Source organism: Thalassospira sp. TSL5-1, assembly GCF_001907695.1.
Taxonomy (GTDB): Bacteria; Pseudomonadota; Alphaproteobacteria; order Rhodospirillales; family Thalassospiraceae; genus Thalassospira.
Window position 1 is genome coordinate 1844301 of sequence record NZ_KV880637.1, and the last position, 57671, is coordinate 1901971.

Annotated in this window: 49 protein-coding genes and 3 tRNA genes (2 of these 52 cut by a window edge); 10 read left to right on the forward strand and 42 right to left on the reverse strand. The window is 52.1% G+C overall.

The annotated features are described in order from the left end of the window. From LF95_RS08730 to LF95_RS08835, 22 genes are all read right to left on the reverse strand, one after another. A protein-coding gene (locus tag LF95_RS08730; RefSeq protein WP_073954571.1) for a lipoprotein-releasing ABC transporter permease subunit crosses the window boundary here: on the reverse strand, positions 1-691 show its 5' portion. Its footprint begins 560 nt before the window's first position; only the first 691 of its 1251 coding nucleotides appear in the window; its start codon is at positions 689-691; the stop codon falls past the left edge of the window. A 93-nt stretch (positions 692-784) separates the two neighbouring features. Continuing rightward, the gene (gene proS, locus LF95_RS08735; RefSeq protein ID WP_073954572.1) at positions 785-2104 is read right to left on the reverse strand and encodes a proline--tRNA ligase; all 1320 of its coding nucleotides are present in this window, start codon (positions 2102-2104) and stop codon (positions 785-787) included. Between the two features lie 181 nt (positions 2105-2285). Continuing rightward, positions 2286-2774 carry a hypothetical protein gene (locus LF95_RS08740; protein ID WP_073954573.1) on the reverse strand — a complete coding sequence of 163 codons (489 nt, stop codon included), beginning with the start codon at positions 2772-2774 and terminating at the stop codon, positions 2286-2288. 383 nt (positions 2775-3157) lie between these two features. Further along, on the reverse strand, positions 3158-3409 hold the full coding sequence (locus LF95_RS08745) for a DUF1467 family protein (protein WP_073954574.1): 252 nt from the start codon (positions 3407-3409) through the stop codon (positions 3158-3160). Between the two features lie 85 nt (positions 3410-3494). Next, positions 3495-3899, reverse strand: coding sequence for a methylmalonyl-CoA epimerase (mce, locus tag LF95_RS08750; RefSeq protein ID WP_073954575.1), 405 nt, complete (start codon positions 3897-3899; stop codon positions 3495-3497). Positions 3900-3968: 69 nt separating this feature from the next. Then, entirely contained in the window at positions 3969-5642 is a 1674-nt protein-coding gene (locus tag LF95_RS08755) for a ribonuclease J (RefSeq protein WP_174560996.1), read from the reverse strand. Positions 5643-5824: 182 nt separating this feature from the next. After that, positions 5825-6583 (reverse strand): biotin--[acetyl-CoA-carboxylase] ligase, encoded by a 759-nt coding sequence (locus tag LF95_RS08760; protein WP_073954576.1) that lies wholly within the window; start codon positions 6581-6583, stop codon positions 5825-5827. A gap of 1 nt (position 6584) precedes the next feature. Continuing rightward, positions 6585-8024 carry an NADH-quinone oxidoreductase subunit NuoN gene (gene nuoN / locus LF95_RS08765; protein WP_371440811.1) on the reverse strand — a complete coding sequence of 480 codons (1440 nt, stop codon included), beginning with the start codon at positions 8022-8024 and terminating at the stop codon, positions 6585-6587. A gap of 11 nt (positions 8025-8035) precedes the next feature. Then, positions 8036-9553: an NADH-quinone oxidoreductase subunit M gene (locus tag LF95_RS08770; protein ID WP_073954578.1), complete on the reverse strand. Its 1518-nt coding sequence runs from the start codon at positions 9551-9553 to the stop codon at positions 8036-8038. 6 nt (positions 9554-9559) lie between these two features. Next, a complete protein-coding gene (gene nuoL, locus LF95_RS08775) occupies positions 9560-11560 on the reverse strand; it encodes an NADH-quinone oxidoreductase subunit L (protein WP_073954579.1) in 2001 nt (666 codons plus the stop codon). Positions 11561-11570: 10 nt separating this feature from the next. Beyond that, positions 11571-11879, reverse strand: coding sequence for an NADH-quinone oxidoreductase subunit NuoK (nuoK, locus tag LF95_RS08780; RefSeq protein ID WP_022732390.1), 309 nt, complete (start codon positions 11877-11879; stop codon positions 11571-11573). Beyond that, positions 11879-12487: an NADH-quinone oxidoreductase subunit J gene (locus LF95_RS08785; RefSeq protein WP_073954580.1), complete on the reverse strand. Its 609-nt coding sequence runs from the start codon at positions 12485-12487 to the stop codon at positions 11879-11881. Before LF95_RS08785 ends, nuoK begins: the two co-directional genes overlap by 1 nt. 79 nt (positions 12488-12566) lie before the next feature. Next, positions 12567-13055, reverse strand: coding sequence for an NADH-quinone oxidoreductase subunit NuoI (gene nuoI / locus LF95_RS08790; protein ID WP_073954581.1), 489 nt, complete (start codon positions 13053-13055; stop codon positions 12567-12569). Positions 13056-13086: 31 nt separating this feature from the next. After that, positions 13087-14100 (reverse strand): NADH-quinone oxidoreductase subunit NuoH, encoded by a 1014-nt coding sequence (nuoH, locus tag LF95_RS08795; RefSeq protein WP_073954582.1) that lies wholly within the window; start codon positions 14098-14100, stop codon positions 13087-13089. A 91-nt stretch (positions 14101-14191) separates the two neighbouring features. Next, entirely contained in the window at positions 14192-16252 is a 2061-nt protein-coding gene (nuoG, locus tag LF95_RS08800; RefSeq protein WP_073954583.1) for an NADH-quinone oxidoreductase subunit NuoG, read from the reverse strand. Between the two features lie 27 nt (positions 16253-16279). Next, positions 16280-17560, reverse strand: a complete 1281-nt coding sequence (gene nuoF, locus LF95_RS08805) for an NADH-quinone oxidoreductase subunit NuoF (protein ID WP_073954584.1) — start codon at positions 17558-17560, stop codon at positions 16280-16282. Position 17561: 1 nt separating this feature from the next. Then, positions 17562-18224: an NADH-quinone oxidoreductase subunit NuoE gene (gene nuoE, locus LF95_RS08810; RefSeq protein WP_073954585.1), complete on the reverse strand. Its 663-nt coding sequence runs from the start codon at positions 18222-18224 to the stop codon at positions 17562-17564. Beyond that, the gene (locus LF95_RS08815) at positions 18221-19399 is read right to left on the reverse strand and encodes an NADH-quinone oxidoreductase subunit D (RefSeq protein WP_073954586.1); all 1179 of its coding nucleotides are present in this window, start codon (positions 19397-19399) and stop codon (positions 18221-18223) included. Before LF95_RS08815 ends, nuoE begins: the two co-directional genes overlap by 4 nt. Next, entirely contained in the window at positions 19399-20028 is a 630-nt protein-coding gene (locus LF95_RS08820) for an NADH-quinone oxidoreductase subunit C (protein ID WP_073954587.1), read from the reverse strand. The genes LF95_RS08815 and LF95_RS08820 overlap by 1 nt, the downstream gene beginning before the upstream one ends. A gap of 20 nt (positions 20029-20048) precedes the next feature. Next, a complete protein-coding gene (locus LF95_RS08825) occupies positions 20049-20591 on the reverse strand; it encodes a NuoB/complex I 20 kDa subunit family protein (protein WP_073954588.1) in 543 nt (180 codons plus the stop codon). After that, the gene (locus tag LF95_RS08830) at positions 20582-20947 is read right to left on the reverse strand and encodes an NADH-quinone oxidoreductase subunit A (RefSeq protein WP_073954589.1); all 366 of its coding nucleotides are present in this window, start codon (positions 20945-20947) and stop codon (positions 20582-20584) included. Before LF95_RS08830 ends, LF95_RS08825 begins: the two co-directional genes overlap by 10 nt. A gap of 274 nt (positions 20948-21221) precedes the next feature. Continuing rightward, positions 21222-21298, reverse strand: a tRNA-Asp gene (locus LF95_RS08835). 299 nt (positions 21299-21597) lie between these two features. Between LF95_RS08835 and fliG the strand changes: the two genes are divergently transcribed. Next, on the forward strand, positions 21598-22617 hold the full coding sequence (gene fliG, locus LF95_RS08840; protein ID WP_073954590.1) for a flagellar motor switch protein FliG: 1020 nt from the start codon (positions 21598-21600) through the stop codon (positions 22615-22617). Positions 22618-22776: 159 nt separating this feature from the next. Here fliG and LF95_RS08845 read toward each other — a convergent pair whose 3' ends face one another. The 10 genes from LF95_RS08845 to LF95_RS08890 form a co-directional block, all read right to left on the reverse strand. After that, on the reverse strand, positions 22777-23526 hold the full coding sequence (locus tag LF95_RS08845) for a hypothetical protein (protein WP_143181971.1): 750 nt from the start codon (positions 23524-23526) through the stop codon (positions 22777-22779). 115 nt (positions 23527-23641) lie between these two features. After that, a tRNA-Val gene (locus LF95_RS08850) sits at positions 23642-23718 on the reverse strand. A gap of 110 nt (positions 23719-23828) precedes the next feature. Further along, positions 23829-24101: an HU family DNA-binding protein gene (locus LF95_RS08855; RefSeq protein WP_008891813.1), complete on the reverse strand. Its 273-nt coding sequence runs from the start codon at positions 24099-24101 to the stop codon at positions 23829-23831. Between the two features lie 263 nt (positions 24102-24364). Then, entirely contained in the window at positions 24365-26776 is a 2412-nt protein-coding gene (gene lon, locus LF95_RS08860) for an endopeptidase La (protein WP_073954592.1), read from the reverse strand. A 129-nt stretch (positions 26777-26905) separates the two neighbouring features. Then, positions 26906-28171: an ATP-dependent Clp protease ATP-binding subunit ClpX gene (clpX, locus tag LF95_RS08865; protein WP_073954593.1), complete on the reverse strand. Its 1266-nt coding sequence runs from the start codon at positions 28169-28171 to the stop codon at positions 26906-26908. A 301-nt stretch (positions 28172-28472) separates the two neighbouring features. Next, positions 28473-29099 (reverse strand): ATP-dependent Clp endopeptidase proteolytic subunit ClpP, encoded by a 627-nt coding sequence (gene clpP / locus LF95_RS08870; RefSeq protein ID WP_073954594.1) that lies wholly within the window; start codon positions 29097-29099, stop codon positions 28473-28475. 44 nt (positions 29100-29143) lie between these two features. After that, complete coding sequence (gene tig, locus LF95_RS08875; RefSeq protein WP_073954595.1) at positions 29144-30568, reverse strand: trigger factor; 1425 nt, start codon at positions 30566-30568, stop codon at positions 29144-29146. Between the two features lie 107 nt (positions 30569-30675). Beyond that, positions 30676-30760 (reverse strand) — tRNA-Leu (locus LF95_RS08880). Between the two features lie 152 nt (positions 30761-30912). After that, positions 30913-32400 carry a malonyl-CoA decarboxylase gene (locus tag LF95_RS08885; protein ID WP_073954596.1) on the reverse strand — a complete coding sequence of 496 codons (1488 nt, stop codon included), beginning with the start codon at positions 32398-32400 and terminating at the stop codon, positions 30913-30915. A gap of 189 nt (positions 32401-32589) precedes the next feature. Then, entirely contained in the window at positions 32590-34059 is a 1470-nt protein-coding gene (locus tag LF95_RS08890; protein WP_073954597.1) for a bifunctional ADP-dependent NAD(P)H-hydrate dehydratase/NAD(P)H-hydrate epimerase, read from the reverse strand. A gap of 181 nt (positions 34060-34240) precedes the next feature. On the opposite strand from LF95_RS08890, the gene LF95_RS08895 reads away from it, so the two are divergent. After that, positions 34241-35494: a D-amino acid dehydrogenase gene (locus tag LF95_RS08895; protein ID WP_073954598.1), complete on the forward strand. Its 1254-nt coding sequence runs from the start codon at positions 34241-34243 to the stop codon at positions 35492-35494. 33 nt (positions 35495-35527) lie between these two features. Continuing rightward, complete coding sequence (locus LF95_RS08900) at positions 35528-36679, forward strand: PAS domain-containing sensor histidine kinase (RefSeq protein ID WP_252509700.1); 1152 nt, start codon at positions 35528-35530, stop codon at positions 36677-36679. Here the strand turns inward: LF95_RS08900 and LF95_RS08905 are convergent. The 6 genes from LF95_RS08905 to LF95_RS08930 form a co-directional block, all read right to left on the reverse strand. After that, positions 36676-37158: a c-type cytochrome gene (locus LF95_RS08905; protein ID WP_252509701.1), complete on the reverse strand. Its 483-nt coding sequence runs from the start codon at positions 37156-37158 to the stop codon at positions 36676-36678. The genes LF95_RS08900 and LF95_RS08905 overlap by 4 nt on opposite strands. A 67-nt stretch (positions 37159-37225) precedes the next feature. After that, positions 37226-37618, reverse strand: coding sequence for a Cu(I)-responsive transcriptional regulator (cueR, locus tag LF95_RS08910; protein WP_073954600.1), 393 nt, complete (start codon positions 37616-37618; stop codon positions 37226-37228). Further along, complete coding sequence (locus LF95_RS08915; RefSeq protein ID WP_073954601.1) at positions 37615-40071, reverse strand: heavy metal translocating P-type ATPase; 2457 nt, start codon at positions 40069-40071, stop codon at positions 37615-37617. Before LF95_RS08915 ends, cueR begins: the two co-directional genes overlap by 4 nt. Before the next feature lie 252 nt (positions 40072-40323). Then, complete coding sequence (bfr, locus tag LF95_RS08920; protein WP_073954602.1) at positions 40324-40815, reverse strand: bacterioferritin; 492 nt, start codon at positions 40813-40815, stop codon at positions 40324-40326. A gap of 21 nt (positions 40816-40836) precedes the next feature. Next, on the reverse strand, positions 40837-41313 hold the full coding sequence (gene bfr / locus LF95_RS08925) for a bacterioferritin (protein ID WP_073954603.1): 477 nt from the start codon (positions 41311-41313) through the stop codon (positions 40837-40839). A 497-nt stretch (positions 41314-41810) separates the two neighbouring features. Then, complete coding sequence (locus LF95_RS08930; protein WP_073954604.1) at positions 41811-41975, reverse strand: DUF1127 domain-containing protein; 165 nt, start codon at positions 41973-41975, stop codon at positions 41811-41813. Positions 41976-42552: 577 nt separating this feature from the next. Here LF95_RS08930 and LF95_RS08935 point away from each other — a divergent pair. From LF95_RS08935 to LF95_RS08955, 5 genes are all read left to right on the forward strand, one after another. Then, positions 42553-43839, forward strand: coding sequence for an ABC transporter substrate-binding protein (locus LF95_RS08935; RefSeq protein WP_073954605.1), 1287 nt, complete (start codon positions 42553-42555; stop codon positions 43837-43839). Positions 43840-44176: 337 nt separating this feature from the next. Next, positions 44177-45445: an ABC transporter substrate-binding protein gene (locus LF95_RS08940; protein ID WP_073954606.1), complete on the forward strand. Its 1269-nt coding sequence runs from the start codon at positions 44177-44179 to the stop codon at positions 45443-45445. Positions 45446-45551: 106 nt separating this feature from the next. Beyond that, the gene (locus LF95_RS08945; protein ID WP_073954607.1) at positions 45552-46460 is read left to right on the forward strand and encodes a carbohydrate ABC transporter permease; all 909 of its coding nucleotides are present in this window, start codon (positions 45552-45554) and stop codon (positions 46458-46460) included. Further along, the gene (locus tag LF95_RS08950; protein WP_073954608.1) at positions 46453-47340 is read left to right on the forward strand and encodes a carbohydrate ABC transporter permease; all 888 of its coding nucleotides are present in this window, start codon (positions 46453-46455) and stop codon (positions 47338-47340) included. Before LF95_RS08945 ends, LF95_RS08950 begins: the two co-directional genes overlap by 8 nt. A gap of 4 nt (positions 47341-47344) precedes the next feature. Further along, positions 47345-48460 carry an ABC transporter ATP-binding protein gene (locus LF95_RS08955; protein WP_073954609.1) on the forward strand — a complete coding sequence of 372 codons (1116 nt, stop codon included), beginning with the start codon at positions 47345-47347 and terminating at the stop codon, positions 48458-48460. Positions 48461-48627: 167 nt separating this feature from the next. On the opposite strand, the gene LF95_RS08960 is transcribed toward LF95_RS08955, so the two are convergent. The 4 genes from LF95_RS08960 to LF95_RS08975 form a co-directional block, all read right to left on the reverse strand. Then, positions 48628-50316, reverse strand: a complete 1689-nt coding sequence (locus LF95_RS08960) for a methyl-accepting chemotaxis protein (RefSeq protein WP_073954610.1) — start codon at positions 50314-50316, stop codon at positions 48628-48630. 267 nt (positions 50317-50583) lie between these two features. Further along, on the reverse strand, positions 50584-52068 hold the full coding sequence (locus LF95_RS08965; protein WP_252509702.1) for a sensor histidine kinase: 1485 nt from the start codon (positions 52066-52068) through the stop codon (positions 50584-50586). Between the two features lie 20 nt (positions 52069-52088). After that, positions 52089-52817: a response regulator gene (locus tag LF95_RS08970; protein WP_073954612.1), complete on the reverse strand. Its 729-nt coding sequence runs from the start codon at positions 52815-52817 to the stop codon at positions 52089-52091. Between the two features lie 221 nt (positions 52818-53038). Continuing rightward, positions 53039-54640, reverse strand: a complete 1602-nt coding sequence (locus tag LF95_RS08975; protein ID WP_073954946.1) for a choice-of-anchor I family protein — start codon at positions 54638-54640, stop codon at positions 53039-53041. A gap of 169 nt (positions 54641-54809) precedes the next feature. On the opposite strand from LF95_RS08975, the gene LF95_RS08980 reads away from it, so the two are divergent. Both LF95_RS08980 and LF95_RS08990 read left to right on the forward strand, forming a co-directional pair. Further along, positions 54810-55844, forward strand: a complete 1035-nt coding sequence (locus LF95_RS08980) for an NAD(P)/FAD-dependent oxidoreductase (protein ID WP_073954613.1) — start codon at positions 54810-54812, stop codon at positions 55842-55844. A 390-nt stretch (positions 55845-56234) separates the two neighbouring features. Continuing rightward, positions 56235-57671, forward strand: the 5' portion of a protein-coding gene (locus LF95_RS08990; RefSeq protein ID WP_073954615.1) for a DUF4123 domain-containing protein. It continues 336 nt past the right edge of the window; 1437 of the gene's 1773 nt are visible here — the first part of the coding sequence; it begins with the start codon at positions 56235-56237; its stop codon lies off the right edge, out of view.

Sequence of the window (57671 nt, forward strand, 5' to 3'; positions counted from 1 at the left end):
CATTTAACACCACCTCGAAATTCGAGATTTTACCCGGCATCTGGAAATAGGTTTGGGCTGCTTCCAGCGGCATAAAAATGAAACCAGAATCATATTCATACATGCCAATATCAAACAGCGCGACGACGTGATAGGACCGCATGCGTGGCACAGAGCCAAAGGCGGTAACCTTGCCCTTGGGCGAAATCAGATTAACCGTGTCACCAACGCCAATGCCAAGTTTCATGGCAAGACGCGCGCCCATGATAATTGAATCGTCGCCTTTGAAGTCCTTCAGGCTGCCAAAAACGATGTTGTCGGCCAGCGTTTTACGCTTGGCGATGTCTTCGGGGGCCATGCCCCGCACAATCGCACCGGTGGCACGGCCGCCTTTTGATGCCATAACCTGGCCTTCAACAATCGGGTCGACCAGAGTGACATTACCCGTTTCCCGGATTTTTTTTTCGATTTCGGCATAATCAGGAAGGCCGTCCGGCCCTTGCGCATATACCGATATATGCCCGTTCAGCCCAAGAATACGCGAAAGCAGTTCGGCACGAAAACCATTCATGACCGACATCACGATAATCAGCGTCGCCACGCCAAGCATGATACCCAAGAGGGAAAAAATCGCGATGACCGAAACAAAGCCTTCCTGCCGACGGGGGCGCAGATAGCGAAACGCCACCATACGCTCGAACGGACTGAACATAGGCACCAAATCCTTGTGGAGAGGGGTTTCAGGTGAAACCCGTGGTCAGATCAAATTTAACAGGGCGGCCTAAACCGCCCTGCCAAGCTTTTGTCATGCGCCAATCTGGTTTAACGCGGCTTCAAGGGTTACTTCCGAACGTTCGCCTGTTTTGCGGTTCTTCAGTTCCACAACGCCATTTGCCAAACCTTTGGGCCCAATCACAATCTGCCAGGGCAGACCAATCAGGTCCATGTCGGCAAACTTGCCACCAGCACGCATGTCTCGATCATCATAGAGCACGTCAATTTTGGCATTTTTCAGTTTGCCATAAATATCTTCGCACGCTGCATCACAGGCATCATCCCCCGTACGCAAATTGATCAAACCAACCCGGAACGGTGCAACTTCTTCGGGCCAGATAATGCCGTTTTCATCGTGTGATGCCTCGATCAATGCTCCAACCAGACGAGAAACACCGATACCATACGACCCCATCATCACTGGCACTTCCTTGCCATCCGGGCCCAAAACAGTTGCCCCCATCGGTTCGGAATATTTGGTACCGAAATGGAAGATATGCCCAACTTCGATACCGCGTGTGGCAATCAGATCACCGCCTGAAACAGGGCAGCTTGCCGCATCATGTTTTTCCTCGGTCGCAGCATAATCTGCCAGCGTTGTCTGCACCCAGCCTTCAAGGTTGGTGCGATCGTTCAGGTCAACACCCTTACCGGTCAGGTCTTTTTCCAGCCATTTTTTATCGCAGAAAACTTCGCTTTCGCCGGTTTCAGCCAGAATGATGAATTCATGGCTCAAATCACCGCCAATCGGGCCGGTATCGGCAACCATCGGGATGGCCTTTACGCCCAGGCGCGAGAATGTCCGGCAATAGGCCAGAAATATCTTGTTATAGGCGTGGCGCGAGCTTTCGTAATCGATATCGAAGGAATAGGCATCCTTCATCAGGAATTCACGGCCGCGCATCACGCCAAAACGGGGGCGAATCTCGTCGCGGAACTTCCACTGGATATGATACAGCATCTGCGGAAGCTGCTTGTAGGATTTCACTTCCTTGCGGAAAATGTCCGTTATCACTTCTTCGTTGGTCGGACCAAACAGCATATTGCGATCATGCCGGTCGGTAATGCGCAGCATTTCCTGGCCATAATCTTCATACCGGCCGCTTTCCTGCCAAAGCTCAGCTGGCTGAATTGTTGGCATCAGAAGTTCATTGCAGCCAATAGCATCCTGCTCCTCACGAACAATCTGTTCGATTTTTTTCAGAACGCGATAGCCCAGCGGCAACCAGGAATAAATACCGGCCGACAGTTGCCGCACCATCCCGGCGCGCAGCATCAACCGATGAGAAACGATCTGGGCTTCTGACGGGGTTTCTTTAAGGGTGGGCAGAAAGAACTGGGAAAGACGCATTGATGCCTCGTAATACAGCAGTCTGGAAAGGTCACAACGACCAAAAATCTAGTCCGGGAACATGCGACAGCACAGGCGGAAAGGCAAGCCGGAACTTGTCACCCAGCAAAATCCGGGTCCAATAGAGCCCCAAACATCACGCGCGGCGTCAGTGGCACAAAACACCTGTTCACAAACAATGCTATTTATACCCTGCGGCCTTGCAGGCAGCAATCAGGTCAGCATTATGCGCAGCATTCCCGATAGGTTGATCATTAAAATAGACTTGCCCGTTTTTATAGGTGATCTCTCCTAACGTTCCCTTTCCGCTAATGCCTGTCGGTTGGGAAATACCTGCAAATTCAAAGAAATCGAGCGTAACCGGAAACGTAATAACATCTGGTACCTTAATGTGCGGGGATGCAGCATTGGGCCCTTCCGCCGGTGTGACCGGCTTGCCATTCACATCAACACCGGGCTGATATTCGACACTGGCATCTGGCTGATAGGCCACAATCGCGTCACAGGCAGAACGGGAGATCGTCACCGTTGCCGACGTTGCAGTATCCGATTCTTTTTTTGCGGAATCCGCAGCAAAGCCTGGCTTGGAAAGCACTGTAATTACGACAAAAATCGATACAAGTACTTTGAAACGCCAGTTTTCTTTAGCCGACGGAACAAATAGCAGCATGGCACAAATACCTTCTAACCATTTGAGTTAACATAATTTTGTTACACAACGTTACATCGATTTGTGAAGTTTCGTCAAAACATCTTGCATAATCGTGAATTATATGGCTTTTTAACCCTCCTGAAACGACGCAAGATCGTGATGGAATGATGACCGCAGCCACTCATAAAATGCGGGAGGCTTTGTTGCCAATAAGCACAAAAGAAGCAGGCGCGACATCATTATAAATACCTGTGCCAATGAGCCCAGGTCTAGGAGGAAGTAATAAAGATAACGGGAAAACAGCTATAAAATAGCTCTAAAGCAAGATCTTAGGATCTTGCTTTTTTTTTACGTTCGTATTCACCTAAAAATGCTGCATGGCAGCAAATGACGGGACAAACTTATTTGAATGCGTCTGCAGCCGGGCGAATATCGATCAGTCCGCTGGTAATCACGAAATAGGCAATCGCCCATAAAATCCCTGAAATAAGAGATGTTGCCAGGATTTTCTTCCACATATGCGGATTTTGCGGCGCGCCGCTATCATGGCCTTTTTCAACCACTTCCTGCTGCTTTACGCCAACCGGCAGCACGGTAAACAATACCAGCCACCAAATGATCAGATAGGTCACAAAACCCGAGAACAACGTCATGACAGATCCTGCCTTAGCTCAATCCGTTTGGGTGCGATCTTGAACACAAAAACATCGCCCAAAACCGCACCAGAAGGTTTTATTATCAAACCTGCTCAAGCTCGACCAACGTACCCGTAAAATCCTTTGGATGCAAAAACAGCACGGGTTTGCCATGCGCGCCTATTTTAGGTTCGCCATTTCCCAAAATACGCGCCCCCTCGCCTGTCAAACGGTCACGGGCGGCAATAATGTCTTCCACCTCGTAACAAACATGATGAATGCCACCCGCGCTGTTCTTTTCCAGGAAAGAGCGAATAGGTGAATTTTCACCAAGCGGATAAAGCAGCTCGATCTTGGTATTTGGCAGTTCGACAAACACCACACGCACACCATGATCCGGTTCGTCCTGGGGTTCGGAAACTTTGGCCCCCAAAACATCACGATACAGACGAATTCCTTCGTCCAGGTCCGGGACAGCAATGGCAACATGGTTTAGGCGACCAATCATGGCAAGCTCCTGTCTCATACATTTCCCAAAGGGCATTCCCCAGAGACAATGTCCCGGACTATCCCTGCTTTATTCCTCTGTCACCCGCATCAAATGAACTTCAATCAACGGGCGCTTACCCTGTTTTTGACGAATGGGACGACGCACCGCCTGACGAATGGTCAAAATAACGGCAGAATCATCCAGCACTTCATCATCATCCAACTGATCGATCCGATTGCCAATTTCGGCGGCAAAGCGATCAAGCTGAACATCATCATTTTCTTCATCAAACAGACTGGGGGCTGTGATCATCGGATCACCAACCATTTCACCGAACTGGTTAAGAACAACCGTCACAAACATGACGCCATTCCACATGATCCGGTTACGGTTGCGAATAGTATTGGAATCCCGCTTGATCAGACGTCCGCCATCCAGGCACAAAATACCAGTTTCAACTTCGTCAATCACACTGGCAAAACCCGGCGAAAGACGAATAACCGTGCCATCATGGGGAATAACTGTTTCCGGCACCTGACATTCGCGCGCGAGACTTGCCTGCTCGCGCAAATGGCGCGGTTCGCCATGCACAGGCACCAGGATTTTGGGCCGTGTCAGTTGATACATGCGCGCCAAATCCGCCCGCCCGGGATGGCCGGACACATGGATCGGTTCATCCCGCGCCGTAATGACATTGATGCCACGTTTGATCAGCGTGTTTTGAATGAAACCGATGGATTTTTCATTGCCCGGAATTTCCCGGGCGGAAAATACAACCGTATCACCGGCATCAAGCTCGATGGTTGGATGATCGCCCCGCGCGATGCGGGCCATCGCCGCCCGCGGCTCGCCCTGCGAACCGGTGCAAATCAGCAGTACCTGATCCTTGGGCACTTCCATCGCATCTTCGTCAGACAACAGGTTGGGATAGCCCGTAAGATATCCCACCTTCTTGGCTGCCTCGGTAACACGGCGCATCGACCGCCCCGCCAACGCGACACAACGGCCTGTTTCATGTGCCGCTTCAATAATGGATTGAATACGCGCCACGTTGGTTGCAAAGCAGGCAACTGCGATCCGTCCGGTTGGTATTTTGGCAAACAGATCAATCAGATTACGCGCAACCTCGCCTTCGGACCCGGTTTCGCCATGTGAAAAAACATTTGTCGAATCACAAACCAGCGCATTTACACCCTCGTCACCCAAGGCTTCGAGTTTGGCGACATCCGGTTCGGTTCCGATTTGCGGATCATGATCGAACTTCCAGTCACCGGTATGCACGACCAGTCCCTTGGGCGTTCTGATTGCCAGGGCATTTGGTTCCAGGATGGAATGGGTCATGGTGATCATTTCAATATCGAAATCACCAAGTTTGAACCGCGCGCCCAATTCGATCTCATGGATCGGAACCTGATCGGCAAAATCAGTTTCAGTCAGCTTGGCCCGCAAAAATTCAGCGGCAAAGGGGGTCGCATAAATCGGGCATTTCAGTCGCGGCCACAAATAGGGAATGGCCCCCAAATGGTCTTCATGGGCATGGGTCAGCACCAAGCCCAGAAGCTTGTCCTTGCGCGCCTCGATAAAGGATGGATCGGGCATGACAACATCAACACCAGGCAGCCCTTCCTCGCCAAAGGAGACGCCCATATCGATCATCAGCCAGCGGTCATTATAGCCATAAAGATTTAGGTTCATCCCGATCTCGCCGGAGCCACCCAGCGGGACAAACAGCAACTCGTCCTTTGGCAAAAACAAATCCACGAAACCTCTCATTTGCGATCAAGCCGTTAACCGTGATCAACGAAAAAACACATACGGCCTGTCAGGTAAAGCTTTTACGTTAATTGTCCGGCTTTGCTGTTTTCCAAGTCGTACTGATCAATCATCAAACACAAATCAAACAGGACATAAATATAGTAAATCACCACAAGCGACCTGAAAACTCAGCTTTTGAAAAACACTTCTCCAGCACCGATAATATGATCGAAACCCGCATCATCTTTTAAAATCAGCGAACCACTTTCATCAAGCCCAACGAAAGTCCCGGTTAATGTCTTTTCACTCAAACGCGCAACAAGAGGCTGCCCAAAACCATAGGCGCGCTCGAGCCACGCGTCGCGCACCGCTGTAAAGCCCGTTTCCAACCAGGTGGAATAGAGCACATCAAAACGCGAGACATAGGCAGCCACCAAATCCTCAATCTGAACGGCGGCCCCCAATTCAGCAAGCGAGGTTGAAGGACGTTCGGCATCTTCCGGATGAAACATTACATTCACCCCAGTACCAATCACAAGATAATCGGTATCCCTGCCCTGAGAAGACGCGCTTTCGAGCAAAATACCGCACAATTTGCGACCATCCACCATCAGGTCATTAGGCCATTTACAGGCGGGCTTCACCCTGCCTTCGGTGACGATATCAATCGCCTGGGCCATCGCAAGTGCAGCCAGGAAGGTCAGACGGGCAGAGTCCTGAAGCGGGCAATTTGGCCTTAGTAGCAAAGATAAAAACAGATTGCCGACTGGCGACTTCCATTCGCGCCCGCGACGGCCCCGCCCTGCCCGCTGTTGTGCAGCCAAAATAAGGGCGCCACCAGGGGCGCCCTTATCACCGAGGCGTTTTGCCTCGTCATTCGTACTGTCGATCACTTCGTGGAAATGCAGAACATACCCATCAGGAAGCCGCACGACAGGAACTGTCATATCAATTTCCAAACAGAGCCGACGCAGCAGCGGCGGCACTATCGGTCAACGGGTTCGGGAAGAACGCGAAAATCAGGATAATGATCGTAGCAAGCGCCATGATGACATTGAGTTCAGTACCGTTGCGATCAAAGCCTTCGACAGGTTCGTCAAAATACATGACCTTGATGACGCGCAGATAATAATAGGCACTGACAACCGAAGTCACGAGACCAATAACCGCCAGCGTTACCAGGCCGGAATCAACCGCAGCCTTAAAGACATAGAACTTACCAAAGAACCCGGCGAGCGGCGGAATACCAGCCATCGAGAACATTAGCAGCGCCATGACCGCAGCCATCAACGGTTTGGTGCGCGACAGGCCCGACAGATCGGCGATTTCTTCAACCATCCGGTCGTGGCGACGCATCGACAGGATCACGGCAAAAGTACCGAGATTCATGACGAGGTAAATGCCAAGATAAACCAGAATGGCCTGAACACCCGCTTCGGTACCAGCAGCAAGACCGACCAGCGCAAAACCAACGTGACCAATCGAGGAATAGGCCATCAGACGTTTGATATTGTTCTGACGCAGGGCCGCAAAAGACCCCCAGGCCATCGACAGGATCGAAATCAGAACAATGATCTGCTGCCAGTCGCTAACGACGCCGGCAAACGGCCCCAGGGCAACACGAACGAAAAGTGCCAAACCGGCAATTTTCGGTGCAACAGCAAAGAATGCCGTAACCGGGGTCGGCGCGCCTTCGTACACGTCCGGCGTCCACATATGGAACGGGGCCGCTGAGACCTTAAAGCACAGACCGGCAAAGATGAATGCCAGACCAACCAAGGTGCCAACCGACAACCCTCCATTGCTCACGGCATCGCCGATAACAGCAAAGCTGGTCGAACCGGTAAAGCCATAAACCATCGACATACCATAAAGCAGCATGCCCGATGCAATCGAACCCAGAACAAAATATTTAAGACCCGATTCCGTGGCACGAACGGTATCACGGCGGATGGCTGCAACCACATACAATGCCAGGCTCTGCAGTTCGAGACCGACATAAAGTGACAGCATGTCAGATGCTGACACCATCGCCATCATGCCAAGTGTTGCCAGCATCAGCAGGATCGGAAACTCGAAACGTGCCATACGCTCACGTTCGGCAAATTTCATGGACATAACCACGCCAACAGCCGAACCAACCAGGATCAGAACCTTACAAAAACGCGCAAACGGATCTGCCAGGAACTGGCCTGAAAATGCAGCACCACCCTCGCCCATGACCACAAGGACCAGGGCAATGATCATGGCACCAACAGCAGCCCAGGAGACCGTCCGGAACGAACGGTCCTTACCTGTAAAAACACCCAGCATCAGCAACGCAAGCGAAGCTACCGCCATAAAGATTTCGGGCAATGCCGCCCCGAGGTTGAGCATAGAATCTCCCATGTTCATTCCCCTCAATTCGCCGCAAGCTGCGCGGCATTTGCCGCAGCGGCCTGTGCCGTTTCAACTTGGTTGACCAAATGCAGAACCGATGCGTGCATGATGTCGAGGAAAGAACTCGGATAGATACCCATCCACAGAACCACCACAACAAGCGGGAGGAACAATGCCCATTCACGCGGGCTCATATCGAGGATGTTTTTGAGGTTTTCCTTTGTCAGGGCCCCAAATACGATCCGGCGATAGAGATAAAGCGCATATGCCGCACCAAGGATCAGACCGGTCGAGGCAAAGAACGCAACCCAGGTGTTGGCTTCAAAAGCCCCCAGCAACGTCAGGATTTCGCCCACGAAACCACCCGTGCCCGGCAGGCCGACAGATGCCATCGTAAAGAACATGAACGTCACCGCGTAACCCGGCATACGATGAACAAGGCCACCATAAGCATCGATTTCACGGGTGTGCATACGGTCGTAAACCACACCAACGCACAGGAACAATGCACCAGAAACCACACCGTGGCTCAACATCTGGAAGATTGAACCTTCCAGGCCATGCTGGTTGAAGGTGAACGCACCAACCGTCACGATACCCATATGGGCGACAGATGAATAAGCAATCAGCTTTTTCATGTCTTCCTGGGCCAAGGCCACCAGCGAGGTATAAATGATGGCAATGATCGAGAGCGTAAAGATCAGCGGAGCAAAGGTTTCAGATGCCAGCGGCAGCATCGGCAGTGAAAACCGCAAGAAACCATATCCCCCCATTTTCAGCAGCACACCAGCCAGAATAACGGAACCGGCCGTCGGTGCTTCAACGTGGGCATCAGGCAGCCAGGTATGGACCGGCCACATCGGCACCTTCACCGCGAAGGAAGCAAAGAAAGCAAGCCACATCCAAAGCTGCGCCTGATAGCTGAAGGTATGCGTCATCAGGGTCGGAATATCGCTGGTGCCGGCATCGAAATACATCGCCATCAGCGCAACCAGCATCAGTACAGAGCCCAGCAGCGTATAAAGGAACAGCTTGAAAGCTGCATATACGCGGCGTGGTCCGCCCCAGACACCGATGATGATAAACATCGGGATCAGCACACCTTCGAAGAAGATGTAGAACAGCATGGCATCAAGCGAACTGAACATGCCCACCATCATGGTTTCAAGAACCAGGAAGGCAATCATGTATTCCTTGACCCGTTTCTGAACGGCTTCCCAGGCGGAAAGAATACAGATCGGCGTCAGGAAGGTCGCAAGAATGACGAACAGCATCGAAATGCCGTCCACACCCATGTGATAGGACACGTTCAGCCCCGGCATCCATTCCGTCTTTTCGACGAACTGGAAGTCGGCAGTTGTTGTGTCAAAGTTGATCCACAGCATCAGCGATGCAAGGAAGGTAAAACCAGACGTCCACAGCGCGACCCAGCGCGAATTGCGGGCGACATTCGCTTCTTCACCGGGAATCAGGAGGATAAAAAACGCTCCCAATAGCGGTAAAAAAGTGATGATCGAAAGAATTGGCCAATCACTCATCGCCCGTTAACCCATCTTCCAGATTGTGTAAGACACCAAGGCTGCAATGCCGATCAGCATGGCAAACGCATAGTGGTAAACAAAGCCGCTCTGAAGGGTGCTGATACGCCGTGCAATGTTACGGCAAGCCGCAGCAACACCATCCGGGCCAACACCGTCGATCAGTGCGCCGTCACCGGCTTTCCAGAACCCGCGACCCAGCGCAAATGCCGGCTTCACAAAAATCGCGTCATACAGTTCGTCGAAATACCATTTGTTGAGCAGGAAGCGATAAATACCGTTGAAGGTATTTGCCAGCATCCGCGGCAGCGACGGAACCAGACGATACATCAGAACTGCGAGTGCCAAACCGAGCATCATGGCAACAAAAGGTGCCATTTTGACCCACTCGGGAACGTGATGCGAATGTTCAAGCGCCTGATGGTTTTCAGCAACGAAGATCGCGCCATTCCAGAAGGACAGCATTTCTTCGTAATTGCCCCCAAACCAGTTCACGGCAAACCAGCCGGCAAACACGGCACCGACAGCAAGGATCAGCAACGGAACCGTCATGACAGCAGGGCTTTCATGAACATGTGCCATCGTGCGCTCATCAGCGCGCGGTGCGCCAAAGAAGGTCATGAAAATCAGACGCCAGCTATAGAACGACGTCATAAAGGCTGCGATCACGCCCATCCAGAAGGCATAAAGGCCAACACTGGTATGTGCTGCAAACGCGCTTTCAATAATCATGTCTTTGGAATAATAGCCCGCAAAGCCCGGAACACCGGTAATGGCAAGCGTACCAATGATCATGACACCAAAGGTCAGCGGAACCATTTTCCAGATACCGCCCATCTTGCGCATATCCTGTTCATCGGACATGGCATGAATAACGGAACCGGCACTCAGGAACAGCAATGCCTTGAAGAAACCATGTGTCATCAGGTGGAACACGCCAGCACTGTAGGCAGAAACGCCACAGGCAAAGAACATGTAACCAAGCTGCGAACAGGTCGAATAGGCAATGACGCGCTTGATGTCGTTCTGAACACAGCCGATAGTGGCGGCAAAGAAAGCCGTAGTGGCACCAACAACCGTGACAATCGCAAGCGTGGTTTCGGCATATTCAAAGATCGGCGACAGACGCGCAACCATGAAAACACCCGCCGTCACCATCGTTGCCGCGTGAATAAGGGCGGAAACCGGTGTCGGACCTTCCATCGCATCGGGCAGCCAGGTATGCAGCCCCAACTGGGCCGATTTACCCATTGCACCGATAAACAACAGGAAAGTTGCAATATTTAGCGCCGAAAAGTCATGGCCAAGGAAAACCAGGGTCGAGCCGGAGATTTCTTCAGCATTGGCAAAAATCGTGTCGAACTGGACGGTACCAAACAGCACATAAACCGCAAAGATACCCAGCGCGAAACCAAAGTCACCCACACGGTTGACGATAAAGGCCTTCATCGCGGCGGAAGATGCCGACGGCTTGGAATACCAGAAACCGATCAGAAGGTAGGATGCAAGCCCCACCCCTTCCCAGCCAAAGAACAGCTGGATCAGGTTGTCTGCAGTAACAAGCATCAACATCGCAAAGGTAAACAGCGACAGATAAGCCATGAAACGGGGCTTGTCCGGGTCATGCGACATATAGCCGATGGAATAAATATGTACCATCGACGAAACGCCGGTCACCACAATCAGCATCACGCAAGTCAGCGTATCAAAACGCAGCGACCAGTTGGCGGTAAAATCGCCCGAGCTGATCCAGGTAAAAAGGTCCAGCGTAACCGGGTTGCCGTTCAGGGCAACCTCAATAAACGCCGCAACGGAAAGTGCTGCCGCAATCACCACGCCCGCGACCGTAACAAGCTGCGAGAGACGGTCAGTCGTGGAAACCCCGTGATGATGATCATCGTGATGATGCGCAGCAGGAGCATTGGCGGTCTTCATCGCCCCAAACAGGGTGATCAGACCGGCAATAATCGCCGCAATAAGGGGCAGAAAAACGATCAGAGCATACATAATCTGTGCCTTACCCCTTCATCATGTTGATGTCTTCAACCGCGATGGTGCCGCGATTACGGAAATAAACCACCAGGATCGCAAGGCCAATCGCGGCTTCAGCAGCCGCAACAGTCAGCACGAAAATGGTGAAAACCTGGCCAACCAGATCGCCCAGAAAGGACGAAAAGGCGACAAAATTGATGTTGACTGCCAGCAGCATCAGTTCGATCGACATCATGATGATGATGACGTTTTTCCGGTTCATGAAGATACCGAAAATCCCGAGGGTAAACAGGATGGCGGCGACAGTCAGGTAATGAGCAAGTCCGATTTCCATCAGATCCCCCTACCGACTGGTACTTTTTTGATTTCAAGGGTCTCGGCGCGCTGGCGCTGGACCTGCTGGGAAATATTCTGCCGACGTACACCTTCACGATGGCGCAGGGTCAGGACGATTGCACCAATCATGGCGGTCAGCAACACCAGACCGGCTGCCTGGAAGATATAGGCATAGTCAGTGTAAAGAAGCATGCCCAGCGCATTGATATTGTTCATATCCGCCGGTATTGGCTGGGCAATTGCCGCCATCTTGGCATCGGTCATAACCCAACCGCCACCAACAAAGGCCAATTCGACAAACAATACCGCCGCAACCAGAACACCGATCGGCAGATAGCTCAGAAAGCCTTCACGCATTTCGACAAAATTAATGTCGAGCATCATGACGACGAACATGAACAAAACCGCGATCGCGCCGACATAAACGACGACCAGAAGCATGGCGAGAAATTCAGCGCCGAGCAGAACAAAAAGCCCTGCGGCGTTGAAGAACGTCAAAATAAGAAACAACACCGAATGAACCGGGTTGCGCACAGTTACCACCATTGCGGCAGAGATAACTGCGATAATGGCAAACAGATAGAAAGCCAAAGCCTGTACGACCATAAGGTACCCCCTTGGCGAAACGCCCCCGCACTGGCGGAAGGCGATCCATGAACTTTATCCAAACGATCAGACGCGACACTTACCGATAAGGTGCGTCTGCCTCCAATCGTGCAGCAAGCTCGGCTTCCCAACGCTCGCCATTTTCAAGAAGCTTGTCTTTATCATAAAGAAGCTCCTCGCGGTTTTCGGTTGCGAACTCGAAGTTCGGACCTTCGACGATGGCATCCACCGGGCAGGCTTCCTCGCAGAAACCGCAATAGATGCACTTCGTCATATCAATATCGTAGCGCGTTGTCCGGCGTGATCCGTCAAGGCGCGGCTCTACCTCAATGGTAATGGCCTGCGCCGGGCAGATCGCTTCGCACAGCTTGCAGGCGATGCAACGCTCTTCCCCGTTCGGGTAACGGCGCAAGGCATGTTCGCCACGGAAACGCGGGCTGAGCGGACCTTTTTCATACGGATAATTCAGCGTCACCTTCGGCTTGAACATATATTTGAAGGTGAGCGCCATACCGGAAAGCAGTTCCACCAGCAGGAAACTCCGGGCCGTCCGATCTATAAATGACATCGTTTACCTCTCTCTTTCCGATGCGCGGCGATCAGGCCGGGACTTTGTCGAAAACAACCAGGAACGTGGCAACCAGCATGACCCAGGCGAAAGACAGCGGAAGAAAAATCTTCCAGCCCAAACGCATAAGCTGGTCATAGCGGTAACGCGGGAAAGTGGCACGTACCCAGAGGAAAATGAACAAAACCATGCAGATCTTGAAGATGAACCACAGCGGACCGGGAATGAAATCCAGGAATGGCAACGGCGCCTGCCAGCCACCCAAAAACAGGGTCGCGCAAAGGCCGCTCATCAAAATCATGTTGGCATATTCACCAAGGAAGAACAGCGCAAAGGTCATGGCCGAATAATCGACGTTATACCCCGACACAAGCTCGGCTTCCGCTTCGGGAAGGTCGAACGGGGCGCGGTTCGTTTCTGCGAGGATCGAGACAATGAAGATCACGAACATCGGCAGGTGGTAAATAAAGTTCCAGTTCCAGATACCGCCCGACTGCGCATGAACGATGTCCGTCAGATTCAGTGACCCGGTGGTCAGCAGAACCGAAATAATGATCAGGCCGATCGAAATTTCGTAAGACACCATCTGCGCTGCGGAACGCAAAGCGCCCAGAAAGGCGTATTTGGAGTTGGATGACCAGCCCGCCATCACGATGCCGTAAACACCAAGCGACGAAATAGCGAACAGGTAAAGAATGCCAACATTCAGGTTGGAAATTACCAGCCCTTCGCCAAACGGGATAACTGCCCAAGCGACCAGAGCGAGAATGAAGGTCAACATCGGCGCAATAAGAAAGACAACCTTATTCGCGCTGGTCGGAATGACCGTTTCCTTCAAAAACAGCTTCAGACCGTCTGCCAGCGGCTGCAACAGGCCAAAAGGCCCAACGACGTTCGGGCCTTTGCGCATTTGCATGGCGCCAATCACCTTGCGTTCAGCATAGGTGAGATAGGCAACAGCAATCAGCAAGGGAAGCACGATCGCCAGGATTTTAGCGACGATCCAAATTCCTGGCTGAATATATCCGTCCCAAAGAAGTTCCATCGGTCAAACCGTATCTTTTGCGTTTGGTCCCGTAAGCGGGACATCCCCTAGCGAGAGAAGGCGACGGTTCCCCGCCGCCTGTTTCCCGAACTCAGGCAACCTTTCCGGCAGCCGCATCCTTGACGAAGGCTTCAGTACATTTAGCCATCGTCACCGATGCCCGGCTGATCGGGTCGGTCATGTAAAAATTGCGAACCGGCGACGCAAAGCCTTCCGACTTCATCACACCAGCCTTGCCAAATTCGCCCCATGCCGCTTTACGCGTTACATTAACGGAACCGAACACATCGTTGATTTCAACCATGCGGGCACGAACCGACTCAATGTTGTCATAAGGCAGGGTCAGGCCAAGACTTGCCGAAAGCGCACGAATGATCTTCCAGTCTTCACGGGCATCCCCGACCGGGAATACTGCGCGCCAGCCATACTGAACACGGCCTTCCGTATTGACATAGGTCCCATTCTTTTCGGTGTAAGCCGCACCGGGCAGAATAACATCTGCAACCTGTGCACCGGCATCACCCAGACAGCCCTGATAAATCACAAAGGCATTTTTCAGCTTGGACATGTCGAGCTCATCTGCACCAAGCAGATAAACAATTTCGACATCGCCTTTTGCCGCACCGTCAAGAATGTCATTCGTTGCAAGGCCACCCTCGCCCGGCACAAAGCCAAGGTCAAGGCCACCAACGCGGGCAGCTGCCGTATGCAGAACGTTGAAGCCATTCCACTCGCCTGCAACAAGGCCGTATTTGTCGGCAATCGCACGCGCGGTTGCCAAAACAGCTTCGCCGTCTTCGCGGTTCAGTGCGCCCATACCAAGAATGATCATCGGTTTGACGGCCGTTTCCAGAACCTTGGCAAAGTCGTTTTTGCCATCCAGGATTTCCGAAAGCGTTTCCGGACCAGCACCGAGATAGTCATGCTTGAAGGTCGGATCCCAGTTTTCACCGACAATGCCCAAACGGAAATCACCGGCGGTCATGCGCCAGCGTTTGCGCAAACGGGAATTAATGATCGGCGCTTCGGCACGAACATTCGCCCCCACAACCAGGCACGCATCCGCCTCTTCAATACCGGCAATCGTGCTGTTGAAGATGTAAGACAAACGCGGGCCACCAACCTTCGATCCATCCTGGCGGCAATCAATATTGGCCGAACCAAGCTTGCCCATCAGGTCTTTCAGCGCGGTCATGGATTCGCAATCAACTGTATCACCGGCAAGGGCGGCAATTTTCTTGCCATCCAGCCCGGATACCTTTTCCTTGATCGCGGCAAAGGCTTCGTCCCAGCTTGCCGGAGCAAGCTTGCCATTCACGCGAACATACGGACGATCAAGACGCTGACGCTTAAGACCATCAATGGCGTAACGGGTTTTGTCCGAAATCCATTCTTCGTTGATCTCTTCGTTCAGACGCGGCAAAACGCGCAGAACTTCCGAGCCACGGGCATCAATGCGAATGTTCGAGCCAACAGCGTCCATCACATCAACGCTGTCAGTTTTCTTCAATTCCCATGGACGTGCAGTAAACGCATAGGGTTTGGAGGTCAATGCGCCAACCGGGCACAGATCCACAAGGTTACCCGACATTTCGGAATTGATGCTGGCTTCAATGTAAGGGCCGACCTCGGTATCTTCACCGCGATAAACCGCCCCCATCGTGCCAACACCAGCAACTTCCTCCGAGAAACGAACGCAACGGGTGCAATGGATGCAACGGGTCATGATCGTTTTAACGATCGGTCCCAGTTCCTTGTCCTTCACCGCACGTTTTTTCTCGGCATAGCGCGACGCGTCAAAACCATAGGCCATTGCCTGGTCCTGAAGGTCACATTCACCACCCTGGTCACAAATCGGGCAATCCAGCGGATGGTTGATCAGCAGGAATTCCATCACGCCATTGCGTGCCTTTTTCACAAGGTCAGAATCCGTTTTGATGACCATTCCGTCAGCTGCCGGCATGGCGCAAGATGCAACCGGCTTCGGCGCACGCTCCATTTCGACCAGGCACATGCGGCAGTTACCGGCAATCGACAGGCGTTCGTGATAACAGAAACGGGGAATTTCCTTACCCGCTTCTTCACAGGCCTGAAGAACTGTCGCTCCGGCTTCTACTTCGACTTCGATACCGTCAACTGTCAGTTTCGGCATGTCTCAATCCCTCTCAACAGGCCTCTCTCAGGCCGCGATCCGTGCGCGATATTCCTTGATCCGGCGTTCCATTTCGGGACGGAAATTACGGATCAAACCCTGGATCGGCCATGCGGCAGCGTCACCAAGCGCACAAATGGTGTGGCCTTCGACCTGTTTGGTCACGTCCCACAAAAGGTCGATTTCATCAAGTGTGGCCTCGCCACGCACCATGCGCTGCATCATACGCATCATCCAGCCCGTGCCTTCACGGCAAGGGGTGCACTGACCACAGCTTTCATGTTTGTAGAATTCGGAAAGGCGGGCAATCGCGTAAACAATGTCGGTCGACTTGTCCATCACGATCACCGCAGCAGTCCCAAGGCCCGAGCCAACCTCGCGAAGCGCGTCAAAGTCCATCAGGACATCATCACACACGTCCTTGGTCAGAACCGGGACCGAAGACCCGCCCGGAATAACCGCAAGCAGGTTATCCCAGCCACCCCGAACACCACCACAATGACGTTCAATCAGCTCACGGAGCGGAATGCTCATGGCTTCTTCAACGGTGCAGGGCTTTTCAACATGACCCGAAATGGCAAACAGCTTTGTCCCATGGTTTTTTTCACGACCAAAACTTGAGAACCAGGCCCCGCCACGACGCAGAATTTCAGGAACAGCCGCGATCGATTCGACGTTGTTCACCGTCGTCGGGCAGCCATACAAACCGGCATTTGCCGGGAATGGCGGCTTCAGGCGCGGCTGACCCTTTTTACCTTCAAGGCTTTCGATCAGCGCGGTTTCTTCACCACAGATATAGGCCCCAGCACCAAGATGCAGGTAAAGATCGAAATCCCACCCCGACCCACAGGCATTTTTGCCAATCAGGCCAGCATCATAGGCTTCGTCAATCGCGCGCTGCAGGTTCGATGCCTCGTGATAGAACTCACCACGAATATAAATATAGGCAGCGTGCGCCCGCATGGCGAAGCTGGCGAGCAGGCAGCCTTCAACCAGTGTATGCGGATCATTGCGCATGATCTCGCGGTCCTTACAGGTCCCCGGCTCGCCTTCGTCGGCATTTACAACCAGATAATGCGGACGACCATCCGATTCCTTGGGCATAAAGGACCATTTCAGGCCGGTCGGGAAACCAGCGCCGCCACGGCCGCGCATGCCCGATGCCTTCATTTCGTCAATGATCCAGTCCTGACCTTTTTCAATCAGGGCCCTGGTACCATCCCAGTTACCACGCGCCTGCGCGGCTTTCAGGCCAAAATCCTGAAACCCGTACAGGTTGGTAAAAATACGATCCTTGTCTTGCAGCATATCAGGCTTCCCCGTCTTTGGGTTCAGCAGGCTGATCTGCGGCACCACAGCCACAGAATGCTTTCAGAACCTTGGGACCATCAATCGGCTCACACCCACGACGGCCGCTTTGCGGTCCGGCCTTCGGTGTTTCGCCACGCTTGAGCATGTCGATAATATTCTTCGTGCTGTCGCTGGTCAGATCTTCGTAATAATCGTCGTTGATCTGCATCATCGGCGCATTCACACAGGCGCCAAGGCATTCAACTTCGATCAGAGTAAACTTGCCATCTTCGGTGGTTTCACCAATGCCGATGCCAAGTTCTTCCTTGCAGGTTTTGACGATATCCGACGACCCGCGCAGCCAGCACGGGGTCGTGGTGCAAACCTGAATAAAGTTCTGACCAACCGGTGCCAGGTTATACATGGTATAAAAGGTTGCAACTTCATAGACCCGAATTGCCGGCATTTCCAGCATGTCGGCAATATAGTCCATTGCAACTGTCGGCACCCAGTTCCCTTCGGTCTGGCGCTGTGCCAGATCCAGAAGCGGCATGGTGGCACTCTGCTGGCGGCCTTCCGGATATTTTGCGATAATTTTTTTCGCTTTTTCCAGATTTTCAGGCGTGAAAGCAAAGCTGGTCGGCTGAAGCTCGCGCGGAGCTGGTCTTCTTAAATGGCTCATCGGTCAATCTCACCGAAAACAATGTCAAGCGAACCGATATTGGCAACAACGTCTGCCAACATATGACCCTTCGACATGAAATCCATGCCTTGCAGGTGAGCAAATCCAGGGGCGCGAATCTTGCAGCGATACGGACGGTTCGAGCCATCCGACACCAGAAAAACGCCAAACTCACCTTTGGGGGCTTCCACAGCGGCATAACATTCTCCCGCCGGGACGTGGAAACCTTCGGTAAACAGCTTGAAGTGATGAATCAGGGCTTCCATCGACCGTTTCATGTCAGCACGGGCCGGCGGAGCCACCTTGTTATTCTGAACAATGACCGGGCCATCAGGCATTTTATCAATGACCTGGCGCATAATGCGCAGAGACTGGTTCATTTCTTCAAAACGAACCAGATACCGGTCATACACATCGCCGTATTTGCCAACGGGAATGTCAAAATCGAAATCTTCGTATGAATCGTAGGGCTGTGATTTACGCAAGTCCCACGCAATTCCCGATGCACGGATATTCGGCCCCGTAAAGCCCCAGTCAAAGGCTTCTTCCGCCGAAACAGTCCCGATTCCAACAGCACGCTGCTTGAAAATACGGTTGCCGGTCAGAACCCTGTCAAAGTCCTTGACGAAGTTCGGGAACTGGTCAATCCAGGCCGAAATATCTTCGAGAAGACCAGCAGGCAGATCGGCAGCAACACCACCGGGACGGAAATAGTTGGCATGAAGACGGGCGCCACAGGCACGCTCATAAAATTCCATGAGCTTTTCGCGTTCCTCAAAGCCCCACAAAAGCGGCGTCATCGCCCCGACGTCCAGCGCAAAGGTCGTCAGGTTGAGGATGTGGTTGAGAATACGGCCGATTTCCGCATACAGGACACGAATATACTGCGCGCGCTTCGGAACTTCGATCCCCATCAACTTTTCGATCGCCAGACAGAAGGCATGCTCCTGGTTCATCGGCGCGACATAGTCGAGACGGTCAAAATACGGCGTTGCCTGAACGTAGGTTTTATATTCGATCAGCTTTTCGGTCCCGCGATGCAAAAGACCGATATGCGGATCGGCGCGTTCAACAACTTCGCCGTCCATTTCAAGAACAAGACGCAAAACTCCGTGCGCCGCTGGGTGCTGCGGGCCGAAGTTAAGGGTCATATTTTTAATTTTCTGTTCGGACATCAGGCGTTGCCCTCCGCCTTTTCGTCACCCGGAAGAATGTTTTGCATTCCTTCCCACGGGCTCTCGAAATCAAAGTTACGGAAATCCTGCACCAGTTTCACCGGCTCATACACCACGCGCTTGCGTTCATCGTCATAACGCACTTCGACATAGCCCGTCAGCGGGAAGTCTTTGCGCAGCGGATGACCTTCAAAACCATAATCGGTCAGAATACGGCGGGGATCGGGGTGATCGGCAAAGAACACACCATACATGTCCCAGGTCTCACGCTCGAACCAGTCTGCGGCACTGTAAACGCCAACAGCGGTCGGAACCGGCGTTTCTTCATCCGTTGAGACCTTGACGCGAATGCGCAGGTTATGTTTGAGCGACAACAGGTGGTACACAACCTCGAAACGTTCGGCACGTTCCGGGTAATCCACACCACAAATGTCGATCAACTGCTTGAACAGACATCCCGCATCATCACGCAGGAAAGTCAGAACGCTGACAATAGACTCGCGTTTGACAACAACGGTCAGTTCGCCATAGCGATAAACCGTATCAATAACATCGGCACCAAAATGTGCCTTTAAAAGATCGCGAAGATCTTGCAGTGCTGCGCTATTATCGCTGAGCAATTCGCTCATGCTAGCCCCCTACTCTCGGATCAGCGTGACAGGACACCGGTACGGCGGATTTTTTTCTGCAACTGCAGAATACCGTAAATCAGCGCCTCGGCTGTCGGCGGGCAACCGGGGACATAAATATCGACCGGAACAACACGGTCACAACCGCGCACCACCGAATAGGAATAGTGATAATACCCGCCGCCATTGGCACACGAGCCCATCGAAATAACCCAGCGCGGCTCGGCCATCTGGTCGTAAACCTTGCGAAGAGCCGGCGCCATTTTGTTGGTCAGCGTCCCGGCAACAATCATCACGTCCGACTGACGCGGGCTGGGGCGGAAAACAACGCCATAGCGGTCCATGTCATAACGGGCGGCGGCAGCGTGCATCATTTCAACAGCACAGCAGGCCAGACCAAACGTCATTGGCCACATTGAGCCCGTGTTTGCCCAGGTGGCAAGTTTGTCAAGGCTGGCAAGGACAAAGCCCTTGTCATTCATCTCGTCAAACACGCCCTTAAGCAGCTGATCCTGGTCTTGACCAGGGGCCAAGGGGGCGCCTGTATTGGTGCTCACTCCCATTCCAGAGCTCCCTTCTTCCATTCATAGACAAAGCCGATTGTCAGCACTGCCAGGAAAATTACCATCGACAGGAAACCGAACGTTCCGATGTCGCCAAGGGTTACGGCCCACGGAAACAGGAAGGCAACTTCCAGATCGAAGATGATGAACAAGATTGCGACCAGGTAGAAGCGAACATCAAACTTGATGCGTGCATCTTCGAATGGCGAAAAGCCGCATTCATATGCAGACAGCTTTTCAGCATCCGGGGCCTGCTTGGCCAGAACCAGCGAAGCGATGATGATAACCGCCGAAAGACCGACGGCAATCCCGATGAAAATCAGGATCGGAAGATATTCCGAAAGAAGCTCTTGCATCTCTCTGACCTCTCAAGAACAGGTCTAACCAGAACCCGACCAGGTCCCCACCTAGCCCATAAGGGCGCACCTTAACGTATGCACCACACAAGTACCAGCCCCGGAGACATGTTTCCACATCACCGAGCCTCGAACTCATCTAATTTTTTGCCTTCTGCGGTCAATTTCAGGTCAGCCGAACGTCGCGAACGCGATCCACATTGTTGCATGGCAGCAAAAGGAACACGGGCAGGAAAGACGCAGCGCCCAAGAAAGAATGCAGTCGATGGCCGTTTGGCGGGAGCGACGGGACTTGAACCCGCGGCCTCCGGCGTGACAGGCCGGCGCTCGAACCAACTGAGCTACGCCCCCAAAACAGCCATCCTTCGGCGTGCTCTTGTTAGACCAGCCCCCTTGCTAAGTCAAGCTGATAGCATCGCTTTCAACCGCGTCGTGATTTCAAAGTATCCAGATCACCCAAAACGGAAATCATGCAGCAATTTTCAAGCCGTTTTGGCTTTGGTTTGAAATTGTCTAACGAGGCACGGTGCGAGAGGTCTTTTCATCTACGTGCTTAAGCCTTATAGATTTATTGACTGTTCGTAACGCATCCTTCACCAGAATGCGTTATCATGCAACGGATCTGGAATTGCTGACGGAGTGGGCTTTACGTGGGGCGCGTTAAAGAAGAATACCGGTCGCTTTCTGGACAGGAAAAAGCGGCGATCCTGATGCTGGCACTGGGGGAAGAGCATGCCTCCAAGATGTTTGCATTGATGGATGATGAAGAAATCAAGGAAATCTCGCAAACGATGTCCAGTCTTGGAACCATCAGTTCCAACATCGTTGAGCGCCTGTTTGTCGAATTTGCCGATCAGCTTTCGTCAACCGGTTCGCTTGTCGGTTCGTTTGATACGACTGAACGCCTGCTGACCAAGGTTCTACCTGAAGACCGCGTTAACAATATCATGGAAGAAATCCGTGGTCCGGCCGGTCGCACCATGTGGGACAAGCTTAATAACGTGAACGAAGCTGTTCTGGCGAACTATCTAAAAAATGAATATCCCCAAACAGTTGGCGTCGTTCTTTCAAAGCTGAAATCAACGCACTCTGCTGCTGTTTTGTCCCTATTGCCTGAAAACTTCTCGATGGAAGTCATCATGCGCATGCTGCGCATGGAGGCCGTTCAGAAAGAGGTACTGGACAATATTGAAAAAACCCTACGCACGGAATTCATGTCGAACCTTGCGCGCGGGTCGCGCGGGGACAACCATGAACTGATGGCCGATATTTTCAACAGCCTGGACCGTCAGAGCCAGGATCGATTCCTGACAGCCCTTGAAGAACGCAACCGCGACTCTGCCGAAAAGATCAAGGCATTGATGTTCACCTTCGAGGATCTTGCCCGGCTTGATAATAACGGTGTTCAGTCGCTGCTGCGCCAGGTTGAGAAAGACAAGCTTGCCCTTGCGCTCAAAGGCTCGACCGATGCGATGCGCGAACTTTTCTTCAAGAACATGTCGGAACGTGCCGGCAAGATGATGCGCGAAGATATGGACGCACTGGGCCCGGTTCGCCTGGCCGACGTCGAAGAATGTCAGATGATGATTGTCCAGCTTGCCAAAGAACTGGCAGCACAGGGACAGATCGTTATTTCCGAGGGTGGCGGCGAAGACGAAATGGTCTACTGACCCGACTATCCTGTTTACCGTTATACACAAAACCCTGCCGGATTACTCTGGCAGGGTTTTTCAATATCAGCAGACCTCTCCCCCTGCCCGGCCCGCACTGAATTTTCATAGATAGCCGATGCGAGCAGATTCGTTTTTGCCAACAGACGCAATAGCCATCTAACCCAAAATCAGAATCAATGCCGGCTCACCCAGTTTCTGTATTTTCCAAACAAGAGTCGTTTCGTCATCAACCGTATTACGTTCAGCTGCGTTATCTCGCCGCACATGTACGGTCGTCTTTACCGTAATTTTCCCATCAGGCACATATCCCATTGCCTGCAATGTATCCATATATTGCACGGGTACGGACCCGCCGCGGATTTCGACGGTTCGACTTTCCTCATGATACATCATCTGCAGGATTCGCGAGTTCCGCCGAACGAAATTAAATGTCTTCTCGGTCAGAATATTGCCCTTGCGATCATAACTGACATTAAAAACCCCACGTCCGGCATAGCTGGACGGGCCAAAGGCCGGGTCCCGTTCCAGATCATTCAGAATCTGCGCAGCACGCTTTTTTTCTTCTGCTGGCGCAACCTTGCCATCGAGCAAATCTTTAGCCAGAGCAGCCTGCCGCAATCGCCCTTTATAGGTGAAATGATAATCCCCGTTCCGTGCCAGTGTTAAATCGGCCGTGAAGCGTTCTGGAAGATAACAGCCCGATAGCGCGACAGTTAAAATCAGAAGCAATCCAGCAGCCTGTAATCGCCTGCAGGAACGCACCAGCCACGATAACCTGCAAAGATGATGCCCTAAAGAAACTTTGGCTACTGGTACAGCTTGAAACATCACCGGGTCCGGCCTCAAAACATGAACAAAGACGTGATGATGATTGCAGACCCGCCCCGCAATCGCCAGCCGAATCATCAAGCGGGTTTCACACAAGCGAGAAAAAGGCCATTGGAAAACAGTATACGGGGATTACGCGATAACTTGTTGTTCGCGCAAAAGAAAAAGGCGCCCGATTAGGGCGCCTTTTTCATGGTGGGTGATGAGAGATTCGAACTCCCGACCCTCTCGGTGTAAACGAGATGCTCTAACCAGCTGAGCTAATCACCCTTTTTTGTGTGCCCCGTTTTGCGGAAGCGAGCGGAACATAGCATGCTTTTTTTAAAATGCAATGCCGGTGACGCTGTCACCGGCATTTTTTTTAAAAAAGATGGTCAACCTTAGTTGACGGCATCCTTAAGGCCTTTACCAGCCTTGAATTTCGGCTGCTTAGAAGCCGGAATATCGATTTCTTCGCCGGTACGCGGATTGCGACCTTTGGAAGCTGCACGCGCAGCAACGGCAAAAGTACCGAAACCAACCAGACGAACTTCGTCGCCAGATTTCAAAGAATCGGTAATGGAATCGAATACAGCATCAACGGCTTTGGCAGCGTCTGCTTTAGACAGATCAGCTTTCGCGGCGACACTTCCAACGAGATCGTTTTTATTCACTTCCTGGCCCCCTTATTGGACGTTCGGAGTTATAAGGAAATTTGGTTTGCCCCAAACCTGTTACAGGCGCAATGTAAGCAGGTCGCCTACATGCCGTCAATCGGAGAGACGCAGTTTTCCGCCGTTTTTGCGGTTTTTTTGTCGTTTTTTCGCCTTTACAGCCCCTGACCTTTTGGTCTTGACCGATTCCTGTGCAAGTTATCCACAAAAAAACAGGGGCAGCAAAGCCGCCCCTGTCAAAAAGCCCAAGATTCTGCGCTCAATCAGTGAGTTGTCACACCACCGATTTCCGATTCTTCACCGTCTTTCGGCTTCACCGAAACATTGTCGGATTCTTCATCCCATTCAATCGGCACCAGCGGATTGACCAATGCGTGCTCAAGCACTTCGTCAACATGCGACACCGGAATGATTCGCATATTCCGTTTGACGTTATCAGGAATGTCTTCCAGGTCCTTTTCATTTTCCTTGGGAATAAGAACCGTTTTGACACCGCCCCGCATCGCGGCAAGCAGTTTTTCCTTCAAACCACCAATCGCCAGAACACGACCGCGCAAGGTAACTTCGCCTGTCATGGCAACATCTTTACGCACCGGATTATTGGTCAGAATCGACACAACTGATGTCACCATACCCACACCTGCCGACGGACCGTCCTTTGGCGTAGCCCCTTCGGGCACATGAACGTGAATGTCACGTTGCTGGAACAGGTTCGGCTTGATCCCGAAAAGTGCGGCACGCGAACGAACAAACGAGGTTGCCGCCTGGATCGATTCCGTCATGACGTCACCAAGTTTACCGGTGGTCTTCATATTGCCTTTGCCTGGAACGGTAACGGCTTCGATCTGCAACAGATCACCACCAAATTCCGTATAGGCAAGGCCGGTTACCACACCAACCTGGTCTTCGCCTTCAGTTTCGCCAAAGCGGTATTTGCGAATCCCGGCATATTTCGCCAGTGTACGCGGTGTAACACGAACGGTTTTCAACCCTTCGATCAAAATACGTTTAGTCGCTTTACGCGCCAGACGGGCAAGCTCGCGTTCGAGGTTACGCACACCCGCTTCACGCGTGTAATACCGAATCAGGTCACGAAGGGCATCGTCAGAAATGCTCCATTCGGCCTTTTTCAAACCATTGGCCTCGATCTGCTTGGGGATCAGATGGCGCTTGGCGATTTCAACCTTTTCGTCTTCGGTGTAACCCGAAATCCGAATGATCTCCATACGGTCGAGCAACGGCTGCTGCATGCGCAGGCTGTTAGCCGTCGTCACAAACATCACATCCGACAGATCATAATCGACTTCAAGATAATGATCATTGAAGGTCGAGTTCTGCTCGGGATCAAGTACCTCAAGCAGGGCTGATGCCGGATCACCCCGGAAGTCGGACCCCATCTTTTCGATTTCGTCGAGCAGGAACAGCGGATTAGACGTTTTGGCTTTCTTCATCCCCTGAATGATCTTGCCCGGCATTGAACCAATATAGGTACGACGATGCCCGCGAATTTCCGATTCATCACGCACACCGCCCAGGGACATACGAATGAAATTACGGCCGGTCGCATTCGCCATTGATTTGCCCAGCGAGGTTTTACCTACGCCCGGGGGACCAACAAGGCACAGAATCGGACCTTTGACTTTCTTGATACGCGCCTGAACGGCCAAATATTCAAGAATATGTTCCTTCACCTGCTCCAGACCATAATGTTCCTTGTCCAGAACCTTCTTGGCCTTTTTCAGGTCGTGGGAAATCTTGCTGCGTTTGTTCCAGGGAATGGACACCATCCAGTCAAGATAGTTGCGCACCACCGTTGCTTCGGCGGACATCGGGCTCATATTGCGCAATTTCTTAAGCTCGGCCTGGGCCTTTTCCTTGGCTTCCTTCGGCATTTTCGCCTTGTTGAGCTTTTCCTCAAGCTCGGAGGCTTCATCCTTGCCGTCTTCACCTTCGCCCAGTTCCTTCTGAATGGCCTTGAGTTGCTCATTCAGATAATATTCGCGCTGGGTTTTCTCCATCTGGCGCTTCACGCGATTGCGGATTTTCTTTTCCACCTGCAGAACACCAATTTCCGATTCCATAAAACCGAAAATCCGTTCCAGACGCGCAGCAACAGACCCGGTTTCAAGCAGTTCCTGCTTTTCCGAAATCTTGAGCGCAAGGTGAGACGCAACCGTATCAGCCAGCTTGGCCGGTTCCTCGATCTGATTGACCGAAACCAGCACCTCGGGCGGAATCTTTTTGTTCAGCTTGATATATTGCTCAAACTGGGTCACGACAGAGCGCGATAATGCTTCGAGTTCGCTTTCGTCCTCGTCATCATCGTCGTGAACAGTACCGTAAGCCTGGAAAAATTCAGGATTATCAACAAACCCGGAAATCTGCGCACGCTTGCCCCCTTCGACCAGCACCTTAACAGTGCCGTCGGGCAATTTCAGCAACTGCAGCACGGACGCAACGGTACCAACGCGATAAAGATCGTCTACCGACGGATCATCAAGACCGGCATCTTTCTGGGTTACAAGAAGAATTTGTTTGTCTTCGCGCATCACATCTTCAAGCGCGCGGACCGATTTTTCACGGCCGACAAACAACGGAACGATCATGTGCGGAAACACGACAATGTCGCGCAACGGCAAGACCGGATAGATATCAGCATGTGCCAATTCGACCATGTGTTCTATTCCCTATTCTGAGCCAAAACGTTGCTGTGGTCCTGCAATAGGCCCCAGCAGCAACGCGAACATACTCAATAGATAAGTTGTAATTGCCGCGCTGCAATACTGCCCGCGCGGCAACTACGATCAGGCACTGTTTTCAACGTCGTTACGGCGTTCCGAATGAATCAGCAACGGCTTGGCTTTGCCTTCAACAACATCACGGTTGATGACAATTTCCTCGACACTGTCCATCGACGGCAGATCAAACATGGTATCAAGCAAAATGCCTTCCATGATCGACCGCAGGCCACGGGCACCGGTTTTACGCTCAATTGCCTTACGGGCAATCGCGATCAGTGCATCATCCTGGAAGGTCAATTTGACATCTTCCATATCGAACAGACGCTGATACTGCTTGCTGAGCGCGTTTTTCGGTTCGGTCAAAATCTTGACCAAAGCGTCTTCATCCAGATCTTCAAGCGTTGCCAACACCGGCAAACGGCCAATGAATTCCGGAATCAGGCCAAATTTCAACAGGTCCTCCGGTTCTACAGAACGCAGAACTTCACCCGTGCGGCGTTCATCCGGGCTGCGGACATCGGCACCAAAACCAATGCCTGCCCCCTTGCCACGCTGGGAAATGACCTTGTCAAGGCCGGCAAATGCACCCCCGACAATAAACAGAATGTTTGTGGTATCGACCTGCAGGAATTCCTGCTGCGGGTGTTTACGTCCCCCTTGCGGCGGAACAGATGCAACCGTGCCTTCCATGATTTTCAGCAAGGCCTGCTGCACACCCTCACCCGACACATCGCGCGTAATCGACGGATTATCGGATTTACGCGAAATTTTGTCGACTTCGTCGATATAAACAATGCCGCGCTGGGCACGCTCGACATTGTAGTCGGCTGCCTGCAACAGCTTGAGAATGATGTTTTCAACATCTTCCCCCACATAACCGGCTTCGGTCAGTGTGGTGGCATCCGCCATTGTAAAGGGAACATCCAGGATACGGGCAAGCGTCTGGGCAAGCAGCGTTTTGCCACAACCGGTCGGACCGACCAGCATGATGTTCGATTTTGCCAGCTCGATGTCTTCGTTCTTGCTGGCGTGGTTCAGGCGCTTGTAATGGTTATGTACTGCTACAGACAGCACCTTCTTTGCATGGCCCTGACCGATGACGTAATCATCGAGAACCTTGCAAATCTCCTGCGGAGAAGGCACCCCATCAGCGGATTTTACAAGATGGGTTTTGTGCTCTTCGCGGATGATGTCCATGCACAGTTCGACACACTCATCGCAGATGAAGACAGTCGGCCCGGCGATGAGCTTGCGCACCTCGTGCTGGCTCTTTCCACAGAAAGAGCAATACAAAGTGTTCTTGGAGTCTCCGCTATTCGATTTGCTCATACAAACCCCAATGATGTTTGACGTTATCTGTTATCGCCATGTTAGCCGGGAAAGCACACCAATCTCAACGATTAATCGCCGCTTTCCGGCTCGCGGCCTTGTCTTTGATATAGGACGGATAGACCAAAAGTGAAGCCCACTCCATTCACAAAACGTTCATCCGGCCCCGGATGTTCCTTCCGATCAGGTTTCACCGTCCTGTAATCTACATGTCTAGGACTTTCGGGCGAAACCACGCAAGCCATAAAAAACGCCCCGGCCATAAAACCGGGGCGTTTTCTGTTTCATCGTGAAGGCGACGTCAGTCTTTTTTGTCACCTTCAGGCTTGGGACGCGAGCTAACAACCTCATCAATCAAGCCAAATTCCTTGGCCTGATCAGGTGTCAGGAAATTATCGCGTTCCATCGCATCTTCGATGGTTTTCAGATCGCGTCCGGTATGCTGGACATAAATCTCGTTGAGACGATGACGCAGAGCCAGAATTTCACGGGCATGGATTTCGATATCCGATGCCTGCCCCTGGAAACCGCCAGACGGCTGGTGGATCATGATCCGCGCATTGGGCAGGCTATAACGCTTGCCTTCTGCACCAGCCATCAAAAGCAAAGACCCCATTGAGGCAGCCTGCCCCATACATACGGTCGACACATCGCAACGGATGTATTGCATGGTGTCATAAATCGCCAAACCGGATGTTACCACCCCGCCCGGTGAATTGATGTATAGGGAAATATCCTTGTCCGGATTTTCCGATTCGAGATGCAGTAGCTGGGCGCAAATCAGTGACGACATGCCGTCATGGACCTGGCCATTGATGAACACGATCCGCTCTTTGAGCAGGCGGGAAAAGATGTCATAGGCCCGTTCCCCGCGGCTGGTCTGTTCAACCACCATCGGTACAAGCGAGTTCATCTGCTCTTCAATCATCAACCGCAATCTCCTTGCTGCAACTTGGTCCGCTGTTGGGCGGATTATTCTGCGCTTTCGTCAGCAGCCTTTTTCTTGGCAGCCGGCTTTTTTGCCGCGGCTTTTTTGGCCGGTGCCTTTTTCTTGGCTTCTTTCTTCGGCGCGTCGTCTTCTTCTTCAGGTTTCAGAAGCTCTTCAACCGTAACGGTTTTTTCTTCAACCTTCGCCAGTTCGACGATGTAATCCACCACCTTGTCTTCATATACAGGGCCCTGAAGCGCCTGCAAGGCCTGCGGATTATTTTTATAGAATTCAATAACAGCCTGTTCCTGGCCCGGGTATTTCTGGGCTTCGGCAACGAGAACCTTATTGATGTCTTCCTGAGTGATCTGGATGTTGTTGTTGCGGCCAACTTCGGCGAGCAACAGACCCAGCAGAACACGACGTTCCGCGATTTCACGGAACTCTTCGGTCAGTTCTTCTTCAGACTTGCCCTTGGTTTCGTCATCTTCCTGGCCGGCTTCGCGTGCCTGTTTGATCTGCTCGACAATGCCGGTCAGCTCATTTTCAACCAGGGATGCCGGAAGATCGAAATCGTGATTGTCAGCCAGCTGATCAAGCAGATCACGCTTCATTTTCTGACGCGCAACCGATTCGTATTCGCGACCATAATCCTTGCGGATAGCTTCTTTCAGGGATTCAAGGCTTTCCTGACCCAGCTTCTTGGCGAGTTCATCGTCAATTTCAGCGGGTTTCTTTTCCTTGATTTCCTTAACGGTCACGTCGAACTCGGCATCTTTACCCGCCAGTTCGTCAGAACCGTAATTTTCCGGGAATGTAACCTTAACAACGGTTTCATCACCGGCATTGACGCCGATCAACTGATCTTCAAAACCGGCAATAAAGGTGCCCGAACCCAGTTCGAGTTCGTAGTCTTCCGCTTTGCCGCCTTCAAAGGCTTCGCCGCCCACTTTACCCAGGAAATCGATGACGAGAACGTCACCGGATTTTGCCTTGCGCTTGCGCTTCAGGGCTTCGGTGGTGCCCTGTGCTGCAGCGATGCGATCAAGGGTTTCGGTGACTTTGCTGTCGTCAAGTTCAACGACTTCGCGCGTCAGGTTCAGCTTCGAGAAATCCATCGGCTCGATGGCCGGAATGATTTCAACCGAAATATCATATTCGAGGTCTTTGCCTTCATCAAAGGCGGTGACTTCGATTTTCGGCTGAACGGCCGGGCGGAGTTCGTTATCGGACAGAATCTTGCTGGTGCTGTCATTTACAGCAGCTTCAAGAACTTCGCCCATAACAGACTTGCCATAACGCTGGCGCAGAAGTTTGGTCGGGATTTTGCCAGGGCGGAAACCCGGAAGACGAACCTGGTCTTTGATTTCTTCCAGCTTGGCGTTAACCTGTTCTTCGATCGTGGCGGCCGGCACAACGACCTTGTATTCGCGCGCCAGGCCTTCATTTTTGGTTTCTGTAACCTGCATAGATAACTCTTTTGCTTAGGTTCGAATAATGTCCGTTACGCGACGCCGTCCGGACGTCAGAAGTCAATATGACTTAACGAATAGCTTTTTTATTTTCTGATCTGCAATGGTACGGGCGAAGGGACTCGAACCCCCACGGATCTCTCCACTGGAACCTAAATCCAGCGCGTCTACCAATTCCGCCACGCCCGCACAAAAGCATACCTCCCGCACCGGAAAAACCGGTGTGGGTGCGCCTTAATACAAACTTCAATCCACTCATGCAAGCGTCGCCTGTTAAGTTAAGCACAAAGCGACGAAAATAGTTGAATTTTCCCGTAACCAAACGGGCTTAATGCCTTGAATTAAGCCGCAAGTCTGCGAACAGTGCCCGATGCTGCAATTTTACCGCCACCGACATAGTTTTCGTGATTCTTCTCGATTTCGTCCGACTGATACAGATAATTTACCATTAATCCAAAGGATTGTGCCTGCCCGGCAACCGAACTGTTGGCATCAAAATTCAGCCGTTCGACGCGCGCGCCATTGCTCAGATGAAAATGCGCAACAGGGTCCAGAGCCGTATCCCGGCCCGGACGACGCTCGTTCAAAAGATAATGCGCCGCCAACCGCAACAATGCCGTGCGGCTATCTGCCGGTATCTGCCATACCTTTTCAACTTGCGTGATGTCTTCGTCTTCTTCGCTGGTCACGAGCGGGCGGCACAGGGATATGTCCTCAACCAGATGCCGGGGAACCTGCGGGTCCGGTTTGGTTTTCACAATAACAGCCGTGCCTGTCGCGCCTTCTTCTGATGTTTCGGCTTGTTGACTGTCGGTAACATCGGTGGCCGCCATCGCGTCAATCTGGTCAATGGCAGAGGTCAACCAGCGACGAAATCCCGGTATCGGCGACAGGGTGGCAAATTGCTGCAGGTTCGGCAGATCGCGTTTGAGTTCCGCCACCACACGCTTAATCAGGAAATCGCCAAAACTGATGCCCGCCAAACCGGACTGTGCATTGGAAATCGAATAAAAGATTGCTGTATCGGCGCGTGTTGGATCGGCAATTTGGTCATCTAGGTCACGATCAATCAACACATCAACATTTTCGGCAATGCCAGAAACCAGGGCAACTTCGACAAAAATTAGTGGCTCGTCGGGCATACCGGGATGAAAAAACGCAAAACAGCGCCGGTCATTGGCCAAACGGCTTTTTAAATCGTCCCAACTACGAATTTGATGCACGGCTTCATAGGCGATCAGTTTTTCCAAAAGAGCAGCCGGAGAATTCCAGGTAATCTGGTGCAATTCAAGAAAGCCAATATCGAACCAAGCTGACAGCAACGTTTTCAAATCCTGTTCCAGTAACACCAGCCCCGGGGCATCCTTACGCCAGCGCAAAAGATCGGCACGCAAATCGACAAGGAACTTAACGCCCTGTGGCAATGCCGTAAATTCCTGCAATAATTTTCGGTAAGGCGGCACCAAGTCGGCGCGCATACGGCTTTCCAGCATGGTACGTTCGGCGAGGTCATCCGCCTGTTGCCAGTCCTTGATCACGGCTGCCAATTTGGACCGGTCAACATCAAACTCATTGACCAGCAAATGCAAAAATTCGATCCGGCCTGCCTCATCAAGGCGCAAAAAATCGTGCCCCAGCTCTGCCGCACGGCCCCGGGCCGAAACCGCACCGCCACGATGCGCCAGACAATCCGCTATCTGCTGACGCCAGCGGTCTTTTTGCGCTGCTTCATCATCGAAGCCCAAACTGCGCACGACCGAGGTTCCACGAATGTCACGCCATAACTGGCGAATATTGTCAAACGTACGGTCAATAAAGGTCTGGTTCATTCACAATCCGATCCTGCTTTTGCACCCATAGAACGCCAAGCATTGACAACAAAGGTGAAATCACAAAGGCAGCAAGTGCCAATAAGGTGGTCTCTTTTTGGCACGGGTGTCACCATAGACATAAGCATTAAAACAACATTCACCATCAGCACCAAGCCCGTGCATATCAACGCCCTGCTACAGTGTGCCCTAAGTCACGACCTCAAGCGCCCTGCGCTGCCACAGGCGCGATAACAGTCCAGGCAAAGCATCGGGAATATCCTCGGCAATCAGGCCCGGTCCAAACGCCTGCCCCGCCTGCCCGTGTAACCATACGGCCATTGCTGCTGCCTCAAACGCGGGCATCCCCTGCGCCAATAACCCTGTAACCAGGCCCGCAAGAACATCACCACTTCCGGCCGTGGCAAGCCAGGGGGCAAAAACATCATTTATCACCGCCCGGCCATCCGGCGCAGCCACAATGCTATCCGCACCTTTTAATATAAGGACCGCACCGCTTCGTTTTGCCGCCGCCCGTGCGCGCGAAAGTTTATCGCCGGTCAGATTATCAAACAGCCGGGAAAATTCGCCCTCGTGGGGTGTCATCACCGTTGCCCCCTGAACGGCAAAAAACAGCGTGCTGGGATCATCGCTAAAACTGGTCAGGGCATCGGCATCCAATACGCAGGCCCGTGCACAATGAAGAGCATGGATCACACGCTTGCGCGTATCATCCCCCACACCCGCCCCCGGGCCAATCAGCACCGCATTGTGGCGGGGGTCTTGCATCAGTTCTTCAAACTTCGCAATCGGCGCAACCATCACACCCGGGGCATCCTGGGCGTAAAGCGGCAATGCCGCTGGTTCTGCCAAAACGGTTAACAACCCCGCCCCGGCACGCCGTGCTGCCCGTGCTGCCAGGCGCACTGCACCTGTGGTATGGGCACCGCCCACTGCCAAAACATGGCCGCGTTGATATTTGTGCCCGCTATTAACCGGCCACGGAATAAACGATTCCCATATTTGCGGCGTATTCACAAAGGTATCAGGGACGAGCGACCCCACAATATCGGACGAAATGCCAATATCCTTGATGATACACTGTCCGCACAAATCCTTGCCCGGCAGCAAATAATGCGCCGGTTTTGGCCGGCAAAAACTGATGGTAAAATCAGCATCGACAGCAACACCACATATTTCCCCCGTTGTGCCGTCAATCCCGCTGGGCACGTCAACCGCGATAACACTGGCAGGACATTCATTAATTGCCGTAACCAATACCGCAAGTTCGCCTTCAATATCGCGCGCCAAGCCCGCACCAAAAATGCAATCAACCACCAAATCAGCACCGACAAGCATTGCCGGAGATAGCCGTTCAACGATACCTGTCCATTTTTCCGCATGAATTCGGGCATCACCTGCAAGATTCTCGACTTCGCCCTGCAAGCCAATACGCACGTTCCAGCCCTGGTCTCGCAGCAGGCGGGCAATGACAAAACCGTCACCACCATTATTTCCCGGTCCGCATAAAACCGACACCGCGCAGGACGAAAATCGGCTGACAATCTCCTCAAAAACGGCGTGCCCGGCATTTTCCATCAGACTCTCGCCAGAAACGCCGCTTTCAATTGTCCGCCGGTCTGCCTCATACATCTGGGCAACCGTTAAAATCTCTTGCATCGGACCTCCGTTTTCCGGGCGTAAATCCCGATAACACCGACAGAACCCATATCTTCCAAAATGTTGACTGGAACAGGGCTGTTACGCATTCCCACTGGTAGCTATTTGTTTTCGCAGTGCGTATAGTGCCCCGCGCAGATGATTCTGCCAAACAAATCCGAGCAAACAAGGCAATTCCGGCATGAAGGTTGTTGTGTTAGGTGCGGGTGTCGTTGGCACGACCTCGGCCTATTATCTTTTGCAAAATGGTCATCAGGTTACAGTGATCGACCGTCAGCCAAAAGCGGCACAGGAAACCAGTTTTGCCAATGGCGGGCAAATTTCCGCCTGCCATGCCCTGCCCTGGGCCACTCCGCAAACCCCTTGGCAAAGCCTGAAATGGCTGGGCCAGGAAGATGCTCCCCTTTTGTTCCGGTTGCGATTTGACCCGCAACTCTTTGCCTGGGTGCTGCGTTTCCTGCGCAATTGTGGCCCGGACCGCACCCGCCAGAATATCGAAAAATCCCTTAGGCTGGCAATTTACAGCCGTTCCTGCATCAAGGAACTTCGCGCACAGCTTGGCCTGGAATATGACAGCCTGAGCAAAGGCATTCTTCATATCTGCCACGACGAAAACGAGATGAAAAAAGTCGAAAAAACGGCTGACATCATGCAGGAATTCGGCCTTGAACGCCGGGTGGTCAGCGCGGCGGAATGCCTTGCCATTGAACCAGCCTTAAAACACTCACGTCATCCGGTGATTGGGGGAAGTTTTTCGCCCGATGATGAAAGTGGGGATGCACAAAAATTCACCCTCGCCCTAGCAGACCGATGCCGGAAAATGGGGGCAACGTTTTTATATGATACCTCCATTCACGAACTGGCAACCAGCGGGACGAAAATCGATCATGTCCGCACCAGTAACGGCCCGGTTCGCGGCGACAAATACCTTGTTTGTTTAGGCAGTTACAGCCCGTTCCTCACCAATCCTCTTGGCATCAAACTGCCGATTTATCCCTGCAAGGGATATTCGATCACCATTGACACAACCGGGTTCGAGGATGGCGCACCCACCGTCAGCCTGATCGATGACAGTGTCAAAATGGTCTATTCCCGGCTTGGCAGCCGCTTGCGCGTCGCGGGCACCGCCGAACTGGATGGATACTCCCTGCGCATGTCACCACGCCGTCAGCAATTGATCACTGATAAAGCCTTTGAACTGTTTCCGCATTGTGGAAATCGTGACCAAATTGATTATTGGAGCGGTCTTCGCCCGGTAACACCCGATTCTGCCCCTGTTCTGGGAGCAACCCGTTATGATAACCTGTTTCTCAATTCGGGGCACGGAACGCTGGGCTGGACCATGAGTTGCGGGTCGGCCAAAGCCATTGCAGATGTCATGTCAAATAAAGCCCCCGAAATCTCGCTACAGGGACTGCAAGTGGATCGTTTCTGATCCAACGTCACTATCGATTTGGGGGGTAAATGCGTGCGTTCCAGCAAGCCTGACATGACAGGCGAAACCAACCTGACTGCGCCAATAGGATCCCTATGTGACGCCCTGCCCTATGCGACGGCGATCTGCGCACGGGACGGTAAAATTCTGCATGCCAATCAGGCCCTTGCAAATATGCTGGAGCTTAATATTGGGGATATCGAACATCGCCAGGCTTCATTCCTCAATCCCGACATTGTGCAGGGTCTTGATGCGCTTTTTTCCTCCGGTGAGTTCTGGTCTGGCGATATTATGGTCATCAACGAGTCTCAAAACACCATTCCATGTCACATGACCGTTTCAACACTTCCGCTAAACCATGCAGGAGAAAGCCACATAGCGGCCCTGCTTACGCTTGTTGAAAATCCCGGCCCTCATCAGGTCCGTCAGGATACATTCGCTCAACAGCAACGCCATGATGCCAACGCCACCAAAAACGATTTTCTGGCCAATATGGGTCACGAATTGCGAACACCGCTAAACGCCATTATCGGCAATGCCGAACTTATTGAACACGGCGTTCTGGGCGATATTGACGTTGCCTACCGTGAATGCGGGCAAGACATTCACCAGGCAGGCCTGCATTTATTGTCGCTGGTAAATGATGTTCTTGATTCGGCCAAGCTCGCCGATGGCGCCATGAAACTTCATCCCACCCCAACAAACATCATTTCCGTGGCTCACGAGGCCGTCAGACTGATCCTGGATGATTATCGCCGCCGGGCGCACACATTAACCATCGACCTGCCGGATCATGACGTGATCCTTGATTGCGACCGGATGAAATTAAAACAGATCCTGATCAACATTTTGAGCAATGCCGGAAAGTTCACCCCGGATGGCGGCAGAATTTCCCTAAGCCTTGCCCTGACACAGGATGAAGCCATTTTCACAATCACCGACAATGGTGTCGGAATGTCAGCACAGGATATTCCCCGCGCCCTCACCCGGTTTTCGCAACTTCACCCGGAGGGTATCAAGGAAAGTGCCGGAACCGGACTGGGATTGCCACTGGCAAAAATGCTGACCGAGTTGCACGGCGGACGTTTTATTATCGAAAGCAATCCTGGCAAGGGTACAACCATCAAAATCTGCCTGCCCAAACGGCAGGCAGCCTCAAACCTTACGGACACTCAATACCTTTAACCATCCGCCTGGGCAGCTTGATTGATTTTGTCATTGCGTGCGCGCACATCATCGGGCCAGCGGCTTTTGATATATGACAGGGCATCAGCAATTTCCTGATCACTCAAGATATCCTCAAAGGCCGGCATCGCACTTTTGTAACCATCGCCGACCATTTTTTCGGGGCCATATTTGGTCAGGGCAAACAACATCTGATCGGGATGATGCCAGGTATGCCCTGTTGCATCATGGGGCGGTGCCGGCAACAATCCATCTGTACCCCGTTGCTGCCAATTGGCTTCTCCCTGTAGTTTGTTACCGTGACAGGATGCACAATTGGCGTCGTATATTTTCTTTCCGGCAGCAACCCGATGCAAATCGGACGGATCAATTGTAATTGCAGATGCAACCGTTTCCGCCGGTTTAAAATACTGATACCCTAAATACCCCAACACGGCAGCGCCCAGCGCAATAACGCCCAAACCCAGTTTATTTTTCACCGATTATTACTCTCTCTCTCTATTCGGTCGGATTTATAGGGCTTTGCGCCCTTGTGATTAACTTTTTTCAGGAAACGGGCCCGGCCAAATCCTCGATAATCGGGCAATCAGGCCTGTCATCGCCATGACATTGATGGACCAATTGGCGCAACGTCGCCTGAAGGCTTTTTAATTCCTCGATCTTGCGGTCAATGTCTTCCAGATGGGCCTTAGCGATCTGGCGGACATCCGCTGATGCCCGATTACGATCTTCGTACAGCGATAACAGCAGGCGGCAATCATCAATCGAAAACCCCAACCCGCGGGAGCGTTGCAAAAACCGCAATTTATGCAAATCCTGCTCGCGATAGTCGCGGTAACCGTTGGCTAGCCGCCCCGGCATTACAAGGCCAATTTCCTCGTAATAGCGAATGGTTTTCGCCGGTAAACCACATTGCCGGGCCGCTTCGGAAATGTTCATTTCTGGTTCCCCTTTTCACGCAATTTCCAACGCCGCAACATCAGGGAATTTGTCACGACAGAAACAGAACTCAACGCCATTGCTGCCCCAGCAATCGCCGGGCTAAGAATGCCAAAGGCCGCCAGCGGCACCCCAATCACATTATAACCAAACGCCCAAAACAGATTTTGGGTGATCTTGCGGCGGGTAACGATGGAAATATCAATGGCCCCCGCCACCAGCGCCGGATCGGAACGCATAAGCGTGATACCTGCCGTTTCCATCGCAACATCGGTGCCGCCGCCCATTGCAATGCCCACATCTGCCGCCGCAAGTGCGGGTGCATCATTGATACCATCCCCGACCATTGCCACATGGCGGCCTTCCTTGCGTAGTTTCTCGACCTCGCGGGCCTTGTCCTGCGGGCGAATACGGCCCCGCCAGCTTTCAAGGCCAATCTGTTTGGCAACATGGGCGGCCACATCTTCGGCATCCCCCGAGAGCATGATGCTGTCAATGCCACGCGATTTCAGGTCCGAAACGGCCGCAATCGCGCTGTCCCGTATTTTATCTTCCAGTGCCAAATAACCGGCAAATCGGCCATCAATTGCCACCAGCACAACCGTACTGCCGGTTTGCTCAGCCTGTTTGACGTTCTCGGCCACACTATGTTCCGGCAAGGCCACATCGTGATCCTTCAGCAGGCTTTCGGTACCGATCAAAATGGCATGCCCCTCAACCGTGCCACCAACACCGGCACCGGTCGTGCCCTTAAAATCGGCGACGTCGGCCAATTTCAATTCGCGATCCGCCGCGGCCTTGACAACCGCCTGTGCCAAAGGATGTTCGCTTGCCGCCTGCACGGAGGCTATCAAACGCAGGAATTCCTTTTCATCCCAATCATTCGACGAAATGACAACATCGGTAACGGTTGGCACACCCTCTGTCAGGGTGCCGGTTTTATCGAAAATAACGGCGTCAACATTATGCGCCTGCTCCAGGGCCTCGAAATTGCGAATAAGAATACCCGAACGGGCAGCGGCCCCCGTCCCTGCAACCAGTGCCGTTGGTGTTGCCAGGCCCAAAGCACACGGACAGGCAATAACCAGCACCGATACAGCCGACACAATTGCGGTTTCTAGGGTAAACCCGGCCATCAGCCAGCCCGCAAACGTCACCAGTGCAATTAAAATAATGATCGGCACAAAAACCGCCGCAACCTTGTCCACCATTTGCTGAACTGGCGCTTTGCCCGTTTGCGCCTGTTCCACCAGGCGAATAATGCGCGACAATGTCGTGTCTTGACCAACCGCATTCACGCAAATATCCAGGCGTCCGGTGCCGTTCACAGCGCCCCCGACAACCTCGTCACCACTTTTGCGCAATACAGGCCGGGTTTCGCCGGTAATCAGCGATTCATCAATCTCGCTTTCGCCCGAGGTCACAACACCATCAATTGGTAGCTTCTCGCCAGGACGAACCCGCACGATATCGTCAACTTGCAAATCATCGACGGAAACTTCGGTTTCCTCACCACTTTGCGGGTCCAGGCGGCGGGCTTTGCGCGGGCGCAATGCCATCAATTCACGAATGGCGGCAGAAGCGCCACGTTTCGCCCGCTCCTCCATGATCTTGCCGCCCAAAATCAGCGTGATGATGACCGCCGAGGCTTCAAAATACAGGTGGCCTTCGCCCGTAGTCCCGGGCTGCAACATGTTATAAAGGCTAAGAAAATAAGCCGCCGACGTACCAAGGGCCACCAGCACATCCATATTGGCCGCGCGATTGCGCAATGCCGCCCATGCCCCCCGATAAAACCGCCAGCCAATAATAAACTGCACCGGCGTCGCCAGCGCCAGTTCGCCCCAGGCAGGCAACCGATAATCAACACCAAGATACATCCAGATCATTTGCCCAACCAAGGGTGCCGCCAAAATGATGGATGCCACCAGCCACCAAATCGCATAATCCTTGTGTCCGTCCGCAGCACTGTCTGTCTGGCTTTGCCCGTTATTACGTGAAACCGCGTGGTAGCCCGCCTTTTCAACCGCCCGGAGCACCTGCCGGTCCTTGACAGTTCCTGGCAAAACCGACAGGTCAGCACGCTCCAGGGCAAGATTGACGGTTGCAGAAACAACACCAGGCAACTTCGCCAGTGCTTTTTCCACCCGGCCCGAGCAACTCGCACAGGTCATTCCATCGATATCATAAGACAGTTTCTCTTCTGCGACGTCGTACCCGGCCTTGCGCACAGCACTTGCCAACGCCTTGGCATCGGATGCTACATTCTCAGCCAATCGAACATGGGCCGAATTCATCGCAAGGTTAACGTCAACCTCTTCGACCCCATCAAGTTTTTTCAGGGCCTTTTCCACGCGCCCGGCACAAGAGGCGCATGTCATGCCGCCAACGTCAAAACTAAGGTCGCGATCATAGCTGACCTTTTGCCGGTCAGAACTTTTCTTCACTGTCATAGCGAGTACCTCGCAAATTTCATCATTTGAGACAGCATAAAGTTTCCAGCCACTGGAAGGTCAAGCTTTCAATCAAGGTAATATGAAGTAGAGACATTTGAGCATCGCCATCGCTGGTCTACCATAGGTAGTGTTACCTGATCTTCCCGGCCCATTTTATTGATAGAACAAACGACCCCAAACAAAGCAAAAGGGCCACCGATGACGGCAGCCCTTTTAAAATCGCTTAAATCCGTTCCTGATGTGAACGCCTTACCCGTGTGGGCTCGGTTCACCAACAGCGCGGAACTGAATGTAGTTCGGCAAGCCCATCATATCGATCAGACGGATCTGCTGTTCCAGCCAATGGGCATGGTCTTCTTCACTGTCATCAAGCAGCACGGTCAGCATGTTACGGGTCTGATAGTCACCCTCAACTTCTGCAAGCTTGATGGCTTCTTTCAGATACTTGATCACCATATATTCATGTTCCAGATCATTCTTCATCATCTCCGGAACCGTCTGCCCGACATTGATCGGGGTGCGCGATGCCGTGTCGGGCACACCTTCCAGGAACAGAATACGTTCGATCAAGCGTTTGGCATGATCAAGTTCTTCGTCTTTTTCATGGTGCATGCGCTCATACAGCGCGTGCAACCCCCAATCCAGATACATTTCCGCATGGGTATTATACTGGTCTGCGGCCGAAAGCTCTGCTGTCAGCTGACGGTTCAGGATATCAATAACGTTCTGGCTGCCTTTCATGGCGCTCGCTCCTTAAACTGATTAATCGCCGTCGCCGGAACGGCTCTGGATGAAATTCTGAATGCCAACATTATCGAGCTGCCACTGCTGGGTTTCAAGCCAGTCGACATGTTCTTCCTGATCTTCCAGGAACGACACAAGCAGATCGCGCGTGACAAAATCTTCTGCCTTTTCGCAGGCCGAAATGGCTTCACGCAGTAATGGCAAGGCTGCAAGCTCGTATTTCATGTCGCAATCGACAATCTCGCTTACATTTTCGCCAATCAACAATTTGTTGAGATTCTGCAGGTTGGGCAGACCATCCAGGAACAAAATACGTTCGATCAGGTCATCGGCACGTTTCATTTCCTTGATGGAAAGTTTGTATTCATATTCGCCCATTTCGACCACGCCCCAATTTTTGAGCATGCGGGCGTGTAAAAAGTACTGGTTAATCGCAGTCAGCTGATTGGTGAGGGTGCGATTAAGGTAACCAATGATCTGCCGATCACCTTTCATATTATGTCTCCTCCATATGGCATGTCGGCATTCTGGTAATCACCGTTACCTTTTTCAAGAAAAAACACCGTTATTGATTACCACTATCAATAATTTAGCTGTTTTTCTTAAAATATCTCAAAATAAAGGCTCAAGTAAAAATCAGTCTCAAGTAAAATCACTGCAAACAATTATCGTTCGGATGTCGAGGCTATGCTTATGCTATTCAACCTGTCTGAATCGCATCGAATCGGAACCGTTACTGAAACGCCATTTTCATCTATCCGTGCAAGATCACAATATCATGCTGATCCGTCTTAAGAACAATCACGTCAGAGGCGCAACTGCGATGAGCAAAACCAGCTTGCACGAAAAAAACCTGCACGGTCGAAAAACCGGCAGGCTTGCATCATATAGGATTTTCAGATTTCAGACATACAAAAAGCCGGGTCATAATGGCCCGGCTTCTGCATACAGCAGCCTACAATGTTAGACGCTGTCGATATTTGTCCGCTTGATCAGGCGATCGCGTCGCGTGCAGCTTTACGTGCAACGTCTTTGATCTGCCAGCGGGAAATCCCGACATCATCCAAGTCACGGGCGTCGAGATCGTAAAGTTCGTTCGCGACTGACCGTGCATAGGCCCAACGACGAACAGCAACGATGATACTGGACAAGAACATGTTGAACCTCCTGTGCTTCAAACTGATGGGCGCTCAATCACGGTGACTTCGTGTTACCGGATGCGCCCTGCTCCGTTCTTCTGCGATGCAATATGCCCAAACTTGTCATGTTTCTCAATCCACCAAGTTTGCATATCATCTGTTCCATATAGTCATAATTGAATGGGTTCAATTTCGTGAAAATTTATCTTTCTGCCTATAAACATTGGAATAGTCACTATTTTTCACCTTTACGGATATTCCGCAGCGCAACCGAAACAACCATCATTCAAGCAGCACAATATCTATGCCGAGCCGATGACACACCCCATCGAACACGTTTTTGATGGCTAGGCCATAATGCTCTCCGCGCTGATGTCCTGCAGGGTCAAGCCGATAATTGCAGTCAATTATGCGCAGCTTCGTGATGTTGTCGTCATAAACGCTATATCGCCCACCTCAAATGTTAGCGCTACCATTTTTTGTAACAGTTCACTTCAAAATGGGTTTTTGAAATAGTTTGTTACATCATAGCGGATGCAAAAGCCAATCACCGGGCGCATGGTCCAACCATCAATAAAAAAGCCCGGGAGGAAAAATGTACGCGCTTAAATCAAAACCCCATTCATCCTATGCAAAAAAAGCCGCCTTTTGTGCCTCTGCCCTACTGGCCCTTGTGCCAGCCATCGCGCAGGCCGAACCGACCGTCGAAGTTTTGCATTACTGGACATCAGGTGGTGAAGCCAAGGCCGCCGTTGCCCTTAAAAAGGACTTCGAGGCACATGGCGGCAAATGGATAGACAGCCCGGTTGCAGGCGGTGGAGGCTCTGCAGCGATGACGGTGCTGCGTTCCAGGGTATTGGCAGGCGATGCCCCGACTGCCGTGCAATTAAAAAGCCCGGCAATCATGGAATGGGCCGAACAAGGTGCGCTTGCCAATCTTGACGACGTCGCCAAAAAGGAAAAATGGGACGAAATCCTGCCCAAACGCCTAAGCACCCTTATGAAATATGACGGCCATTATGTTGCCGTGCCGGTCAATATTCACCGCACCGATATGATTTGGGCCAACCCGGAAGTGCTGGCAAAGGTCGGAGCATCAAAGGTTCCGTCAAACTGGGATGACTTCAACAAACTGGCCGAAAAACTCAAGGCCCAGGGTATTGTGCCGCTGGCACTGGGCGGCCAGCCGTGGCAGGAAACCATTTTGTTTGAGAATGTCGTATTGGGGATCGGCGGTACCGAATTCTATCAAAAGGCCCTGATTGACCTTGATGAAGATGCGTTGAAATCAGACACCATGAAAAAGGTGTTTGACGAAATGCGCATTCTGCGCGTCTTTGTCGATGAAGACTTTGCCGGGCGCGACTGGAACCTTGCAACCGCAATGGTCATGAACGGTAAGGCCGCCATGCAGGTTATGGGCGACTGGGCAAAGGGCGAATTCCTGGCCGCGGGCAAAGTACCGGGTAAAGATTTCCTGTGTCAGGCAACGCCGTCCAATCATGGCTATCTCTTCAATACCGACAGCTTTGCCATGTTCAGCGTCGAAGGTGCCGACAAAATCGAGGGACAAAACCTCCTCGCCAGCCTGATTCTCGGTCAAAAATTCCAGGAAACCTTCAACCTGCTCAAAGGTTCGATCCCGGCACGTCTGGGTGTTCCGATGGACAAGTTCGACATGTGCGCCCTGCAATCTGAAAAAGACATGCAGGCATCCCAGGCATCAGACGGCTTTTTGCCCTCGGTTGGTGTCAATATGGCTCTGCCCGGCAACTTAACCGGCGCCATTATCGATACGGTGACCTCGCATTTCAATTCTGAAATGTCGTCGCAGGAGGCCGTTGATAAACTGGTTCAGGCCGTAAATCTGGCAAAAGAATAAATCTGGTCGGCGCGTGCCGGATCATCATCAGCAATATGATCCGGCACGGACCGCGCGCCGCCCCCCCCTTGAAATCATTTGCATCTTTGCCAGAGAAACAACGAAGATGATGATATCCCACCCATTTATTCCATGAAGTATAAACTGCAATTCTATAAAAGGCTCTAATCACAAATCTGGAATTGCGTTTAAATCGAATCAATACTGTCTTTATTGTAACAATATGTTTCAAACACTAGGTGTGGAAACGACCTGTTACAGTTTTGTGGATGCAATAAGGGCCCTCTCGCAGCATGGTGTCGCTGCAATTGGTTTAAAACCAGGGAGGAAACCCGAAATGAAACTTAGCAAATCCATTCTTGCTGCCAGTGTCGGCATTGCAGCCCTTGCCTCGGCATCGCTTGCACATGCAGAACCGACCGCTGAAGTCCTGCATTGGTGGACTTCTGGCGGCGAAGCAAAAGCCGTTGCAGCCCTGAAAAAGGACTTTGAAGAGCACGGCGGAAAATGGGAAGACAGCCCGGTTGCCGGTGGGGCCGGCGATGCCGCCATGACCGTCCTGCGTTCGCGCGTTCTGTCAGGCGATGCGCCGAGTGCGGTTCAGCTTAAAGGCCCTGCCATTCAGGAATGGGCTGAACAGGGTGCACTGGCCAATCTTGATGATGTCGCCAAAAAGGAAGACTGGGATGCCGTCATTCCCAAACGCATCCAGGACATCATGAAATATGACGGCGACTATGTTGCTGTTCCGGTGAACATCCACCGTGTCAACTGGATCTGGTCGAACCCGGAACTTCTTGCCAAGGTCGGCGCCAAGGAAGGCCCGAAAACCTGGAAAGAATTCAACGAACTTGCAGAAAAACTGAAGGCTGCTGGCATTACCCCGCTGGCGCATGGTGGTCAGCCGTGGCAGGACGCAACGATTTTTGAAACCGTTGTCCTGGGTATGGGGGGGCCGGAGTTTTATCAGCAGGCCCTGGTTGACCTGGATGAAGACGCCCTGAAATCCGACACCATGAAAAAAGTGTTTGATGAAATGCGCACCATCCGTGGTTACGTTGATCCGGACTTCCCCGGTCGTGACTGGAACCTGGCAACCGCGATGGTCATGAATGGCAAAGCAGCCATGCAGATCATGGGTGACTGGGCCAAAGGCGAATTCCTTGCTGCCGGTAAAGTCCCGGGCAAAGACTTCCTCTGCTCTGCCACTCCGGCGGATGACGGCAATGGCTTCCTGTTTAACACCGACAGCTTTGCCATGTTCAAAGTCAGCGGCGAAGACAAAATTGAAGGCCAGAAGCTCCTTGCCGAGCTGATCATGGGCAAAAAGTTCCAGAAAACCTTCAACCTGCTTAAGGGTTCGATCCCGGCCCGCACCGGCGTTTCGCTGGATGATTTTGACGAATGCGCAAAAAAATCCGAAGCCGACATGCAAGCGGACCAGAAAACCGGTGGTTTCCTGCCGTCCATGGCACATGGCATGGCCCTGCCGGGTCATCTCTCAGGTGCGATCGTTGACGTCGTAACCGCACATTTCAACTCCGACATGTCGTCGGACGAAGCGGTCAACCGCCTGGTTGAAGCTGTTGAACTGGCAAAAGACTGATCCTTCAGTCGATCCGAGATTGCCAAAAAGGCAATAACGCACTGGCCCCGAAACCCCGTTTCGGGGCCAGCTTCCCTTATCTTTTAATTATTCTGAGGCAAAGGGCATGGGGGCTTCTTCAAGCACCGAAAGCAACCTGATGGCCAGCCTGCAACGCAATCTGTCCAAGATCGTTGTGGCACCATCCTTTGCTGCGTCCCTGTTTTTCGTCTACGGCTTCATCCTTTGGACCGCCTGGATGGCGTTTTCCAAATCGCGCATGATGCCGGTCTATGACTGGGCCGGGCTGCGGCAATATGAACGCCTATGGCAAATGGAACGCTGGCATGTTGCCATCGAAAACCTGCTGATTTTCGGCGGTCTTTTTATCGTTATCTGTCTTTTCCTGGGATGTCTGCTGGCTGTTTTGCTTGATCAGCGCATCCGGGCGGAAGGCGTTCTGCGTACCGTTTTTCTATACCCGATGGCGCTATCCTTCATTGTAACCGGCACCGTCTGGAAATGGATTCTCAACCCTGGTCTTGGTCTTGAAAAAATGATGCACGACCTGGGCTGGGCCAGTTTCAAATTTGACTGGCTGGTGAATTCGGACTTTGCGATTTATACAGTCGTGATCGCCGCCGTCTGGCAGGCATCGGGCTTTGTCATGGCGATGTTTCTTGCCGCTCTGCGCGGTGTGGACCAGGATATTATCCGGGCCGCCTATATGGATGGCGCCAGCCTTCCGCGCATTTATTTTGGCATTATCATCCCGTCCATTCGCCCTGTATTCCTAAGCGCGATTGTCGTTCTGGCCCATCTGGCCGTTAAAAGCTTTGACCTTGTCATCGCCCTTACCGGGGGTGGCCCGGGCTATTCATCGGATCTTCCGGCAACCTTCATGTACACAATGGCCTTCCAGCGCAACCAGCTGGGCATCAGTGCCGCCAGTGCCATGATGATGCTTGCCACCGTTATGGCGATCATTGTGCCGTATCTGTATTCCGAACTGCGCGGAGGCAAGAAAAATGGCTGACATCCAGACTTACGGCCAGAATTCAGGCATGAAGCACACCCTGCTGCGCGGTTTGCTCTATCTCGTTCTGATCCTGTTTTCGGTCTATTACCTGTTTCCGCTGTTCGTGATGGTCACGACCTCGCTGAAATCCCTGACGGAAATTCGCGAAGGCTCGCTCATCTCCCTGCCCCGTGTCGTTACCTTCGATGCGTGGGACTATGCGTGGAACCAGGCCTGTGTCGGCGTTGAATGTTCGGGTATCAAAACCTTCTTCTGGAACTCGGTCAAAATGGCCATTCCGGCGGTTCTGATCTCGACCATGCTTGGCGCACTGAACGGTTACGCCCTGACCAAGTTCCGCTTTCGCGGTGCCAACATCATTTTTGCAATGTTGCTGTTTGGTTGCTTTGTGCCGTTCCAGGTTGTTTTGCTGCCGATGTCACAAACGCTCGGTCGTCTGGGCATCGCCAATTCGACGACCGGTCTTGTGCTGGTTCACGTTGTTTATGGCCTGTGTTTTACCACGCTGTTTTTCCGGAACTATTACGTTTCCATTCCGGATGAACTGGTAAAAGCAGCCACCATCGATGGCGCAGGGTTCTTTACAATTTTCTGGCGGATCATTCTGCCGATCTCCGGACCGATCATTGTTGTTTCCGTCATCTGGCAGTTCACCCAGATCTGGAACGACTTCCTGTTCGGCGCATCCTTTAGTTCCGGTGACAGCGCCCCCATGACTGTCGCCCTCAACAATATCGTCAACACCACGACCGGCGTTAAACAATACAACGTCGACATGGCTTCCGCCTTGCTTACCGGGCTTCCAACCCTGCTGGTTTACATTCTTGCTGGCAAGTATTTCGTCCGTGGCCTGACTGCCGGTTCGGTGAAGGGATAAAGAAATGGCATCACTTACCCTTGATAAAGTCCGCAAGACTTTCGGGTCCGTCGAGGTCCTCAAAGAAATCAATCTCGCGATTGAAGACGGAGAGTTTCTCGTGCTGGTCGGCCCGTCGGGCTGCGGCAAATCCACCCTGCTTAACCTGATTGCAGGTCTTGAAACCTCGTCTGATGGTGAAATCCGCATCGGGGATCGCGTTATCAATAACGTTCACCCCAAGGACCGCAACATCGCAATGGTGTTTCAGTCCTATGCGCTTTATCCGAACATGACGGTGCGCAAGAATATCACCTTTGGCCTTGAAATTCGCGGTGTCGCGTCTTCTGAACGCGACAAGGCCGTGGATGATGTCGCCCGCCTGCTGCAAATCGAAAACCTGCTGGACCGTAAACCGTCCCAGCTTTCGGGGGGACAGCGCCAGCGCGTGGCAATGGGCCGTGCCCTTGTGCGGAACCCGGACATCTTCCTGTTTGACGAACCATTGTCAAACCTGGATGCCAAGCTGCGCGTTGATATGCGTACCGAAATCAAAAAACTTCATCATCGTCTTGGGTCCACCATCGTTTATGTGACCCACGATCAGATCGAAGCCATGACCCTGGCCTCGCGCATTGCCGTGATGAAGGGCGGTATTTTGCAGCAGTTTGATACCCCGCAGCACATTTATGAAAAACCCAACAACATGTTTGTTGCCGGTTTCATCGGCTCGCCGTCGATGAATTTCATCAATGCCCGCCTGATCGAGGATAACGGTCGTATCGCCATTACCTTTGATAATAACGGCCAGAATGTTGTGCTGCCGCTACAGGATAACAGCCCGGAAAGCTATCGTTCCTGGATTGGTAAGGATGTTGTTTTTGGCATTCGCCCCGAAGCCCTGACCCATAAACGGACCGGGTCGGACCAACCGGGCAGCCAATATGTCAATTTTGACGCCAAGGTCGAAGTGATCGAACCCACCGGAGCCGACACCATGACCGTCATCAATCTTGGCGGCAAGGAAATCGTGGCGCGTGTCAGACCTGACAGGGCCACAAACCCCGGAGAAATGATGACATTCTCTGCGGATATGAACCAGATCAGTCTGTTTGATCCGAAATCGGAACTGCGGATCTGATCTGAATGGCGGATGGTTCTGGGGGCCATCCGCCATTACTTTTTGCCATAAGATAGCGTGCCATCGTGTCGCGAAGTTACGGATGATCACGCCATTACACGAAAACCCCCGGCAGTTGATAAAACTGCCGGGGGTTTTCGTTTGTCTATCGCGAAGGATAGTCGATATCAGCTAGACCGAACCTTTGACAGAAAGGTACTTACTGCCCGGTCCAGTTCCTGGGCCTTGGAAGAAAGGCTGTTTGCAAGGGCATTTGCTTTATCAGAGCGCTGACCATCGATAAATGCGCCTTCGGCAGCTGCATCAATATCGGAATTAACCCGGCCAACACCGCGTGCGGCTTCATCAACATTCCGGGCAATTTCCTGGGTCGCTGCCCCCTGTTCTTCAACGGCAGCAGCGATACGGCCCGTTGAGGTATCAAGTTCGCGAATAGTCCCGGCGATATCGGCAATCGCATCAACCGAGCTTGTGGTCGCCGCCTGGATATCTTCCACCTGCCGACGGATATTATCGGTTGCCCGGGCCGTCTGGGTTGCCAGGTTTTTGACCTCATTGGCTACAACAGCAAACCCTTTCCCTGCATCACCGGCACGCGCGGCCTCGATGGTGGCGTTCAGGGCCAGAAGGTTCGTCTGGTTGGCGATATCGGTAATCAGGGCAACAACCTCGCCAATTTCAGCGGCTGCATTCGCCAGAAGTTCGATTTTCTTGTGCGTCCCTTCCGACGCATCAACTGCCCCCGCCGCAATACCGGACGATTGTGTAACCTGGCTGCTGATTTCAGCAATCGATGCCGTCAGCTCCTCGGCCGCTGCAGCAACCGTATCCACATTCCGTGTCGCATCATGAGAAACAGAAGAAACAACCTTAAGGGATTCACCGGCATGTCTTGCGGAAGCCGAAATCGCCTTCAACCCATCCTGCATCTCGGATGACAAATGAAGAACATCAGCCACAATCTGCCCAACGGATTGCTCAAAGTCGGTTGCCATCTGCTGCAGCGCTTCGCGTTTGGATTCCTCGGCTTTCTTTTCGTTTTCAACCTGTTTGCTGCGCATATGCGCCACTTCCAGACTGCGATCCCGAAATGTTTCCATGGTCCGCGCCAGGTCGCCAATTTCACTTTTCTGTTCGGTATATTCAACTTTGATATCGTAGTCGCCTTCTGCGACAGAATTCATATTGTCGATAATACGCGACAATGGACCGGTGATCCCCTTGCTGACAATGATCGACAAGAATATGACCAAACCAACGGCAACCAGCGCAATCGCGCCCTGAACCATCAAGCTGTGATAAAAAATATCATCAATATCATTTACATAGATCCCGGTGCCAACAACCCATCCCCAGGGTTTAAAATTCTTGACATAAGCAAGCTTGGGCCCTGTTTCTTTGCTATTTGGCAAATAGAAATGATAATCAACAAACCCTTCACCATGCGCCTTGATGACCTCGTCAAAGGAACGGTAATAAAGTTTACCCGACGTATCCTTTGAATCGCTCATGTCCTGGCCAACCAGCTTGGGCACGACCCCATGCACAAGCATGATCTGTTCTTTTGCCGTAAACACCCAAAAGTAATTGCCGCCATCATAGCGCAGAGAGCTTACAGCCTTTTTCGCAAGGTTCTGTGCTTCTTCTTCACTTAAGGTACCAGACGCCTGTTGCTGATAATAAAAGTCCAACAGGCTGATCGTACTATTAACGAGATTACGTGTATCTGTTTTACGATCTTCAAGTAAATTTCCGCGTAAATTATAAAGCGCAAATGCACCAATAACAAAAGATGCCAAAACAGCGCCGATTACGATGATAATCAGCCTTGTTCTGATGTTCATATTCGACATCATGGTCGCGTTTTCCCCCTAAAACAGGCAGCACATTTTCATATAGAAAAGCGCCTTAATTCAAATTCGTACGGGTTATATCCCATACTTGTTCCTGCAACTACAGCGATTGGCGATATTCAGGAATGCAAACTTTGCAGTGAAGACCGCTAACCTACAACAAAACTGGGTAGCGACAAGAACAACATTATAAACATGTATAATTTTTCTTATTTAGATAAAAATAATATTTGAGTAAGGAAACCCTAAATAATCAGGAAAAAGTAAATATCAGACTTTTCTTGGCAAACGCACCTCAACTGCCATGCCTCGTTTTGGCAAGTTTTTTAGGCTGATTATCCCTTCGTGGGCATCAATAACGGTTTTAACAATCGATAGCCCCAGCCCGCTCCCGCCCGTACTGCGCGCGCGCGACCCTTCAACACGATAAAACGGCAAAAAAACTTTGTCCTGTTCCTCTTCGGGAATTCCCGGCCCCTCATCCCGAACAAGCACAATCACCTCATCAGCTGTTGCATCCAGGCTAACATAGGCACGATGACCGTATTTCAATGCGTTATTGATCAAATTGGTAAAAGCCCGGCGAAGCGTCCCTGCCCGGCAGGTCAACCGAATGCTGCGTTTATCACCAAAGGAATGGGCTTCTTCGTTTTTGCTGCCAAACACCGTATTGACCACGTTAAATGTCAACGGTTTAGGCCCTTCAAACATCACCGGCCGTCCCAGGTCGGCATAGTCATCGCAAATCGCTTCAAGCACGGATGTAAAATCAACAGTACGTTCTTCTTCCTTGTGGATCCAGTCTCCAAGGAAATCGAGCGCATCGCTTAACAATTCGTCCATTTCGTCAAGATCACGCAGAACCGTTTCGCGCAATTCGTCATTATCGATAAATTCAGCGCGCAACCGCAATCGCGTACTTGGCGTGCGCAAATCATGCGAAATTGCCGCCAGCATCCGTGTACGGTCTTCCAGCATTCGGGCAATCCGAAACCGCAGCCCGTTATAGGCTTCCGCCATCGAACGCGCCTCGACCGGCCCACGTTCTACCACCAGCTCGCCTTCAACCTCGTCACCATTTTTACGAATGGCCGTTGCCAGATTTTTAAAAGGACCGGCCAGTAAATCAGCCAAAGCAGCAAAAACGGCAAGAACAGCAACCACCCCCACCACAAACATGATGAAAACGACGGATGGTGAGGCATAGTCACTCCAAAGCTGCGCATGAGACAACATCATCCGCCGCCCGGAAGGCAGGGTCAGTTCAATTTGCGCCTGTAGGCCAAGTCGGGCAATTTCGCGCGATAGCTGGGCAAAAAACAGGCTGGGACTTTTCGCCTGTTCAATCACATCACGCTGTTCTGAACTGAGCCGTCCACGCCGAAAATGAACCTTGACCGAAATTGGCCACCCCGCATCTCCCAGCCGAACCGGCATGGCAATATGCTGTGCGGGACGGGAAAACAGCAAAAGGCTTTCGACCTCCTGTGCTGGCAGAATTTCCACCTGCAGACCATCCTGTGCTGCAACGTTCCGGGCATTACCCCGCAACTCGGGGTTCTCGGCAATCAGGACCAGCTCACGAATGGTAAATCCCAGCGTATAGGCGCGGCTGATGCGTTCAGACCGGTCAATGATATAAAGCGATGCCATGCTGGCCAGGGCCGCAATGATAACCCCGCCAATCATCATGATGACAAATATGCGCCCCCCAAGCGTACGGGGCTTGTACCAGCGGGGTTTTACCGTTGCCACCTGCATCTGCCTGTTTCGGATCAGGCGGTCACGACATCAGCACAAAACTGATAGCCGATGCCGCGCACCGTTTTGATCAGCTTGGGATTTTTGGCATCTTTTTCGATCTTACGCCGCAACCGGCTGATCTGAATATCAATACTGCGGTCAAACGGAATGGAACTTTGCCCACGGACAATATCAACAAGCTGATCGCGTGATAAAGGACGTTTATTGTGCTTCACCAGCGCACGCAACAGCGAAAATTCACCGGTTGAAAGATGCACAACAACATTGTCTGCATCGCGTAATTCCCGCGACCCCAGGTTAAGCACCCAGGCACCGAACCTTACCTTTTCAGCACTGTTTTCAACCATATCATTGGCACCACCTGTTTCCGCACGGCGGAAAATCGCACGAATACGCGCCAGCAATTCACGCGGGTTAAACGGCTTGGTCAAATAATCATCAGCGCCAAGTTCCAACCCCAAAATACGGTCCGTATCCTCGCCCACGGCGGTTAACATGATAATTGGTACTTTTGATGTGCGGCGCACATCCCGGCACAAGGCAAAACCATCCTCGCCGGGCAGCATGATATCGAGGATCAACAGATCAATATTCCAGTCCCGCAGGGCTTTACGCATTTCGGTTCCATCCGAAACCGTGGTCATGCGATAGCCATGCTGCATCAGAAACTTTTTAAGCAGTTTCTGGATTTCCTGGTCATCATCGACAACCAGAATATGGGGTTCACGACGGGAATTCAGCCTCTGTCTCCTGCAAAATCAATGGCTTTTTGCTGATCGCGGCGGAGTGTAATCGTTTTTTGTAACAAATTGAAGCATTCTGCATACGCAATATATATCAAAACCGTTACATTCCGGAAAATGACGCGAAACGACATGGGGCGGATCAAAACCCGTTTGATCCGCCCCTTACTTTTTTGCCGGCCAATATCATTGCCAAAACATATTGACGATGATCTCTGTTACTTCAAATCATAAAGCATGGTGCTGCCGGAAACTTCGGACGCGACCACAAGCATCGCATTACCCGTCGGACTATGTTTGGCATCAATAAACAACATCCCTTCGGGCGCCAATTCGCCTGCTGTATCCTGCTTGGGATCACCCTCAAAGTTACGATCCGTATGATAGGTCACAAATTGCGGATTGGCCGGGTTGGTCAGATCATACACCATAAATCCCCCCTGGCGTTCCAACCCGATAAAGGCATACGGAACGCCATTTACATAGCCCGCTGCGGCCCCTTCCGGCTCTGGTCCCTTGTCATCGGACCGATCATCAAAGCTGCCATTTTCGTCATTATTTGAATTAAAGTCACGGGGCAGATAGGCCGAAAGATACTGCTCAATCTGATCTCCACTATCAAAGATCATATCAGCCTGATCATCCAAAACGGCAAATGACCGCCCACCAAAGCTGAACAACCGATCAAAATCACCGTCGCCATCGATGTCACCCTGTGCGGTTGTAACCTTCAGACGACCAAGGTTTTCCTTCTTTTGCAATTCTTTTGCATTGGGGAAAGCAGACGGGTCGAGTTTCAGGTCAGCAACGCGGGCTTCCTCGCTATACCCTTTATAGTCGCGGGAATCACCTTCGTTAGCGATGATGTAATAATTTTTGCCGTCAATCTCGATCCCGGCGATGGTGTCTGGCATATACATGCCAAATACCGGCCAGGGTTTGATGCGAATGGCACCATCCTTATTGCTGGCATCCATCGCATTTACCATGTGGTCCTTGAAACCCAGGCCAACAACATCGCTAACACGCGCTGATGCGATATCGACAATCGCAATGGCGTTGTTTTCCTGCAAGGTCACATAGGCCTTCCGGTCATCCGCACTAATCGCGATATATTCCGGTTCAATATCCTGTGCCACACTGGATGTGCCAGGGTTGGCGGTGCGCATTCCCGCAGGCAGTTTTTTATTATTCAGGGCATCAAACCGGGCGAAACGAACGTCCGCATCGGTCATTTTCGTAACATCGTCCGGAACGGAAATTACGGCAACGCTTCCTTCCGGGTCATTGCCAAAGGCATCATTCGGCTCACCTTCATTGGCAACCAGCACATGTTTGCCATCATGGGTGAATTTAATCATGTCGGGCAATGCACCGACCTTTACAGCGGCCTTGAAGTTACCATCGATGTCAAAAAACACCGCCTGCCCAGGGGCCTGTTTGTCGGTATTTTCAACCGCAGCAGCGACAAGCCCGTTATGAACGGCAACACTATTCGCGGCCTTACCCCATTTTGAAAGGGCAATGGTCGAAACTTTTGAAACATTCATCGGGTCTGAAATATCAAGAATATCAATCCCCTTATCGCCACCATTGACCACGAAAGCCCGCTTGCTTGCGACGTCATAGGCGACAATTTCTGCCCCGCCTTCATCAAACAAATGGGTGCGATATTCTCCAAGAGGCGCAATGCTCAAACGATGGGGCACCACATTTGCACTTCGCAGGCTGATGCCGTTATCCATTGAAGTTCCGTTGCCTGCACAGGCCGTAAGCAAACCGGAAATGGCAACACCTGCCATCATAATCGAACGACGCATTGATTTGTCCCCTTTGTCAAAAATTGGCAAATGCGACAACATGCCTGCCAGCGGTAACGCTATTATGACACCGATATGACGCTTTTATAAATATCGGGCTGAGTTAAGTGCTCCGTTTGGTTGCATTTTGCGTATCTTATTCATAAGAATATCAGCAGGATTAAACCGTATGCCACGTTTTGAAATTGCCGTCATCGGCGCCGGAATGACCGGGCTCAATGCCGCCCATATCCTTCATCGCGCCGGACATAAGGTGCAGGTTTTTGAAAAAAGCCGTGGCCTGGGCGGTCGTCTGGCAGCCCGCAGAACAGATTACGGGATATTCAATCATGGTGCCCAATATGCCACTGCCCGCCACCCCGATTTTGTGCAATATCTTGAAAATGCCGTTGATAGCGGCGCGGCTGAACATTGGGCGGCACAACAGTGGCCTGACCCAACAACCACACCGACCATAGCCCCCGAACCGCCAGAAACATGGTATCGCGGGAAGCCCGCAATGAACAAACTTGTCAGTTCCTTAAATTCCGGCTTCGACATTCAGTGCAAGACACGTATCGCACAAATTGCCCCGACAAATCACAACCGTTACCAGCTTTACAGCTTCGCATCAGAGCAGGACCATAAAAACCGGATATCACATGGTGAGTTTGACGGCGTGATCGTTACCATCCCGGCACCACAAAGTGCCGAACTCCTTATGCCTCTCTCGCCGCGATTTGACGTTATAAACGACGTTAAAATGGCACCCTGCTGGGCTGTTATGTTAGCGTTTCAGGAGTCCACAGCCCTTCCCTTTGATGTGTTTTCCAAACCCGATCCGGCCATATCCTGGATTGGTCGCAATCCGCTTACAAAAGCAATATCACCCCCGGCACCTTATGAATGCTGGACCATCCACGCATCGGTCGATTGGTCCCAAACCCATTTGGAAGAAAAAGCCGAAGATGTGGTGAACCAAATAACCGCAGTCACAAAAACAGTCTTTGCGCAGGCAGGTGCCAGACTGCCGATGCCGGTTTCAAGCCAGGCACATCGCTGGCGCTATGCCCGCACGACAAGCCCGCTGGGGCAAAGTCATTTTGCCTCTGCCGATGGCCGTGTCATTGCCGCCGGTGACTGGTGCATGGGCGCACGCATCGAAGCCGCGTTTCAAAGTGGTGAAGCTGCGGCCCATGCCATGATCGACGCCCTACAGGGGTAATAACCCAAGCCCCAACATTCCGTCGGTCAGGCGTGTATGACTTGAGCTGATTACTCAAGATCGGCAAAGCAAGGGCGACAACCGGCCCCAGCAAAACCCTACCCACAACCAACGATGCAACGCACCCGATTCTGCGGGTTGTTTTGGCCTGACCGGGCGGATTTCCGCCTAACCGGGCGGAAATCCGCCCGGAATGCCATTCGGCATGATCGACCATATCCCAATAATATATCTTAAAAACAAAGGCTTATTTCGTTTTGGCGAAATTGTCGTTTTGGTGAAATTTCCGGCAGACGCTGCTCATGGGGTTTTGGCATGGTTTAGCCTTCGGCCAAAAAAACGTGTTTGGCGACGGGCTGTGCAAGGAAATCACCTGATGGTGCATCTGACATGACGAAAGCAAAGTTCGAGCCCTGGTTGGGGCATTGTCACTTTGTGCGTGATCTTGGCAACGACCATGAAACCGATGTCGGGTTTATGGCAGAGACGGCAACTGTGCGCGAAACTTTAAGCGGCGTGGTGGCGGTTTGGGCAGAAAACCGTGATGCCTATGAAACCGTATTGCGTGCGCATGTGTCCGAAACAAAAACCGGGGATGCCGAAGGACCGCTGCGTTTGTTATGGGCGGAAGATGTGATGCCCGCCACCGAATGGATGGTGCGCCATGCTCGTGAAAAACAGGCCCTGCATCTCGCCCGCCAGGTTCATGATCTGCACAGGGTCGAACTTGGTGGCCTTGCCAATGCCGCAAGCACCGCACCGGAACCGCAAAACTGGCTGGAAATCCAAGAAATAACCGGGATTGCACCGCTTGATGCCCAGTTTGGCGTGCATCCACGCAAAACCGTGCCGGATGCTCTGTTTGGACCACTCTTTGGCGATGTCGCGCCGAGCGATGCAGAAATAGCCTTCTATGGCGATACCGAAAATGTCCCGCCGCTTAAAACCTATGCGGTGATAGATGCCGCCAAACTGACCGGCGGGTTTAGCGAGTTAGAAAACTGTGAAATGCCGTGGCGCTGCATGTTCAAGGGCAAGGCGGCCATCGAACTTGCCGATGTGGCCCCCTATCTGATCGAGCTTGACCCCGATGCCGACTTTACCCGGATCCTGTTTACCCAAGATCCCGATGCCCATGAACAGGCAACAACCCGCCATCTTTGGCATCGAGAACCGGCGATTTATATTCGGTCACGCGCCACCATTGACGACATCCATTCCCACTTTCGCAAATATACCCGTGTCCGTGATGAACAGGAACAATGGTATTATCTGCGGTTTTGGGAGCCGCGCGAGACCGTCAATCTGTTTTCGCTGATCCGCCATGAACGCGAAAATGTTGCCGGGTTGCTGCATCCGCGGGATCAGGTGCCGATCCGGGCCATTTATGCGCCGGTTGGTAGTAGCCTGTTTAAAATTTCCTCCCGGATTGATTGTGACGTCGAAAAAGCGCCCTTCATTCTGACTGCCGAAAAACGGGCCGGACTGGGACGGCAGCAGCAGGACCGGTTCGCCCACGAGTTTGGCGAAAAACTGTTTGGCATTGCACCACTGCATTTTAAACGGCTCGGGATTGCAAGCGTTGGTCCTGTCGTTGAGATGATCGAGACGGTAGCAAAAAACTGTCGCGACAAGGGCTTTGTCCATCGCAACGAGATTGCCAAAATCGCCACCATGTCCGCCTTTTTCGGCACCGGCTTCCTGCAGGATGCCCGGGTACAGTCTTTGGCTGAATCCTGCCTTTATCAGAGCGGACATAGCCCGGTGCTTAGGGTGCAGAAATTTGAAGCGGCCTTTCAGGCCAGCCAACTGCCCGGCATTCTGATG

Bases quoted from the DNA above. Each gene is read 5' to 3' on its own strand.
- proS (WP_073954572.1), bottom strand. From the start codon at position 2,104: ATGCGTCTTTCCCAGTTCTTTCTGCCCACCCTTAAAGAAACCCCGTCA.
- LF95_RS08740 (WP_073954573.1), bottom strand. From the start codon at position 2,774: ATGCTGCTATTTGTTCCGTCGGCTAAAGAAAACTGGCGTTTCAAAGTA.
- LF95_RS08745 (WP_073954574.1), bottom strand. From the start codon at position 3,409: ATGACGTTGTTCTCGGGTTTTGTGACCTATCTGATCATTTGGTGGCTG.
- mce (WP_073954575.1), bottom strand. From the start codon at position 3,899: ATGATTGGTCGCCTAAACCATGTTGCCATTGCTGTCCCGGACCTGGAC.
- LF95_RS08760 (WP_073954576.1), bottom strand. From the start codon at position 6,583: ATGACAGTTCCTGTCGTGCGGCTTCCTGATGGGTATGTTCTGCATTTC.
- nuoN (WP_371440811.1), bottom strand. From the start codon at position 8,024: ATGGGAGATTCTATGCTCAACCTCGGGGCGGCATTGCCCGAAATCTTT.
- LF95_RS08770 (WP_073954578.1), bottom strand. From the start codon at position 9,553: ATGAGTGATTGGCCAATTCTTTCGATCATCACTTTTTTACCGCTATTG.
- nuoL (WP_073954579.1), bottom strand. From the start codon at position 11,560: ATGTATGCTCTGATCGTTTTTCTGCCCCTTATTGCGGCGATTATTGCC.
- nuoK (WP_022732390.1), bottom strand. From the start codon at position 11,879: ATGGAAATCGGACTTGCTCATTACCTGACTGTCGCCGCCATCCTGTTT.
- LF95_RS08785 (WP_073954580.1), bottom strand. From the start codon at position 12,487: ATGGTCGTACAGGCTTTGGCTTTCTATCTGTTTGCCATTATCGCAGTT.
- nuoI (WP_073954581.1), bottom strand. From the start codon at position 13,055: ATGTCATTTATAGATCGGACGGCCCGGAGTTTCCTGCTGGTGGAACTG.
- nuoH (WP_073954582.1), bottom strand. From the start codon at position 14,100: ATGGAACTTCTTTGGGACGGATATATTCAGCCAGGAATTTGGATCGTC.
- nuoG (WP_073954583.1), bottom strand. From the start codon at position 16,252: ATGCCGAAACTGACAGTTGACGGTATCGAAGTCGAAGTAGAAGCCGGA.
- nuoF (WP_073954584.1), bottom strand. From the start codon at position 17,560: ATGCTGCAAGACAAGGATCGTATTTTTACCAACCTGTACGGGTTTCAG.
- nuoE (WP_073954585.1), bottom strand. From the start codon at position 18,224: ATGAGCCATTTAAGAAGACCAGCTCCGCGCGAGCTTCAGCCGACCAGC.
- LF95_RS08815 (WP_073954586.1), bottom strand. From the start codon at position 19,399: ATGTCCGAACAGAAAATTAAAAATATGACCCTTAACTTCGGCCCGCAG.
- LF95_RS08820 (WP_073954587.1), bottom strand. From the start codon at position 20,028: ATGAGCGAATTGCTCAGCGATAATAGCGCAGCACTGCAAGATCTTCGC.
- LF95_RS08825 (WP_073954588.1), bottom strand. From the start codon at position 20,591: ATGGGAGTGAGCACCAATACAGGCGCCCCCTTGGCCCCTGGTCAAGAC.
- LF95_RS08830 (WP_073954589.1), bottom strand. From the start codon at position 20,947: ATGCAAGAGCTTCTTTCGGAATATCTTCCGATCCTGATTTTCATCGGG.
- LF95_RS08845 (WP_143181971.1), bottom strand. From the start codon at position 23,526: ATGATTCGGCTGGCGATTGCGGGGCGGGTCTGCAATCATCATCACGTC.
- lon (WP_073954592.1), bottom strand. From the start codon at position 26,776: ATGGTCGAATTGGCACATGCTGATATCTATCCGGTCTTGCCGTTGCGC.
- clpX (WP_073954593.1), bottom strand. From the start codon at position 28,171: ATGAGCAAATCGAATAGCGGAGACTCCAAGAACACTTTGTATTGCTCT.
- clpP (WP_073954594.1), bottom strand. From the start codon at position 29,099: ATGATTGAAGAGCAGATGAACTCGCTTGTACCGATGGTGGTTGAACAG.
- tig (WP_073954595.1), bottom strand. From the start codon at position 30,568: ATGCAGGTTACAGAAACCAAAAATGAAGGCCTGGCGCGCGAATACAAG.
- LF95_RS08885 (WP_073954596.1), bottom strand. From the start codon at position 32,400: ATGAACCAGACCTTTATTGACCGTACGTTTGACAATATTCGCCAGTTA.
- LF95_RS08890 (WP_073954597.1), bottom strand. From the start codon at position 34,059: ATGCAAGAGATTTTAACGGTTGCCCAGATGTATGAGGCAGACCGGCGG.
- LF95_RS08895 (WP_073954598.1), top strand. From the start codon at position 34,241: ATGAAGGTTGTTGTGTTAGGTGCGGGTGTCGTTGGCACGACCTCGGCC.
- cueR (WP_073954600.1), bottom strand. From the start codon at position 37,618: ATGAACATTTCCGAAGCGGCCCGGCAATGTGGTTTACCGGCGAAAACC.
- LF95_RS08915 (WP_073954601.1), bottom strand. From the start codon at position 40,071: ATGACAGTGAAGAAAAGTTCTGACCGGCAAAAGGTCAGCTATGATCGC.
- bfr (WP_073954602.1), bottom strand. From the start codon at position 40,815: ATGAAAGGCAGCCAGAACGTTATTGATATCCTGAACCGTCAGCTGACA.
- bfr (WP_073954603.1), bottom strand. From the start codon at position 41,313: ATGAAAGGTGATCGGCAGATCATTGGTTACCTTAATCGCACCCTCACC.
- LF95_RS08930 (WP_073954604.1), bottom strand. From the start codon at position 41,975: ATGTTCTTGTCCAGTATCATCGTTGCTGTTCGTCGTTGGGCCTATGCA.
- LF95_RS08935 (WP_073954605.1), top strand. From the start codon at position 42,553: ATGTACGCGCTTAAATCAAAACCCCATTCATCCTATGCAAAAAAAGCC.
- LF95_RS08940 (WP_073954606.1), top strand. From the start codon at position 44,177: ATGAAACTTAGCAAATCCATTCTTGCTGCCAGTGTCGGCATTGCAGCC.
- LF95_RS08945 (WP_073954607.1), top strand. From the start codon at position 45,552: ATGGGGGCTTCTTCAAGCACCGAAAGCAACCTGATGGCCAGCCTGCAA.
- LF95_RS08950 (WP_073954608.1), top strand. From the start codon at position 46,453: ATGGCTGACATCCAGACTTACGGCCAGAATTCAGGCATGAAGCACACC.
- LF95_RS08955 (WP_073954609.1), top strand. From the start codon at position 47,345: ATGGCATCACTTACCCTTGATAAAGTCCGCAAGACTTTCGGGTCCGTC.
- LF95_RS08960 (WP_073954610.1), bottom strand. From the start codon at position 50,316: ATGATGTCGAATATGAACATCAGAACAAGGCTGATTATCATCGTAATC.
- LF95_RS08975 (WP_073954946.1), bottom strand. From the start codon at position 54,640: ATGCGTCGTTCGATTATGATGGCAGGTGTTGCCATTTCCGGTTTGCTT.
- LF95_RS08980 (WP_073954613.1), top strand. From the start codon at position 54,810: ATGCCACGTTTTGAAATTGCCGTCATCGGCGCCGGAATGACCGGGCTC.